A 57,671-nucleotide genomic window follows, 5' to 3' on the forward strand; every position below is an offset into this window, starting at 1 on the left:
CAAAGTAATTCAGGACCAAATAGTTTTGGTACTGTAGCGGTTCTGGCATCAAATTTCACAGAAGGGCTTATTGTGGAGCCTCAGCTGAATTATGAAAAAGGCTTTGGCAGAGGTAAGCTACAGGTACTGGTAGGTGGAACCTATCAGAAATCTATTTCCAAAACACCCTACTCTACGGGCCTGACAGGTTTTTCATCAGAGAAGCTGATCTATAATCTTGCCTCAGCCACTACCACTTATTGGCTGTCCAATTCGTCGTCAGAATACAGATATGCCTCTGTTTTCGGAAGGGTCAACTATCAGCTCGCCGAAAAATATATACTGAACATCAGTGGTCGCAGAGACGGTTCATCACGTTTTGGGCCAAATAACAAATTTGGAAACTTTGGCGCGGTTGGTGCGGCATGGATATTTTCCGAAGAAAACTTTGTAAAAGAATCAATGTCATGGATCAGTTTCGGGAAATTACGTGCCAGCTACGGTACAGTAGGAAATGACCAGATTGCTGACTACGGTTATTTGTCAACTTACAGGAACAACAATTATAAATATGGCGGTGCAGTAGCAATATCTCCGGCAAGGATTGCCAATCCTGACTACAGTTGGGAGAGTACCCGGAAAATAGAGATGGCAATAGAGTTGGGCTTTGCCAGGAACCGCGTTCTGTTTTCTGCTGCAGCCTTCAGAAACAGAACCAGCAATATGCTGGTGAATAACCCATTAAGCGTACAGACAGGGTTTTCTTCTTACCAGGCCAACCTTCCAGCCTTAGTGCAAAATACCGGTCTGGAATTCGAACTGAATTCCAGGAATATTGAAAAGAAAAATCTGAGCTGGAAAAGCACATTTAATCTGACTATACCACGCAATAAACTGATTAGTTTTCCAGGCATAGAAAATTCGACCTACGCAAACACCTATGTGGTTGGCCAGCCACTTAGTATTTTGAATTTGTATCGGGTTAAAGATATTGTTGATGGAATTGTTCAAATAGAAGATGTCAATGGTGATGGAGTGATCAGTAGCGGTATTGCAGCCAACGGCCTTGGTGACTATGTTAATGTTGGACAACTGGCTCCGAAAATGTACGGTGGTTTTACCAATAATTTCAGCTACAAAAACTGGCAACTGGATGTATTTTTACAGTTTACGGTACAAAAAGGCTACAGTAACCGATATGCATCCACGGATCCACCGGGCAGTTTCAGTAATCAGGATGCCGATATTCTGAATGTAGGCTTAAGGCCAACAGCTAGTTTTGGTACACCAGCTTATAATAGTTATCTCCTTTATACTTATTCCGACAGGGTTATCAGCAACGCTTCCTATATCCGTGTAAAGAATATTTCGTTGTCTTACCGTTTCCCGGCAAAATGGACCGGGCGTATGAATATCAACAATGTCAATTTATACCTGCGGGGCCAGAATCTATTCACTATTACCAGTTATCAGGGACTGGATCCGGAAACCCAGCAACCATATGGAATTGTGGTACCGCCGCTCAAAATGTTTACTGTAGGTATTCAGTGTTCACTTTAACTTGTAAAATCATGTTAGCTAAAATCATACTTGCGCATTTCAATAATAGGCAGAGATTTTTAATCTCTCCATTTTTTCTGCTGCCTTTACTGTTTTGGATGGCTGGCTGCAAAAAACTCATCGAAATCCCGGCCCCGGAAAACCAGCTTACCACACCAGAGGTATTTACAGATTCAGCTTCTGTAAATTCAGCGGTATCCGGCCTATACAGCTATATGTACAATTGGAGAAATGTAGAGGGCAGTCCCTATAAGAGTTTTATCACCACACTGTCTTCCCTTACAGCGGACGAAACTTATTATTTCAGCGGAAACCGGTATCCTCAGTTTGAGCAGAATGCCATTCCTGTAGCAGACACCAGGAATTTGCAACTATGGGCTGATTCGTATACGGCAATTTATATGGCCAATAATATATTGGAGAACATCAACATGCTCGACAAATCTTCTCAGGGTTACCGTAATCAAATTACAGGAGAGGCAAAGTTCATGCGGGCATTGTGCAACTTTTACCTGACCGATATGTTTGGCGACGTCCCCATTATTTTAACAACCGAGGTATCGAAGACGGCTCTATTGCCTAAATCCCCTCAGGCCAATGTTTATAACCAGATCGTTGCCGACCTGAAATCTGCCCAGGAACTGCTTTATGAAGATTATATAGGAACCGGAGCCAGGAGCCGCGTGAACAAATTTGCAGCCATCGCCCTGTTGTCGCGGGTATACCTATACATGAACAAATACCCTGAAGCTGAAGCTGCCGCAAGTCTCGTGATTGGTAAAAACGCGTTCTACAGACTGGAGACAATAGACAGGGTGTTTTTACGCAGCAGTTCAGAAGCAATATTTCAGTTCAATGCCGATCAGAACAATGCAACTTATGTGGCCCGCGATTTTTTGCCTGCAGCAGGAACTGGTATGCCTAATTTTGTAGTCAGGGACAATCTGCTCTCAGCTTTCGAACTAAATGACCTCAGAAAGTCTAACTGGATTGGCAAAGTTGCCTATGGAGGTAAGGATTATTACTATCCGAATAAATATAAACAGACCGGAGTTATTCCGCCTGCGGCCGCAAGCAAAGAGGACGATCTGGTCCTCAGATTAACCGAACAATACCTGATCCGTGCCGAGGCACGTGCACAGCAGGAAAATATCGTTGGAGCAAAAGAGGACCTGAACAAGATTAGGTTTCGTGCCAATCTTCCGGATGTTAATGCAGTCAGCAAAGCGCAAATGCTGGCCTATATTGCTCATGAACGCCAGGTGGAGTTGTTTTGTGAATGGGGGCATCGCTGGTTTGATCTAAAAAGAACAAATAAAGCAACAGAGGTCCTGGCACCACTTAAGCCAACCTGGAAGGCAACCGCAGTACTTTTCCCTGTTCCGCAACAAGCTATCAACAGCAATAAAAATTTAGTACAGAACCAAGGATACAATTAAATAAGAAAACGTGAAAAAAATCATCAATACACTATTACTGATTTTCACTTTAGCAGGTGTTTCAATTGGCCAAACGCAAAAAACCAATTATATCGTGAAAGGTCATATAAAGGGATTAAAAGATAGCTGGGTTTTTCAATTTGCGAAAGGTCGTGACTCAGTGTTCTCCAGGTCTGGTGAATTTACATTCAAAGGCCTGATCACTGAACCTACAGCCGCTTTTATTTATATACCAGCTGCCCATACCCATCTTGAATATTATTTAGATGAAAATGCAGTTGTAGAAATAAATTCGGATCTGGATAGTCTTGAAACCACCAGGATTAAAGGGGGAGTAACTCAAAACGAGTTTAATAAATATCGTGAATATCTGGGAAAACTCCCCATTTCCGACCGCGATGAACATCGCATAAATGCCATCGAAAAACAATTTATAAAAGACTACAATGGGAGTTTTGTCAGTCTAAACATGATCAACCAAATGTCTTATAATTCAGATTTGGAAATTTCAGATCCACAGCTGCTAAAAGACCTGTTTGATCAACTGACACCGAAGGTAAGAGCCTCTAAATCAGGTAAAAGAATCTTGAATAGTTTAGAGGTTGGAATTAGAACAAATATTGGCCAAATGGCACTGGATTTTTCGCAGCCAGATTCATTGGGTAAGCCAGTGAGCATGTCGTCATTCAGAGGAAAATATGTTTTCCTTGACTTCTGGGCTTCCTGGTGTGGTCCCTGCCGGGCGGAAAACCCCAACGTACTAAAGGCCTACGAAAAGTTCAAAGACAGAAATTTCACGGTGCTTAGTGTCTCTATTGATACCAACCGGGAAGCCTGGCTAAAGGCAGTTCAAGAGGATCATCTGCCCTGGGTACAGGTATGCGATTTAAAAGAAAGTAATGTAGCCTCAAAAATTTATGCAGTTACCGGTATACCTACAAATTTCCTGATTGACCCTCAGGGAAAAATCATAGGCAGGAGTCTAAGGGGCGAAGACCTTATTAAGAAGCTGGCAGAAGTTATACCTGAATAAGGTTCAGATTTGATCCGACAGAAAGATAAATTTTTGGGCAGCTGGAGGTGGATCATCCAGCTGCTTTTCTTTTGCCAGATGTAGCGTTTTTTCAAAAGTTTGTGCCGGTGTCCTGCCAAAGCAATAATCTATGGTACTTTCTGAATCATAGAAAAACATCTATTGGCACTGTACATCACTATTGGTAGGGAGGCTGTAAATATAATTGCATCTTAGTAAGTGATAGTTAACCTTAATAAGGTAGCAAAAAAAAAGGAGGAGAGGATTAACCGGTACCCGACTAAACACCCGACTTAAAATAGAAAACCCGCGACTAGCGCGGGTTTCTTCGAGATTTTGCGGGGTGCAGGGGACAATGTTCGAACAATTTGGCAGCTAGTTTATTTGAAATTCAAGTATTTATTAAACAAATCGCTTCTATTTTATAGATTGCTAATCAATTTTTTTTCTTAATTTAAGGATGTATAATAAAAAAGTATAGACTTGAATCAAGCCTTGTTATCTAGTATTCAGTTAGATAACTGTACAAATTTATTGTTCCAACGAGTCTTGAATTAATGAAATAAAATAGTAAAATGAGCATCGAATAGATAAAATACTACAAATGAAATTATGCTATATATGGATAGAAGATTACAAAGGATTTAAAAATCAAGGCTTTAATCTTGCTTCTGATTATATTTTCCAATATTCTGGTGGAGATGCGATAATTACAAGAACTATAAACGAGAAATACATTAAGGACTTTTTCGGAAAAGATATCTTGGATATTATGGGAATCATAGGAAGAAATGCTTCGGGTAAAACTAATATTTTGGAGCTCATTCAATATGTATCGGATGGAGCAAACACAATAATTAATAAACCCTTTTTTGTGGTTTGTAATGATGATGGAAATTATATTGTCTACACATACAAAGTTTCTGAAATTAAAAATGATTTTGGAGCAAAGATCAAAATTTATGATGGATTTTTACCACAAATTAGTTCCATCTTCTTTTCTAATGTTTTTGATGGTAGAAGGCACAATTTTAGTAAGAGCATAATCAATATTTCCACGAATGATTTATTGAATAGCCAGTTTGGGGAAAATATCAATAAGAATTATCAAAAAACAATTCAACAGCAGATTAAGTTTATCAAAAGCCAGCAGTTCAAATTACTTGAAGATTTAGAGAAGTCAGTAAATAGTAATGATAGCATCCAACTTAAACCTTCAAAGATAATTCTAACCTCACCAATTTGGTCGAACATTATAAGCCGAATAAAAACCTTCGATGAAAGGTATAATATGGAAACCGAACAAGAATTAAGTTTGAAGAGTTTCGTTCTTAGTTTCAGGAAGAAAATAACTGATAATAAGTCTATTAATTCAATAAAGTATTTCTCAGCATTTCTTGTTTTTATTGATTTTATCCTGAATCGAGATATCTTAAACCGGATCGATGGTAATGTAATCAAGGATAAGCATGATCTTCATAGAAAATTAAAATCTGTTTTGGATGTAACACAAAGTGATTTTAGAATTGACGATATTTATAAATACTTTACTGGAGAATTCGCTCGGGCAATTGACAATTTTTGGGGGCTTTTTGAAACTTATAAATTTCTTGTAGAATTGCCAGAACGAGATTTTGACAATCAAAGTAATCCTGATTTTAAGGAAGATATTGGAACATATGCGAATCGTAGAATTCAATTTACTCTAGACTATAACGAAAGAATAGGCTCTTTTTTAACTAGCTATTTAGATGCTACTACAAATCAAAGTTTATCTTATAGTGTTGAATGGGCCGGCATTAGTAGCGGACATAAAGCATATATAAATCTATTTGCAAATTTTTATTCAACAATTCAAAAAATAAAAGAGGATGATGTATTAATATGCATAGATGAAGGTGATTTATACTTCCATCCTAAATGGCAAACCGAGTTTTTATTTAAACTCATTAATATTCTTCCGAAACTTCTCAAAAAGAGGTGCCAGATTTTTCTTACAACTCATTCACCATTCCTAGTGTCGGATTTGCCTAAAAATAATTTACTCTTTGTTAATAAATCAAACGATGAAATACTTTCAGTTATCGATAACGAGCAAGTTGAAGGACAAACTTTTGGAGGAAATATTGGGGAATTGTATTTGGACGCTTTTTTTATGCAAGGGACTTTAGTCAGTCATTTTGCTGCTTCTAAGATCCAAGATATCGTAAATAAACTTAGAAGACCTCAAAGTGAAATCAGCTCTGTTGATAGAGTTTTGATTTCTGTAATCGGAGATGAATTAATCAGGTCTCAACTAAACAAACTATTGAATGATAAAGATTGATGATCATACAGATGTAGACCTAGACGTATTGGCACAGCAGCATTATACCAACTTAATTGGTCTGCCCCTGGCTGATGGAATAAATTATCATGCCACGCAATCACTTGTAGGAAGAATTAGAAAACAAAGGACAATAGATGCTGCACTACCTGATTTAATAAGGACCGACTTTTGGGATTATCTTCTTGCGAATAACTTTGCTAATTTAATTCGCTTAATCACTAGCCGTCCTGCGATTCTTAAAGATATAATTAATGAGGTCGATAATATGTGTGGTGCTGGTTTTTTTTCGAATGATATAGATTATGAAGAAGCTACATTAACTCCATTTGGAGAAATTGTAAAATCGGTTTTTAATTATAAGCTATACAGAACAAAGTCAGAATGTCGGGAAAATTGCGAGAAATTAAAATTATCATACTGTCCATATTGTAATGAGCAGGTAACCCAGGTTGTTACAGGCATAAATGGGTTAACTGGGTTGGCCGAAACTATGGCGCTGTTACAACTGGATCACTTTTACCCGCAATCAAGACATCCATATTTAAGTGTTTCATTCTTTAATTTGATTCCAGGTTGTTCTCCTTGCAATGCTCAACTAAAACAAGAAAAGAGATTCGATGTTACTTCACATTTCAATCCATTTGATAAACGACTAGATGATTATTTTCAATTCAATTTGGAAAGCGTATTTCTTTCCAAATTAACAGATGTTGAGATTTCTTATGCTAATAAATTGGCCTATTCGGATAGAGCTCTAGTGGATTTTAAAATTCTTAGTAGATACGCAAACATTGCTCATAAGCGTGTTATTTACAAGCTTTATCAAGCTTTAAAGAATTATAGTCCTAAGGTTAATAGGTCAATCAGTCAACAAATAATTGGATTATTTACAACAGAGTCTAAAAGGAGAATTTTACTTGATAACTATAACATCCCACTAGATAAGACTAAAATTAATGAAGTACAATTAGGTAAGCTAAAAAGAGATATAACGATTCAGTTAGGTGCATTGCAAGACGAGAGTATTACATAAAGTGTGTCAGTAAAAGTTTTTTAACTTTAAACTGATAAGACAATATGGAAAAGCAAAACTTTGATTTCGAAGCCTTCAAGAAGTAGGCGGCTAGCCGTTTGAAGAATGGAGATACGCTTTTAGGTAAGGATGGTGTGCTAACACCGTTACTAAAAGAGTTTCTTGAAGGAGCCCTGGATGGCGAGTTGGAAGCGCATATTGAAGATGAGGGAGATGCCAACCGAAAGAACGGCAAAGGGCGTAAACAGGTGAAGACGGCCATTGGATCGGTAGATATTCACCCACCGCGTGATCGTAATGGCACATTCGAGCCTGAGCTTGTTCCCAAGCGTCATAAGACCCTGGGAGTAGATCTGGATAGACAGATCATTTCTCTGTATGCCCGTGGCGCTAGTTATAGCGATATCCGGGATCACCTGATGGATATGTATGGATTGGAGGCTTCTACAGCCACAATAAGCCGCGTTACAGATAAAATCCTGCCTTTGATACAGGAGTGGCGCAGTCGCCCGCTGGAACGGGTTTACCCGTTTGTATGGCTGGATGCAATACACTACAAAGTTCGTCATGAGGGGCGGGTTGTCAGCCGGGCGGTTTACTGCATTATTGGCCTCAATCAGGAGGGCTATAAAGAATTGCTGGGTATGTATGTGGGAGAGAACGAAGGTGCTAAATTCTGGTTACAGGTGTTGACAGACTTACAAAATCGGGGTTTGGAGGACATTTTCATCGCTTGTATAGATAATCTTCAGGGCTTTGCCGATGCCATAGAAAGTGTCTTCCCCCAAACCGAAGTTCAGCTTTGCATTGTACATCAGATACGCAACTCCCAGAAGTACCTTTCCTACAAGGATGTTAAGCCATTTATGAAAGACCTCCAAAACGTCTACAAGGCGACCACCGCTGACCAGGCAGAACGCAGCCTGGATCAACTGGAATCTAACTGGGGGGGCCGATATCCCAAGGTAATCGAATCCTGGAGAAAGAACTGGCCAAGGCTCAGTAGCTACTTCCAATACAACAAAGACATCCGCCGAATAATGTATACCACAAATATTATTGAGGGCTTCCATAGGCAGCTTCGTGCCGTTACAAAATCAAAAGGCGCCTTCCAGTCGGAAGACGCCCTCATGAAACTCTTATTCCTTGTCCAGGAGAATATATGTGCCAAGTGGAACAAGCCAGTACACAACTGGAATCAGACTTTGGCGCAACTATCAATTATATTTAGTGAACGATTAAAACTTAATCTTTAATCACCGTGACACACTTTATGTAATACTACCTGCAAGACACTATCTCATAAACCGTGTAAATTCTGAAAATCTGGGTATTTCGCCTCGATTTTTAAGTTTACATACTTGTTGAAATAGTCCCTTGTAGTGCAGAGCCACCACTTTGACTTAGCATTCGCTTTAGTGTGTCCTGTAAAGCAGCTTTGAACGCTTCGTCTTTCGCAATTAAACGGTAAAGATCAAGCTCATTTTTCCTTTGTGCGGCAACTACCTCATCAAATATTTTCATGAAAGCAATATCTCGATTTTGACTATCAGTATTATCTGCATACTTGTCTTTAAAATCCGGATGGGCTCTCATACTTTGTGCAAGATTCACAAATTTTACTCTTTGTTCTTCAGGTGTGGCTTCCCAACCTTGAAACCATTTCTCATTAAAGCTTTTTATAATCAAGTCTAAAGGATCAGATTGTTCCGGATGACCATGAGCCCCACGAGGATTAGGATTTTGAGGTACTAGTTCTGATTCGCTTGCATCTAAGCCAATGGAAGCATTAAGTTTAACGCGTTCCAACCCATATGTAGATAAGTCTACTGCATTCAATAATTCATCCAAAGCATCTGCATTTGGATCTACAATTATCAACTTGGGTATCAAGAATTTCAAGAACCAAAAAAGTTTTTCCCACTTGATGACTTCATAGGGTAGAATGGATGCCATTTGGCTATAGATTTTGACAAACTGTTTAGCTTTGATTTTAAAATCAGCTTTTGCTTTATCATCCAAATCAAGTTGTACATTAAATCTTTCAGCAGCAATGTCCATTATAGGGCTAAGTAGTTGCGCGTCAACCTTTCTAAAATATTTCTCGATGAAATCTTCTACTTCCGCCCATTCATATACTCCAACATCATCCAAGTGGGCTTTGAGATCATGTAATACATTTACATCGGTCGCTTTATTTAAGGTAGTTGCGGTATAAAATGGATCAAAAGCTTTCTTGATGTCTTCCGTGGAGTTGAAAAAATCTAATACAAACAAGTCCTCCGTTTTTTTGCCCAATTTGTCAGCGGACCGATTCAGACGAGATAAGGCTTGTACCGCTAAAACACCTTGTAGCTTTTTATCAACATACATGGCAGTTAATTTGGGTTGATCAAATCCTGTAAGATATTTATTTGCAACTACTAATATTCTATAATCATCTCCATCAAATTTATCTTTGGTATCACCTTCCGGAAAACCGTTAATACTGGTTTCTGTATGTTCAATGCCATCCACTACTTTTTTACCTGAGAAAGCAATCGCTATTTTAAATGGATTACCTTTTTCGGCCAGCAATTGTTTGATTGCAAAGTAATAGCGAATAGCGGATTCTATACTTTGAGTAATTACCATCGTTTTCGCTTTACCCTTTAGTTTCTTGACGTTCACCACTTTGGAAATAAAATGATCCAGCATTATTTCCGCTTTGATAGCAATAGTTTGTTTGTGACGTTCTACATAAGCACGTAGTCTTTTCTGAGCTTTGGTGGTATCAAATAACGGATTCTCTTCTATTGATTTCTCTATCTCATAATAGCTTTTATAGGTAGTATAATTAGCTAGTACATCCAAAATAAAACCTTCCTCTATAGCTTGTTTCATGGAATAGAGGTGAAAAGGTTTATATTTTCCATCTTCTTGTTTTACTCCAAATTTTTCTAAAGTCGCGTTCTTGGGCGTAGCGGTAAAAGCAAGATAAGAAGCGTTCCCTTTCATTTTCTTGCTTTTCATTGATTCCAGAATTACGTCCTCAATATCAGTATACTCTTCTTCTTCCTTATTCCCCATAGCCCTGTTCATATTGCTGGAAGCTATTCCTCCCTGTGAACTATGGGCTTCATCGATAATTACTGCAAATCGTTTATCACTTAGATCAGCAATTCCGTCAACTATAAATGGAAATTTCTGAATGGTGGTGATGATAATTCTTTTACCGCTTTCTAAACCTTTCTTTAGTTCTGCAGAAGAATAAGCTGGTGCAAGAATATCTTTTACTTCAGAAAACTCCTTTATATTTTCGCGTAGTTGTTTATCCAACAACCGTCGGTCAGTTACAACAATTACAGAATCAAATAGCGGGCTACTGATCCCTTTACTACCAGGAGTATTTTCACTTTCCGGGTAGATTTCAATTAGCTGATAAGCCGCCCAAGTAATAGAATTAGACTTTCCTGAACCTGCGGAATGCTGAATCAAGTAATTCTGTCCTACCCCTTTATGGCTAGCATCAGCAATGAGCTTCCGCACTACATCGAGTTGATGGTAACGAGGAAAATATAGCGTCTTTTTTGTTAATGCATCTGAATCCTTTCCATCAAATCGCACAAAGTGCTGAATAATATTAATAAGACTCCTTCGGGTAAATACTTCTTCCCATAAGTAAGCGGATTTATGTCCGAGTGGATTTGGAGGATTTCCCTTTCCATAATTGTTACCAAGGTTGAAAGGCAAGAAGAATGTGTCTGCTCCATTCAGCTTGGTGGTCATATAAACTTCATCTGCATCTACCACAAAATGTACTATACACCGTCCAAATTGCAATAACGTTTGCTTTATATCCCGATTGTATTTGTATTGATGTTGACCATGAACCTTTGCCGTTTGGCCTGTCCAGTGATTTTTTAACTCCATCGTGGAAACAGGGATTCCATTTACGAAAATCACCATGTCTATTTCCTCTCTTTTATTTGTTAAGGAGTACCTTAGTTGACGGGTAACACTGAATTCATTTAGCAGAAAATTCTTTTTTACTGTATGACTGCTAGATGCTAACGGTAAAGCATATAATAAAATAAAATGTGCATCCTCTACTTCCAGACCTTTCTTCAAAACCCTTAATACACCATACTTTTTAATAATCCTATCAAGTCGCTCCAGAATTTTAAGCTTCCAGTCGCTATGTTTTTGTAGCTTGGCTAACTCCTCGCTTTGCGTTGTTTCCAGAAAATGCCAAAACCGGTATTCATCAATAGCATATTTAGCATTAAAGCTTATAGGATCTCCGGTATAAAAACCATTACTACCATCTACTAATGGTGGACGCTCAGATACTATATTGTGCAATCCTTGTTCCTTAAGTTCCTCCAGGGAAATTCCTGTTAAACATTTTTCTATTGCTGATTCTAGGGCTTGTTCATTCGTGGAGCTGGGCATACTAGGACACTTTTATTTTTCCGGTAACTGCGGAATTGATGAGGGTGGATTTGTATTCTTTTAGTTTTTCTATTTCTTTTTGTTTATAAGCAACAGCAATTTGAATTTTCGCCGTGGCATTTTCCACAAATTCCACAATTTCTCTTTGCTCATTTTCGGGAGGCAGAATTGTAAAAAGGCGTTTGAACTCATTCCAATACAGACGTTTTCTGAAATCCGTAATCCCTCTAGAAAATCGATCCATTTGCTGAATAAACAAATCTGTACGATATTGATATTCAAAAAAAATAGAATTAATGGTTGTTATGGGTTTTACAACTATATAAGCAGGACTTACCATTCCCATTGTGCTTACAGAACCTATTGCACCTTGCCATGCTCTCATCATATTAAAAGCAATATCATTTGGCTTAACAAGCTTATAGCTACTTTTATCCTCGATCCTAATTTTTCCTCTAATATTGTTCTCGTCATTTAACTCTTCTGATGATACAGCAGTGTGTATCGATATGCTCAAAATAGGTAACTTATCGTTTCCCTTCTCATTTCGTTGCTCAAATAGTGAATAATTGGTCACAATTTTCCAATGCTTCGGTATCATTCCAATCCACTCTACACCGCTATCTTTCATAGGAAGGGTTGGATCTAAACCATGTGTTACAGCTTTGTGAATAAGAATTTGCTTTCGTTCTTTCAATAATTCAATCAGTCTTGTTTTTTGGTTAATAGCCTTGTCAATCTTATGGATTTTACTATCAAGAAACTGTGCAATTGAAATTTGTTCTTTATATGGAGGAACTAGAAAGATTAGGTTCTTTAGTTCCTCGCTATTGACATGGGGAATACCCATGCCAATTGTTGACTGTCTTAATTGTTTTTCAATGACATTTAAATAATACTTAGAGTATCTTTCATGTATAGAATTAATTTTTATCACTGCCATTGTAGAGGAAAGGATTCCTTTTTTTCCTCTAATAAATTCTCCAGCGTTAGATCCATCCCATAATAACAGAATATCGTTCTCTTCAACAGAAACTAGTCCTTTAGAGTTATTTATATATTGTATTTTTTTGTAGTCTCCTCGAAGATACTCCATGGACAAATAAATATCTCCAGTTTCTTCGAGGGAGATTTCCTTTGGGTTTTTTCCCTTCTGATAGCTGACTATATACTTTAGCCTTACCAATTTCCAATGCAAAGGGATTTCGTTAAGCCATTTAACTCCTGAATCTCTGTATGTTAAATATTCTTCTAATTTTGTACTTTCCATCATGTCCTTAATTATGCCAAGTTTAAAATCTCACGAATTAAACCTTCACTTTCTTCTTCTAATTGAAGTATTTCAGCGCTTATCTCCTCGATACTGCGTAATTGCTTATGACGATAGAAATACTTATTAAAACTTATTTCATACCCGATCTTAGTAGCATCCAGGTTTATCCATGCTTCATCTATATGAGGTCTAACTTCGCGTGAAAAATATTCGTATATATTCTCTTTTAATAAAATATTTTCGGTGTCACGCAAATCACTTTCAGTTTCATATTGCAGATATTCTCCTTTTTTACTGGTGGCATAATATCCGTAATCAGATAATTGTGTTTCTTCACATCCCAAATGAATCAATAGATCTTTTAGATCATTGCCTGTGATTTTCGTATACGCTTTGATTACCTTTTCAGCCTCTGCATCATACCAGCTAACAGCATTTAGAATAGCATTTTTTTCTGATGCCGAAAGTTTTATCTTTCTTTCTTTTAATACTTCATCTACCTTTTTAGAGAACAAATTAAAGTCGTTATATTCATCGCTACCAATAACTTCTTGAAGTGTAGTGGCATGATTTAGAAGATCTAATAGTTTTTGCCAGGTAGCTTCACTGGTTAGTGCTTTACTTTGTTTAGCATTCAAATTGAGATCCTGCTTTTCACACCAATCCAGTATAGCTTTGGCATGTTTAGAGATATCACTATATACTTCGTCGCCAAACGTCTCGTAAGCCCATTGCATTGGTTCTCGCAATAATTTGTCAAAACGTAGCTCTGCAATACGCTCAGAGGTAAATTGTGCTTTTAGCCTTTTGGGTCTTTCTATGGTTACTTTATAGTATCCAAAATCCCTATTGTCAAATACTTGGCTGGCTATACCTTCTTCTCCCGTACGTTCAACAATGCTCATTTTGCTGTATACGCTCAATATTTCTTTAATGTGCTCTGGAGCAAATTCACAATTCTTATTTCCGAGGTTTTTACGAAGTTTGCGATAAAGCTGACTAGCATCGATCAATTGCACCTTGCCTTTACGGTTAATAGCTTTATTATTGGCTAATACCCATATATAAGTGGTAATCCCAGTATTATAGAATAAGTTATTGGGTAATTGTATGATACAATCAAGCCAATCGTTTTCTATGATATATCTGCGTATGTTACTTTCTCCACCACCTGCATCACCGGTGAATAAACTAGAACCATTGTGGACAGATGCAATTCGGCTGCCACTGGCGCTTTGACTCAGGGGTTTCATCTTGCTCACCATCTCCATTAAAAACAATAGTTGTCCGTCAGAAGAACGAGGGGTAGCATCTGACACTTCTTCATTACCCCAATAATCTTTGAGTTTAACCTGGAAGCGGGGATCTATAATGTCCTTACCATCTTTTATATTTTTCACTTCACTAGCCCAGGATTTGCCGTAAGGAGGGTTGGAAAGCATGTAATTGAAATATGTACCTGCAAATTCGTCTGTGGACAAGGTTGATCCATTTTTGATATTTTCTGGGTCGTTTCCTTTAATCATCATATCCGACTTGCAGATGGCATACGTCTCGTCATTAATCTCTTTACCGTATAAGATCACGTCACTTTTAGCTCTTATTTCGCCATCTTCATCCTTGATGAAGTTTTGAGATTCGGTAAGCATGCCACCAGAACCGCATGCAGGATCATATATGGTAATAACTGGTGGAAGTTGATCCTTAATAGGTTCAAAAACCACATGCGTCATTAAATCAATTACCTCACGAGGTGTAAAGTGTTCCCCTGCTTCTTCATTATTTTCTTCATTAAATCTCCTGATCAGCTCTTCAAATACGTATCCCATCCCGAGGTTGGATAAAGCTGGTAATTTTCTGCCTTCTGGATCTAGTTTTTCAAATGGAGTAAGGTTAATATTGGGAGATGTGAATTTCCCTAATACAGACAGTAACACATCTTTGCCTGCCATATGCCTAATTTGGCTACGCAACTTGAATTTTTCAATTATCTCTTTTACATTTGGGCTAAAGCCATTGAGATAATCTTCAAAATTTGCAAGTAAGATTTGTTGATTATTAGTAGCGGTATCATGAAGCTGTTGCAATGTCCACACACTCGTATTGTAAAATACGTAGCCGGATGCATGTTTTAAGCTATTTTCATCCCATTCGGTGAATTTTGCATCTTCCTTTTGGAAGGTTAGTTCTTTCATCACCTCATCTTTAGTAGGCTCCAATAAAGCATCTAATCTGCGAAGTACGACCATTGGCAAAATCACATCCCGGTATTTTCCTCGCACATATATATCGCGTAGGCAGTCATCTGCTATCGACCAAATGAAAGAGACAAGTTTATTATGTACGGAAGTATTCATTTATTTAATATATTTTACTAATTAAATTATTACGAAATCAATTTATTTTCACTTTGTCATGGACATTCCATTGACCCTCTGAGCCATATTCAATGAACATTCCCTTCTATGAATATTTTCTGGATAAGAATATGAGGTAATAATTCCAAAGACTTGTCTAACATAAATTTTAAGAAAAATAAGTAGGAACACAACGACGAGCGGTCAAATTAAGAAAAAAGAAGGAATTATGATATCGTGGAGTTTTGGGTAATTCCATATTTTTATATATAATGTTTTAAATATGGATATTATCATCTATATTCTATTTGGATTTTTGAGGTAAAGAAACTGCGCTTATCTATTTGGCAACAAGTAATTCACAAACTCCAACATTCAATATTTCTGAAATTTTAAATAGCGTTTCCACAGTAGGTTGGTTCCGATTTGTACACCATTTGGAAACAGCGGTTGTACTAACCCCCAACTGTCCGGCTAACCAAATATTAGTCTTTTCTTTCTCTAACAGCACAATTTTGATTCTATTATATCTTCTTTTTGGATCTGCCATGTTGCAACTAACAAAAAAAGACTTAAAGTATTAGCATTCAGTTATATAGCAATAACCTAAAGTTTATTTAATGATTTTAAGTTATTTTATGTAACTTGGATTATACTTTAAATAACTTAAATGTATTCTCTGAACAGCTCATAGGCTAATTAAAATATGATCAATTAAAGCGTATTTGCTTTATCTCGCTCCTGAAAACTACGACCTTTTGGAGATGGCGGGAAATAAGGTAAATCGCCCACGTTTTCCTTATATTTAAGGTCAAGACGTGGGCGTCCTTATTCGCCATCGGGGTGTCGTAGCCCTTCAGGAACGGTAAGGGCTAACCCACGTCTCTTTTGTTACACTCCCCCTGGTTAGTCCTTACAAGCAGTTTTCTTATTTCTCCAACACTTAACACACTGCTATGAATTGTAAGACTAACGACAACCTTTCCCCTTTAGGAAAAAATATAATAATCATCTCAGGTGATCTCACAGCATTTGAAAACTTTGTGGATACCTATCAGGAACGAGTATTTGCCGCTATTGCTCGCTTATCTGGACTAAGAACTACTTATCAAATTGAGAAAATTACGATCGGTGTTTTTGTTGAGCTGTGGCAACAAAAGGTTCAGCTAATCCAGGAAAGGAGTATAGGTATTCTTATTTACAAAACTTGTCTCCGTCATACACTTTTATATCTCAGGCAACACGGATTTGAAGAGCGAATCCAGCTATTAAGGGATATTCTTCCTTGTAAAGAACCATTTTCAGTATTAGAAAATCTGTAACCCCGTCAAACTTACTTAACATGATCCGGAGAGACTATCCCGAAACAGAATTATATGCCCAAAATCTTAGTAACGAAGAAATTGCTAATCCTTACCTGGTTATTTATGAGTTATTTGATTTCGACCATTTACCATATATCCGTGAACTACATTGGGAGTTTTTTAAAGCTGCTGTAACCGGTAGTTTTAATACTCATCTTAGCAAGAAGGAGAAGTGTACACTGGTTTTATATCATGAGAAAATTGGAAAGCTTGTAGAGGCGGCGCATATTATTAACAACCAGTATATGCAGCGTAGAAAGCTCCAGTTTGAGGATCGTACCGATCTTCAGCAGATATTAAATAGTAAAGAGAAGACACTCGAGCAAAAGATTATTGATCTCATTGTGAAGGTTGCTGAACCGGTAAGGCTATTCTTAGTAAGTACTAGTCTTGACGCTGGTAAAGAAATGGTGTTGCATGATTATCTGGTAGTATTACCTGCGGAATCCTTACCGTATGAAGAGATTAAAGCCCTGATTGAATCGGCTTGTGCTAAGTTGGGATCAGTCATTGTTTCATTCATAAAAGAAGCTGAGTTAATCAAGCTATTGGATGAAGGCCACATTTTCTACTCAATAATTTGCAGATCTACTAATCTTACTTATGAAAAGGAGACATCAGTATCGACCATGCCTGTTATAAAAAATCCCTTCGGTATTATTGAAAAGGCACGCTCACATTTCCATGATGAATTTAGGAAAGCTGAATCTTACTTGGGAGGTGCTAAATATTATATGCGTAATAGAGAAAATAATTTGGCGGCCCATTCTTTACACCAGGCAACTGAGCACACCTTGCGCGCTTTATTGATTTCCCTAACCTCTCATTATCCCTACGGACATAATTTATCCAGAATGTTACGATATAGTTTGCGACTTACAACAGAGCTTAATGAAATTTTTCCACAGAACACAGGTAAGGAGCAGGAATTATTGGTACTGCTGAATAAGGCGTATATCCACACTCGTTATAGAAATGATTATGTGATAAATGATAAGGATTTGAATATTTTATTGGATCGTGTTACTTTATTTCAATCGACTGCGCTTAAAGTACTCGAAGAAAGACTGAATAGCTTTTGTCTGTTGGCAGAAAATTCTTGAGCCACCTCTGATTTAATCCACATGTTCAATATATGGTTTCCTGAATGATACAATATTAACCCGAAATCAAATAAACGGCAATCATTTTTAAATATCGGCAATTAGTAGTCAATGATTTTTAAATGGAAATCAAATCGGCGCTTATGCAGATTGTCTCGTCCTTGTCTCATCCTTGCCCTGATTACGCTATTGTATATCAAGCCCAAAATCTATCTAATTCGAGCAATATTGGGAAAAATCTGTCCAAATCGATCAAATTTGAACAAAAGTGGAAAAGTAGCTCTACGCGTACTAGTATTTTTGTAGTGACAAACATTCAGCAAAAAAAATAAAAAATGAATGCTGTGGCTAAAATGGTAAATCGCATTACTGAAGAATTAATTTTTAAAGCTATCGTTTCTGTAGGTAGGTACTCGCTGTTAGGCATTATTGAGCATAACTCCACATAATGCAACACTGATGTGAAAGCATGTTATTGGGACTCAATAGTCTTGTTTAACGTAATACTCCAAGTCGTACTATGAATATGATTAGCCTAAATTAAGTTCATCGTTATGGATAATGGGAATATCTCTGAAGTATCAACAAACGTCACCACATCTCATACATCGCCAGAGTCTTCCTCTACTGTGGATACTCATAACATGATGTTAGTAGACTTGAGGCATAAACAAGATTCTCAAATTATGGAATCACTTCGCGTATTTGCGAGGATTCTGTTATCAGTGCAAATGCCAGAAGCTAATAATACGAAAATTGTCAATTTACCCCTAACGCCTAAAAAACGAGCTGCATGAGTAGTTTAAATGTTTTTGCCCAATTTAGTAACTATTCAAAGAAAAAGGCGCCCCTAATAACCGACCAGGCTGCAATTGTTTATACACGTGTATCCAGCAAAGAACAGGCAAATCATAATCTAAGCCTTGATGTTCAACGGAAAGCTATCGAAGATTATGCACAACGGAGTAATCTTGCTATTATAGGTTATTTTGGCGGCACCTACGAAAGTGCTAAAACTGATGGCCGTAAGGAGTTTATGAGAATGTTGGAATTTATTAAAAAGCATAAAGGAAAAGTAAGTCATGTGCTGGTTTATACCCTCGATCGCTTTTCCAGGACTGGTGGCGCGGCTATAAAACTGGCGGAAGAGTTAAGGGATAAATATGGTGTCACTGTATTTGCTGTTACCCAACCGGCGGATACTTCTAATCCGAGTGGAGTATTACAGCAGAGTATTCACTTTATATTCAGCCAATACGACAATCAGCTACGTAAACAGCGGGCAATGGCTGGCATGAAGGAGAAGTTTGATAAAGGTATTTGGGTCAGTAAGCCCCCGCAAGGGTATGATATCGTGAGAACCAACGGACAACGGAAGATTGTTGTGAATGAAGTGGGGAAGAAGTTAAGAAAGGCTTTTATCTGGAAATCCGAAGGGATGAAAAATGAGGAAATCATTTTGAAACTAAAGGCCATGGGTGTTAAGATGTATAAACAACAACTTACCAAAATTTTTAAGAGGCCCTTTTATTGTGGTATTATCAATCATGGATTGTTAGAAGGGAAAATAGTAGAAGGTGAGCATGAAAGGATGATTAGCCCGGAAATCTTTTTAAAGGTGAATAACATTCATACGGGTTCTGTTGGTTATGGTGTACCACACAAGAAAGAAGATAGTGCGCTACCGCTAAAGGTGTTTATCAAATGTGATACCTGCCATCAGCCATTTACAGGGTATGTTGTAAAAGCCAAAGGGCTATGGTATTATAAATGCCGGACAGATGGTTGTAAGTGCAATAAAAGTGCGAAACGAATGCATGAACTGTTTGAGGAGCTATTGGACCGGTATTGTGTGCAGGAGGAGCTAATAGAGCCATTAAAATCAGTGCTTATCGCTGAATACAACGAAATGAATAAGGGTAACCTGGAACAACAAGGTATTCTGGCTAACCAATTAAGGGAAATAAATAAAAAGATAGATGGCCTGGAGGAAAGTCGTTTTGTGCTAAAGGAGATGAGCCAGGAAACTTTTGATAAATTTTATCCTCGTTATATTAAGGAGCGTGAAAATATAGCTGCGCAACTGGACAAATGTAAGCTGGGCATTTCGAACCCGGAAGAAGCTATTAAATATGCACTGTCACTTTCTTCTAAACTGCCTATGGTGTGGCATTCCGGCGATGCTGGTATAAAAGAGAAGTTACAAAAACTAATATTTCCTGAAGGAATCGTCTATGATCGCAGAAATGAGGTATTTCGAACCGGAAAAGTAAATGAAGTATTCGCGCTAATCGCCCACCTGTCGGGCAATACCCCAGAAAATGAAAAGGGGACAAATCATACTTCTGATGATTTGTCCCCTTTTGCGGACCGGACGGGACTCGAACCCGCGACCTCCGCCGTGACAGGGCGGCATTCTAACCAACTGAACTACCGATCCTTCCTACAGGCAAGCTTTTCAGCCATTCTGTATTCCCCATTTGGGGCTGCAAATATATAAATAATAAATTCATTTCTCCAAATTTTTATACTCCAGTAGTGCCAGCCGTCCGTAATGATCGGATATCCGGGTGGTTTCCGGTAAGCGGTATTGTGTACAAAGTTTCAGTACAATGTCGGTGGCAGTGGCCAGTGATATTTTATGTCCTGTGGAAACAAATACCGGGTTGGTAGCGGTTTGTGTTCGCAGGGCGTTGCCGATATGTTCACTGCCTTCTATTAGTGGTGCAACGCTGCCTCTTTCTTCCCCGAGGTGATGATATTCGCCGCATAGCCGTGTTTTGCCGCAGCCGATTACGGGTTTGTTAACCGTTACACCAAAGTGGCAGGCCATTCCAAAACGGCGCTGATGGGCGAGTCCCTGGCCATCGCAAACGACGAGGTCGGGGAGCAGCGGGAGTTTTTCCCAGGCTTTCAGGAGGGGAGGCATCTCCCGGAAGGAGAATAGTCCGGGGATATAGGGAAAGGTAACTTCCATACAATGGGTGGCTACGGCCACTACCTGCAGGGTGGTATAATCCAGCAGTACAATGCTGCCTGCAATCAGGTTGGAATCTTTATCGTATTCCACATCGGTGCCGGCAATAATTTTAATGGTATCCGGCAATTCATCTGTGGTGATTACCTGCCGGCGTAATTCTTCCTGTATGGCGATAGCTGCATCTTCGGTGAGCATAGGTAACTTTTAAAACAGGTAGAAAGATACCGTTTTTGAGGTAAGATGTACGCTTATAAATATTCTTTCCCGTTTGAAAAAGTAAATTTATATTTGATTGACGCCAATCAGTCCACATTAAATTATCAATCAAAATACAGTAACAATTTAATTTTCAGTTCACGATGAAAAGTACAGGAGCAATGTCACGTCTTCCTGTAAGGTCTTGCTAAATCGATTTTTAAAAAGAAAAGAAGCCTGGAATTCCTAACGTTAATATCCACGTAATATTAGACAATTACTTTTGTAGGGACTGTTATATTCAACTTATGTCTGCGCTTAAGAAAATATCTTTCCATCATACATCCGGAAGTTCCGGCCAGGCTGAATTTGAGGCGGCTGTAGCGGCCTATTGGGATAAGTTACTCGGCATCGCCGTGGCGAAAACCAATCCGCACGACGCCTTTGATATTGTGCAGGATGTACTGCTTTCACTATGGGTGAAATGGGAAGATGTGCCCAAAGATGAAACGCTGGAGTTTTACCTGCTCCATGCCCTGAAACTGCGCATCTTTAAGTACTATCGCACTAATGGCCGTTACCAGGCACACCTGAAAAAACTGGAAGTATTATTAAACGATACACTGGAATCACCGGATGCAATAAACTCCGATGAACTGCACGGACTGAAAGAAACCATTATCTCTGAAGCGCTGGAAATCCTCTCTCCCAGTCAGCGCCAGCTATTTATCCTTCGCGTAAACCATCACTATTCTTACCAGAAAATTGCGCAGCAACTAGGTATAGATGCAGGATCCGCGCGCGTTTTATATAGCCGTGCCCTTAAACAGGTAAAGGCACATATTAAAGCAAATCCGGCTTTGTCTGCCAGCCTTATCTCCTCTTTTTTGTTGTTTACAATTCCTTAACCTTAGAGAGAGTTAACATTTTTTGTGTTGCGGGTATTCATTAACAGATGGCAACACAAAAATATCCGAGGGCTGAAGCCCTGTTGAAAAAGTTTCATGAAGGAAAATGTACGCGGGAAGAACTGGCGCTACTGGACAACTGGTATGACGGTTTAAACAGCGAAGCAGATTTGTCTGCCCTGGAATCAAACCTTTACCGGCAGCAGTTCCTGGCTAATTTTCACAGCATGCTCCCGGCAGCTCCGGTAGCCTGGTGGAAGAAACGTCCCATTCAATGGGCCGCTGCAGCCAGCATATTATTGCTGGCCGGCGCAGGATTTATGTGGCAGCGTTATTCACAACAACCGCCCGCCCGCCTGGCTTATAACAAATCATTCCAGGTTACCAATGAAACCAGCGATATTAAACTGGTAGTACTGCCGGATAGCTCCCGTATCTGGCTGAATACCGCGGCCTCCCTTAAATGGAAGGAAGACTATAATAAGCAAAGCCGCAACGTACAACTCACCGGGGAAGGCTTTTTTGAAGTACAAGGCAACCGGAACAAACCATTCGTGATCCACACCAGGGATCTCGCTATCCAGGTACTGGGTACGCAGTTTAACGTGGAAGCCTATGCCGGCGAAGGATTAACCCGTGTATCACTGGTACAGGGTAAAGTAAAAGTATGCTCGGGAAAAGACAGTACCCTACTAAAGCCCGGCTACGCCGCCGCCTATAATAATGAAGATAAAGCACTGAATATTTCCGCTACAGAAGCCGGCAAAGTAGCCGCCTGGAAAGAAGGCGCCTTCAGCGCTACTGATCTGCCATTCAAAGATGCCGTTATGCGATTGTGCACACGCAACGGTTATCAGGTGAAATGGGAGAACACACAAGGCATCGAAAAGAATGTATCTGTACTCTTCAAAAAAGACAGCTTCGTAAAAATGCTGGGAAATCTATGTTACATCAGCCGTAAACAATTCCGTATTTCCGACAAACAGGTGATCATCTATTAAATAACACGTGAACGCTCCTGAAAATTTCAACACATGAAAATGACATTTACTTCCGCTGATCAGCATACCCGCAGCAGCGGGCGGGCTGTATCCCGCATCAAACGATTCCTGCTAATGGGATGTGCCCTGTTGCCAGCTACCTTCGGATACGCCAGGCAAAACGGGTTGAGCGAAAAAGTGAAACTGGATATTTCCCGTGCCTCCCTCTCCCAGGTGCTGAGCGCACTGGGACACCAGAGCAGCTTTACATTTAACTATGTAAAACAGGACTTCGACAAAATTATTGTCAGGGATTTCAAACCGGATAATATTACGCTGAACGAAGCCCTTAACATGCTCCGTAGTAAATCAGGTATTGAGTACAGTGTGAGCGACAAAGCCATCCTGCTCCGGAAAGCAGAGAAAGATCCGGAAGTACAAACTACCCAGGCAGTTGCCCGCAAAATCACTGGTCGTGTTACCACTGAAAATAAAGAACCGATTCCCGGCGTATCTGTTTGGGTAAAAGGCACTAAAACAAGAACCGTTACAGATGCCGATGGCAAATTTGAAATCACCCTGGAAAGTGATAAAGCCATACTCAGCTTCAGCTATGTAGGTTACGAAACAGTGGAAATGCCTGCCGGTAGCTCAGATACGGTGAACCTTACACTGAAAACCAGCAACAACGCACTGAATGAAGTGGTGGTACTTGGTTACGGCACTGCAAAAAAAGGTGACCTCTCCGCTGCCGTAGCAGTAGTACCAGACATGAAGCAGATCAAGGAACGCCCGGTACTGGATGTGGCCAATATGTTACAAGGTAAAGTACCCGGTATCACGGTGGTAAGCAATGGTGGCCATACCAGCAATGCCAACAGTGTAGTAATCCGTGGCGTAGGTTCCCTGAATGATAATGTACTGTATGTGGTAGATGGTGTACCTGGTGCGCCTTATAACCCTGCTGATGTGGAATCCATCACAGTATTGAAAGATGCTGCTTCTGCGGCTATTTACGGTGCTTTCTCAGGTTCGGCAGGGGTTATCCTCATCACTACCCGCCAGGCTGCAAAAGGACTACCCAGCGTACAGTATACCGGCTTTGTAGGCGCCAAGCAACCCTGGCGCACCTTGCAGTCACTCACTGCAGAACAGCAGGGTAAAGTATCCGACCTCGCGCAAACCAATGCAGGACTGACTCCGCTGGAAGGATGGAATCCTGCGAAAAACCCGGATGGCCTGGTAACGCGCACCAACTGGATGGATGAAATTTTCCGCACCGGTTTGATACAACGTCACAATATCAGCGTAAACGCCGGAACAGATAAATTTTCCACCCTCTTCCAGGCACGTTATGAGAAAGAAGAAGGTACGCTGATCAATACCTATAATAAAAATATTTCCCTGAGATTTAATGCAAATTACCAGTTTAGTAAGAACGTTAAACTGCGCCAGGATCTCTTCTGGAATAACAATGATAACAGGGATGCAGAAACCGCCAGCGGTTACAGCGGCGTTATCCTTTCTGCCCTGTACATGCCGCGTTCCGCTACCCCGTACTACAGCGATGGTACCTTTGGTGGCGTAGGTCCAAGAGGTTCCCAGTATAACGGGATCTACGGAGACGTGATCAACCCGGTAGCCACCCTGCTGAGAAACCAACCCTATAACAAACGGAATGACCTGCAGTCGGCAACGGAGTTAACGGTGTCTGATATTATCCCTGGTCTTACTTACCTGTCCCGTTTTTCTTACCGTCAGCAAAATGCACTGTGGAAAAACTTTGAGCCAAGAAGAACAGAGCCCGGAAAACCAAATGATCAGAATACTTTAACCTATTCTACAGATAAAGGATACAAGTGGATCTGGGAAAATACCCTTAATTACAATAAGATCATCAACCGGCATAACATTGGTGTGATGGCATCTATGACAGGGCAGGAAGAATCCAACCGCAATTTTTCTGCCGCTGCCAAAGGATTTGAAAACGAATCCGACTGGGCGCAGTTCTTTACCAATGCCACCATCTTTGATCAGAATCAACCAGCTGACGATGAATGGAAAGACAGAACAGTTTCCTATGTAGGAAGATTATCCTATAGCTGGGCAGACCGTTACTTTGTAACCGCCAGTTACCGTAATGATGTTGCCGGCAGGTTAGCGGAAGGTTATCGCTCCAAAGGTTTTCCGGGTGTAACTGCCGCATGGAAAATCAGCTCAGAGTCGTTCATGGATAATGTAAAATGGATGGATCTGCTCAAAATCAGGGGAAGCTGGGGAAGGATTGGTAACCTGGGTTCCATCGGACATTATTATGGTTATGCTAAACTCGCTCCGGATTATACTTTCCAGGTGGGCGACGGTGCGCCAAGATCCAACTCGCTCGCTAATGGAAGTGCGTTTAACCGGTCCCTGTCCTGGGAAACTTCCCAGCAGTCAGATATCGGTATCGACATCAGCGTCCTGAAACAACGACTGAATATCACCGCCGATTATTTTGATAAACTTACCTATGACCTGATCCAGCTGCAATCCAACTGGCCCAATACTTTCGGTATAGGCGCACCGTATATTAATAAAGGAGAAATCAGCAATAAAGGTTTTGAAGTAGCTGTAACCTGGAACGATCATATCGGTATGGTAGGATATAACCTGGGGGCTAATATCGCTACATTAAAGAACAGGGTGAAATCCATAGATGAAGATCCGGCTGCTACATGGGTACACACTGATGCCTTCAGAGGAGTGCTCACCCCTTTCCGCTCTAAAGTAGGAGAACCATTTTATTCTTACTGGTTGATAAAAACGGCCGGTATCTTCCAATCAGATGATGAAGCAAAAGCTTATCAGAAAGATGGTAAAATGATTCAGCCTAATGCAAAAGCCGGCGACCTGAAATTTGTGGATCAGAATGGAGATGGCGCTATCAACGACGGTGACCGCGTATACATGGGCAACGCATTTCCAAAACTCACTTACGGATTCACCGCCAGCTTCACCTGGAAAAATTTTGATCTGAGCCTGTTTATGCAGGGAGTAGGCGGCGTAAAGCTGTTCAATGCTTTCAAGATGACTACCTTAAGCGGCTCCGAACAGGGATACAACCGTTGGGATAAAATCCTCGATGCCTGGTCCCCTGAAAATAAAGGATCCAACATCCCCCGTATCTCAGCAAATGATCCCAACAAAAATTTCCAGACCAACTCCGACTGGTATCTTGAAAATGGTAACTACCTGAGATTAAAGAACCTGCTGATCGGCTACACCTTTAAGAAAATGAGCTGGAACCAGGGCCTTCGCGTATACTTCAGCGGCGATAACCTGCTCACCTTTACCAAATACACCGGTATGGACCCGGAAGTAGGTGGTGTTGGTCTTGATGGCGGCCAGTTCCCGGTATCACGCGTGTTTTCCCTGGGTGCAAATATTAAATTCTGATCAAATCAAACGCTTTTATGAAAACAACATTCAAACATATATTTCTTGCGGGGTCGCTGATGTTGGGTGCAAGTGCCTGTAACAAATGGGTAGATACAAAACCCAACGGCGCACCTACTACTGCTTATTTCTGGCAGAGCGATAACGATCTCCGGAAGGCTACCAACGACATGTACGTAGCCATGCGTTATGAATCTACCTGGGGACGTGACCTCTTCTGGGTACAGGACGCCAGCGACGACCTGATTGTAGGAAGGGCGAAGGCCGATGGGGAGAATATCAAGAACTTTATTCCAAGCGGCCGTGAAGGGTATCTGAAAAACGGATGGTCCGATCTGTATAAAATGATCAACCGCGCCAACCAGGTGATCCAGAATGTACCTACTTCAAAAAATACTACAGAAGCCGCACGCAACCAGGCTTTGGGCGAAGCATATTTCATGCGCGGATTTGCACATTTCTGGGTGGCTTATCTCTGGGGACATAAAGACCAGGGCGTTCCTTTCGACGGACCGGAAAATCCTGAATTTGGAAAACGTATCCCTCCTCAGTTGCCATCTGTAACGGATAACTATGCGCAAATTGTCAGCGACATGGAAAAGGCAGCCTCCCTGCTGCCCCTCTTTGAAACATATAGTACCGCCGACCAGGGACGCGCGCACAGAGCAGCAGCCTGGGGGTATATGGTGAAAGTATACGCTTACTGGGCACAGTACGACGCTTCCAAATGGGCGCTGATCCCCGCACTCGCGGATAAGATCAGGGATGAAGGACACCGTGCCCTTATCAAAGGAAAAGAAACCAGCCAGCAGAATTACCGCGCCGTTTTCAGCATTGCCAATAACTGGAGTTCAGAATATATGTGGTCTGTTACCTCCGGTGTACAGGGCGGTTCCGAATTTCCGGGCGTAGTACTGGAAAATACCGGTTGGGCTATCTTCAACGGCTGGGGCTATTTTCAGCCAACGGAAGAACTGTATGAAGAATACGAAGCGAATGACCCAAGACGTGAAGTGACTATCCTGAAATTTGGGGATAAGTTCACCTTCTTTGGCCTGGTGCGTTCTTACTACTCTACCAACAGTCTGTCTGGTTTCCAGATGAATAAGTATATGGAGCCATACTCCTATGGTAAAGATGGCGTTATTACTACCAACACCAATATCAATCAGAGCCCCGATTATCCAACTACTGCACTCAATTTGCCATTGATGCGCTATGCGGAAATCCTGCTCTTTAAAGCAGAAGCGCTGATCAAACTGGGCCGGAGTGGCGAAGCCGCTGCACCGCTGAATGAAGTACGCAGCCGCGTAGGACTGGCAGCTATCGCAAATCCTACGATGGAAAATCTCAAGCATGAACGCCGGGTAGAGCTGGCCTGCGAATGGACCGACAGGCTGCAGGATCTCAAGAGATGGGGTGATTATGCAAAGATCAATGCGCCTTTGCATGGCCGTATCCACAGCGATAAGGTAAACCCGTTGTCTTCTTACGAAATAAAACAGGTATGGCCGGCACGTAATTTTGATCCGGCCAAACATATGGCGTGGCCCATGAATCCTGATGTAATAGCGCAGAGTAACGGCGTATACAAACAGGTACCGGGCTGGAGAAACTAACAGGTAATAGCGAACAATGATACAGGCGGATGGTAAGAGTGAGGATATTTATATATCTTCACTCTTACCATTCGCCTCTTTTGTTTCACTCCTTATGCTCATTGTACTATGCCACGGAATTATTTGTTTACCACCATCGTCTTCTTTACTGCTCTTATGACCGGCTGTGCAGAACATGGTCCTGCACAAACGAGCCAGGCAGCCACCGATTCGATACCGGTTACCAGCCGGCCATTGTTCAGGGATTTTATGGGCATCAACGGGCATCTTACTTTCAAGCCCGATTTATATAAGCAGGTTTGCCGGCTGGTGCGCAGTTATCATAACATCAGCTGGGATGTGAAAGCGCCCGGCGATGCCATTACCATACCTAACACCATCAATAATATTAACTGGAAACGGGATGCCTACGGTCCGTGGAAAGCCGCCGGGTTTGAAACAGATATCTGTATGCAGTTTCTGGGAGTAGGATTGGGCAGTCCGGATTACAAACAATTGTGGGCTGGTAAGGAGCAATGGGCATATGATTACGGGAAAGCGATGGCCACTTATTATGGGCCATCCGGGGCGGAGAAATTATGTACCTCCCTGGAAATTGACAATGAGCCGGGCACCCGGTTTGATCCCGCGCTTTTTAAAATCCTGTTCACAAAAATGGCGGAAGGCGTGCGTGCCGGTGATCCGGCGATGAAGATCGTTACGCCGGCAGTGGCGGTGAAAGCAGATCCCTATTCGCAGGGATTGAATGATTTGTATATAGATAAAAAAATACTTCCCCTCTATGATGTGATCAATGTGCATACTTATCCTACCATAGAAAAATCTGCTGATAGTGAAAACAGCTGGAACCGGAGCTACCCGGAAGATAATTCCCTGCAGTATCTCAAAGTAATTGAAGACGCTATTGCATGGCGCAACCAGCATGCAAAAGAAAAGGAAGTGTGGGTAACCGAATTTGGATATGATGCGTGTACGCCGGAGGCTATGAAGCACCGGAAAGACTGGGCGCTGAAACTGAACTGGCAGGGCGCCAGTGATCTGCAACAGGCGCAGTACCTGGTGCGGTCATTCCTGGTGTTTGCCCCGCTTGATATCCGGCGCGCTTACCTGTATTATTATAACGATGAAGATGAAGCCTCTTTTCACGCCGCTTCCGGGCTTACGCGGAATTTTGTTCCGAAAATGTCGTTCTGGGCAGTGAAGCAGTTGTACCAGACGTTGGGCGATTATCGTTTCCGGCGTGTGGTAAAAAAAGAAACGGATTCCCTGTATGTGTTTGAATTTATAAAGGGAGATGATCCGAATTTGCTGGTGTGGGTGGCCTGGTCGCCTACCGGCGCCAGAACCCATCAGCAGAAAGGCTATCAACCACACGTAATAAATGCGGTACTTGATAACCCACCGTCGTGGCCGGTTAGCACTGCTGCCATGACCACGGCCGATGAACCTGCAAAGCAAGTGAAGTGGGAGAAAGCGGGGGATACGGCTATACGTTTGGAGGTAGGGGAGAGCCCTGTGTACATCATGTTTCAAACGGGCCAATAAAAAGGATTTTTTATATTAGCCGCATGAATGAACAGCAAACCCGCCCACCTGTGAAACGACCATTTGTTTTATCCGGTGGTGGCGCCAGGGGATATGCCCACCTGGGCGTTTTAAAAGCATTTTCCGAACAGGATATTTACCCGGAAGCAATTTCTGCTACCAGTGCGGGTTCTATCGCTGCTGCTTTTATCTGTGATGGATACAGTACCGATGAGGTGAGGGAAATATTCCGGGTGCATAAGCTCGGGTTGTCGATGCACTGGCGGAACTGGCGTGCCGGTTTCCTGTCTCTCAAAAAAGTAGCAGAAGTACTGAAGCAAACACTCAGGCATCAGACATTTGAAGAACTGGATACTCCTTTATACGTAACAGCCACTGATTTTTTAACAGGCAATCAGCGTATTTTCAGTGAAGGCCCGCTGATCCCGGCCATCCTGGCGGCATCTTCTGTGCCGCTGTTGTTTCCGCCCGTGGAAATAAACGGGGTGCAGTATGTGGATGGCGGTCTTTCCGGCAACCTGCCCATAGAGCCGCTGCTGGCGGAATACCGCGATATCATTGGGGTGCATGTAAATCCGCTTACGCCTTATAACCCGGCAGAAGGCTTCCTGGCCAATGTGGAAAGAACCCTGCACCTGGCTATCCGTGAGCCGGTGCTGAAGAATAAGTTGTTGTGCAGTTATTTTATTGAGCCGGAAGATCTGGGCAAATTCGGCATGTTTGATTTCAAGCGGCTGGAAGCCATTTATACATCCGGCCTGGAATACACCCGCCGCCGGTTACAGGAAGAGCCGGTGATGCTACAAGGATAAACAGCCGGTATTATTGATGCGATCTGTTAATTTGTAGTACATTTAAACAAAATATCACACCTGTTTTATGGGAATTGGGAATTTACATATCGATATTGAAAAAGTGAGTTATAAAACGATGGCAGATGAAGTGGAGATGAAGCTGCTGGAGTATCTCAAAAAGCAATCCTTCAAACCCGGGGATGCATTGCCAAAGGAAATGGAGCTGACCGAAGCCCTGGGCGTGAGCCGCAACGTATTGCGCGAAGCCCTCAGCCGTTTGAGAATGCTGGGCATGATTGAAACAAAAAAACGGCGGGGCATGGTGCTGTCCAGCCCCGATATTTTGGGGTCGCTGGAACGGGTGATGGACCCGCTTATCATTGACGATGCCACACTGCAGGATATTTTTGAATTGCGGCTTACGCTGGAAATGGGACTGGCAGACATCTTATATATCCGCAAAACAAAAAAGGATATTGAAGAACTGGAGAAGATCGCCCTCAGCCAGAAAACAACTCCCACCAAACAAAATTTCCGGATCAAACATGAAGTAGAGTTTCATGGCAAAATTTACCAGATGACCGGTAACCGCACTATGCAACGATTTCAGACGATGTTGCTTCCTATTTTCGGCCACCTGGTAAATGAAGAAAAAGTACCGATTGTAGGCAAAGTGTCGCATATCGACCTGGTAAACCTGCTGAAGAATGGTACCCGGGAACAGTTCCGCGAAGGCATGCGGAAACATCTCGAACATCATTTCAAGAAGTTGAAAAAGTAAGCACGATAAGTTACAGCATACCACTGCCTTGCTTTCAAAGTGGCCACAGCATTTACTTTCATACATTATTCCATACACGTCCTTTTCTTTTTTTTGAGAAATGTTTTGCGGTATGGATTTTTTTAGGCAATTTTAATATGTAGTACATAAGTATTTAAGAATATTAGTACAAGTTTAATTGTCTAAACAAATTCCCGTATGAAAATTGCTCTCAACAAACTGATGGGGGTACTCCTTGCCATTGCCATCAGTACAATAGCTGTAGCTCAACCAAAGAAAATCACCGGCAGGATCATCTCTTCAGAAGATCAGCAGCCACTACCCGGTGTTAGTATTGTCATCAAAGGAAAGAAAACAGCTGCCATCACCAATGCTGAAGGCTATTTCAGCATAGAAGCCGCACCCGAAGATGTGTTGCGCATTTCCTATATCGGGTTTACGCCGCAGGAAATTGCCGCAGGAAACCGCAGCACGGTAAACATCTCCCTGGTATCTGCTACTTCCAAAATGGATGAAATAATAGTAGTGGGATATGGCACGCAAAAGAAAAGCAGTCTAACGGCATCGGTAGCACGACTGGACAAACGTATCCTCGAATCCGGTATACGCGCCAACCCCGCACAGGCGCTGGCCGGCACTATTGCCGGGGTGAGAGTGTCTACCAACTCCGGTAAGCCCGGCGCTATCCCCAACATCATCCTCCGCGGAGGTACCAACTTCGACGGCTCCGGCAGCCCGCTCATCATCATCGACGGACAATTCCGCCCCTCTTTAAGCGATATCAACCCGGAAGATATTGCCAGCATGGAAGTACTGAAAGATGCATCCGCCACCGCCATCTATGGCGCCCGCGCCAGCAACGGCGTAATCATGATCACCACCAAAAGAGGAAAATCAGGGACATCTGAAATAAACCTGAAAGTAAAAACAGGCTTTAACTATTTAAATTCTCCCTATACCCTGCTTACCCCGGAAGAATATTTATACTGGGGCAGAAAAGCATTGGTAGAAACCTATAAGGTAAACGGTAACCAAAGCCTGCTCAACGCTTCCGGCCCACGTGGCACCGGTAACGTTTACAAAGATGCTGCAGGAAATATCATTGATGGCAACTATGATCTCAATGCCCTATTCAGTCCCATGCGCCTTACCGATCAGAACAGGGAACTGCTCTCCGCCAACGATGGCTGGAAAGTGATGAAAGACGCTATTCCCACCAATGCCGCCGGTCAGTATGATCCCAACGGTACCTATGCAGACCTTATTTACAAAGGCTTTAGTTACGGAGACAATGCCTTCAATAAAAAATCACTCACACAGGATTATAATATCAGTATGACCGGGGGCAACGAAAAAGGCGCTTACTATGCTAACCTCGGTTATTATAATGAAGATGGTATTGCGCGCAAGTCGTTTTACAAACGACTGAATTTTACACTCAACGGTGACTATAAAATAAGAACCTGGCTGAAGTCGGAAAGCAACGTATCCTTTTCCCGCGCCAACTCCAGGGATCAGGCGCAAACCAGCGATGTGAATTACTGGGGACGTTTACTGATGGCCGCACCCACCATGCGTGGCAATAACTCCAACGGAGAACCGCTCCTGGGAAGGAATGCCGGCGATGGTAACCCCGCCGTGAACATGGACAAATATTCCCGGAAAAACCAGGCGGACAAGTTTACCCTCGCGCAATCTTTTAAAGTAGACCTCTATAAAGATCTATACTTCAGAGTGGGCGCTATTCTCATGTACGACGAAAGCTTTAACGAATCATTCAATAAAGATTTCCGTACCGGCGTAATGAGTAAAACAGATCCTAATGCGGGGTGGGACCGCACCCGCAGCAGCAATGCTGCCTTCGACCGCACGGTTCGTCAAACCTATAATGCTACTCTGAACTACAACAAAATTATTCATGATGATCATAGCATCGATGCGATGATCGGTGGTGAATTTTTTGATGCTTATAACTATGGATTATCTGCCAGCGGAAAACTGGCGCCTACGGATGATTTTCCCACACTGGGGTTAACTTCCAGCGACGCCAACACCCGCGGGCAAAATTCATATCACCTGCGGGAACGCATTCTGTCAGGCTTTGGCCGTATTAACTACGACTGGAAAGGAAAATACCTCGCTACGTTTACCGCCAGGAGAGACGGTTATTCCAGGCTGATAGGCGATAACCAGTATGGCCTGTTTCCCGGTGCTTCCGTAGGCTGGCTGTTGCACAAAGAAAACTTTATGGTGAACACCAGTAAGTGGTTATCCTTCCTGAAACTCCGCGGCAGCTGGGGAAAGAACGGTAACATTGGTGAAGTGGGAAAGCGCTCCGACGGCACTATTGATGTATACTCCCTGCAGGGTGGCTATCCGGCTACAACCCGCTATGAAAGCATAATCGGTTTTTCACTGGGCGGTATCCCCAACCCTGGCTTACGATGGGAGAAAACAAACACCATTGAAGGCGCCGTGGAATATGGCTTATTCAATAACCGCCTGAACGGAAGCATTGCCTATTACAACAGGAATACAACTGATAAAATTGCAAGCGTAAGTTTGCCCGGATCTGCAGGTGTAAACAGTATCCTCACCAACAATGGATCCATGCGGAACAGGGGATTTGAAGCAGACCTGAATTATAAAGTACTGCAGTCGGGCAACTGGAATGTTAGCGTGGGCGCCAATGTAGCGTGGAATAAAAATACGGTGTTGAAACTGCCGTTTAACGGAAATGAAAAGAATCGTCAGAATGGGGCGCAGATTTACGATCCAGCCAGCGGCAGAGTGATATGGGCCGGCGGTTTGCAGGAGGGACAGGAACCCGGCGAAATATTCGGCTACTTAACGGATGGCATCATCAGAACCACCGCTGATTTAGCAGCCTATAACAAAATAGATCTCGCTGCTGGCCAGGTGCAGCTCAACAACGCTGCAGGAAGGCCTGTTGCCAGTCAGCAGCTGATAGATAAAAATGGCCTCACCGGTTTCTGGGCCACCAGCCTCGGTGATATGAAATGGAAAGACCTTGATAGAAACGACACCATCGATTTCAGGGACCGCGTATCATTAGGCCGCACTATCCCACGATGGACCGGCGGATTCAATGTAGCCGCCGGCTGGAAAGGCTTACAGTTGTTTGCCCGTCTTGATTACGCCATCGGTTTTATACAGATGGACGTAAAACAGATGTGGGCGCTGGGTAGCATGCAGGGCGAATTCAACGGCACCGACCTGGTGAAAGACACCTGGACACCGGAAAATCCCAACGCAAAGTATCCTATCTATGTAAACCAGGATCAGCAGCTGAAAAAGAACTACGACCGGCACAGCGATATGTTCTGGAAAAACTCCAGCTATCTCGCTTTCCGGGAAGTAACGCTGAGTTATACAGTGCCGAAGAAGATACTCAATAATGCAAACATTGCCGGCTTAACGGTGATGGTAACCGGGCAAAACCTCGGATACATCAGCAATAAAATGCTGGCGCTGCCGGAACGTACCGGGCAACAGGATGGCGTATATACAATTCCTACTTCACTGGTGTTTTCCGCTAACCTCACTTTCTAACATATCAAATCAGCACTCATGAAAACAACATATATTTTCCTGCTGGCACTGATATTAATTGCTGCCAGCTCCTGTAAAAAAACATTGCAATTATCGCCGGAAGATTCTTTCGGAGATGCCAACTTCTGGAAGAACGAAGCACAGATCACCAATTACATGGTAGGATTGCATAACGAGTTCCGCAACGACCAGTTCCAGTTTTTCCGGCTGGGTGAAATGCGCGGTGGTGGATTAACTACAGAAGAGGCATTTACCTTGTCGTTGCAGGAAAGTCCCGTTATTGAACAACGGCTGGAAGAGAATGTTTCCGGCGTGAATAACTGGGCCGGATTTTACTCACCTATCTTACAAATAAATCTCTTTATACAAAAAGTAGAAGCAGCAGGTTTTTTGGGAGATGATAAAAAGAAGTATCTGCTTGGCCAGGCATATGCCATGAGAGCCTATTACTATTTTCACCTGTTACGTACCTACGGTGGTGTGCCGCTGCGGTTAACCCCTGATGTAGCCAACGGTATAACAGACCCGGTATTGCTGCGCATGCCGCGGGCTACGGAAGCAGAAGTGCTTGCATCGGTGAAGTCGGATGTGGATAAGGCGGTTGGCAGTTTTGGAACAGCCACTGCAAAGGGCAAAGGACAATGGTCGCCGGCGGCGGCATTAATGCTGAAAGGTGAAATATATTTATGGTCTGCCAAAGTGTATGGTAACACAGCGGATCTGGCTACCGCAAAAACGGCGCTCAACGCGGTAACAGGTACCAGTTTGTTGCCAAAGTTCAGCGACGTGTTTGCTTATGCTAATAAGAAAAACAGCGAAATTATTTTTGCGATTTCTTTCATGGTAAATGAAGCCGAAATGTCTACGGTGTCGTTGTTTACCTACGACCTGCCCGGTATAGCGCAGGACTGGTACGCGGATTCACTCGCCTCTGCGCCAAAGCTCACCGATCCGCTGAACATCGGACAGGTAAATTCAAAACAGATCATTCAACGTTACCGTTATAGCTTCAGATTATTCCAGAGCTATGATAACCTGGACCAGCGCAAAGCAGCTACCTTCTATGATCTTTATAAAGTAGATAAAACCAGTGGCGCCCCGGTGGTGAAAGTAAGGAATACCGTATTGCGTAAATTCCTGGGCACTTTTGATGCGGTAACGCAAAAGCGCTATTTCTCCGACGACTGGCCCGTTTACCGCGAGGCAGATCGCTTGCTGATGCTCGCGGAAATAGTGAATGCAGAAGGAGGTGATCCGTCGCCTTACATCAAAGCCGTGCGCGACCGTGCTTTTGGCGGTCCGGGGATAGATCCTGCTCCTTTTGTAAATTCGTCTAAAGATGCCAATGAACTCGCCATCTTCACAGAACGCTGCAAAGAATTTGTACATGAAGGCAAACGCTGGTATGATCTGCGGAGGATGAAATACGGCAATGAGCCACTGGCATTTATCAATGCAGGTCACCCTTTTGGCGTACTGAATAAAGCTACGCAGGCATATAAAATATTATGGCCAATCGACGCCAATGTATGGACCACCGATTTACTGGTTAATCAAACACCTGGTTACGCTACTTCAAAACCCGAATAACCCAATATAAAAGTATCATTTCATGAAGCATGAACATATCGAAGGACTGATTGCTGCCGCATTTACTCCCTTTCACGGGGATGGTTCCCTGAACCTGGAGCTGATACCTGCTTTAACAGATAAGCTGGTAAAAGATGGTTTAAAAGGAATATTTGTTTGCGGCAGTAATGGCGAAGGTCCTAACATGACCACCGAAGAAAGAATGCAGGTAGCGGAAGCATTTGTAAAAGCAGCCAGGAAGCGTTTGCTGATCATTGTGCACGTTGGTCACAGCAGCATTGCCGAATCTCAGAAACTGGCTGCGCATGCCGCGTCCATCGGTGCGGATGCATTTTCCTCGGTAGCGGCATTTTATTTTAAACCCACTTCCGTACAGGTACTGGCGGATTGTATGGCAGATATTGCCTCCGCCGCGCCCACGCTGCCGTTTTACTATTATCATATTCCTACGCTTACCGGTGTAGGCATGGATATGATGGAGTTCCTGGAAATAGCAGGCAGCAGGATTCCCAACCTCGCGGGGATCAAATATACTTCGTCTACCATCCAGGAATATCAGTCCTGTTTTAATTACCAGAACGGCCGCTTCGATGTGCTGTTCGGGTTCGATGAGTTGTTGCTGCCCGCGCTGGCAGTAGGCGCAAGAGGTGCTATCGGAAGTACGTATACTTTTGCAGCGCCGCTATATCTGCAAACAAAAGCGTATTTTGAAAAGGGCGATATAAAGGCCGCACAGCAACAGCATTTATTCATGGTGGAGGTGATCAGGATCTTTGCAAAATACCCGCCTATACCTGCTCAAAAAGCCATTATGAAGATGCTGGGCTGGGACCTGGGGCCGTGCAGGCTGCCATTAACCACGTTTACGCCTGCGCAATACGATAAATTGTACCAGGAGCTGGAAGCCATCTCATTTTTTCAGAAAGTACAACCTTCATGAAACGGATACTTTACTCAATATTTATGATAATGACGGTGAACACAATCAACGCCCAGGAAAAGAATGTGGATAAAGTGCAGTGGTCGGTGGCAGCGGTGCTGCCGCCTGCATCCGGGCAATCTGTACAACCCGGTGTAGCCGGGCCGGTAGCGGGCATCAGCAATAATGTAATGATCGTTGCCGGCGGTGCTAATTTCCCGGCCGCCATGCCGTGGAATGGCGGTGTGAAAAATTATAAACAGGACATTTATATTTTCCGGAAAGATGAAAAAGGCAACGTACTACCCGGCATTGTAAGCCGGCAAACATTGCCGCAACCACTGGCCTATAGCGCCAGTGTGAGCACATCAACAGGACTTATTTACGCTGGTGGTGAAAACGATCACGGTCCCACGGATAAGGTGACGCAATTAACCTGTGATGCTACCGGTCACATTGATTTTGCAACGCTGCCATCATTGCCGGTGGCGCTCACCAATTTATCAGGCGCATATTATCAGCATACGCTGTATGTAGCCGGTGGCGAATCGGCGAGCGGACCATCCGCTAAATTCTTTTCGCTGGATCTGTCCACGCCGGGCGCTGCCTGGCAAACGCTGGCAGATATACCGGTGGCCGTTTCCCACGCAGTGGTGGCCATACAGGATGGCGGCGTGTACCTGATCGGTGGCCGGCGAAAAAACAGCAACGGCATCAGCGATATTTTTAATACCACCTACCGCTATGATTTGCATACAAAAGTATGGACGCTCAAAGATCCACTGCCTTACCCCGTTTCCGCAGGAACGGGACTGGCCGTAGGGGATCATGAAATCCTGTTTTGCAGCGGCGATAAAGGAGAGGTGTTCAGCAAGGTAGAAGCACTGAATGCCGCCATCATCACGGCCACTGACAGTATCAAAAAAGAAACGCTGACAAACGAAAAGAAGGCATTGCTAAACGCGCATCCGGGGTTTACAAAAGAGGTATGGCTGTATAACACCACCACCGGCCGGTGGAAAGCAATAAATGCTTTAACGATGGAAGGTCCGGTTACTACCACTGCATTTTTGTGGAACGGGGTTATCATGATTCCTTCGGGAGAAATAAAAGCAGGGGTGCGTACGCCGGTAATAATTTCAGGCACATTATTTTTCAACTGATCTGAGTATCATGTCCAATAAAGGAAGTTATCGCTGGGTAGTAGTAGGATTGCTATGGGTAGTAGCATTGCTGAATTACATGGACAGGCAGATGCTGTCGACCATGAAACCCGCCATGCAGGTGGATATATCGGCGTTGCAATCGGCTGCCAATTTTGGCTACCTGATGGCCATTTTTCTGTGGATCTATGGATTTATGAGTCCGTTGTCGGGCATCATTGCAGATAGGCTCAACCGGAAGTGGCTCATTGTGGGAAGCCTGTTTGTATGGTCCGGGGTAACGTTTGCAATGGGGTATGCCACTACTTTTCAGCAGCTGTATTGGTTGCGCGCTGCGATGGGCGTAAGCGAGGCATTGTATATACCGGCGGGGCTGTCGCTCATTGCGGATTTCCATTCCTCTGCCACCCGGTCGCTGGCCGTGGGCATTCATATGACCGGGCTTTACATGGGGCAGGCGCTCGGAGGCTTTGGCGCTACTATCGCGGCCAGGTTCTCCTGGCATGCTACCTTTCATACGTTTGGTATCATTGGCATTGTATACTCGCTGATACTGATTGTATGTTTGCGGGAAGCCGTGAAAGATGCTCCCGGTGCGGTGAAGGAGCGGCCGCCTTTCGGGAAAGGGTTAGGCTTACTGATGACGAATATTTCTTTCTGGATCCTCCTGTTTTATTTTGCTATTCCGAGTTTCCCCGGTTGGGGAATAAAAAACTGGCTGCCGACTTTATTTTCTGAAAGTTTACAGATAGATATGTCGGCCGCAGGCCCTTTATCTACCATTACTATCGCGGCCTCCTCTTTCCTCGGCGTTATTTTCGGAGGCATATTATCTGATAAATGGGTACAGCGGAATAACAGGGGGAGAATTTATACCAGCGCCATTGGCTTATCGCTTACTATCCCGGCATTGCTGCTGATAGGATTGGGGCATAGCCTGGCGCATGTAATGGGAGCAGCCATCCTGTTTGGTGTTGGCTTTGGTATGTTTGATGGCAACAACATGCCTATTCTTTGCCAGTTTGTGCCATCGGGTTCACGGGCTACCGCCTATGGGATCCTGAATATGTCCGGCGTATTTGCGGGCGCTATTATCACCGATCTGCTGGGACGCTCCACGGATGCGGGTAACCTCGGACAAAGCTTTGCTATGCTGGCAGGGATTGTACTGGTAGCGATTATCATTCAACTATGCTTTTTACGTCCGCAAACAAATGATATTGACCTGATAAATAAATAATGATGATTAAAAAGATAATGGCTGTGCTGCTGATAATGTGCCTCGGCACTGCGTATGCACAACAAAAAGAAGTACCTGTTTTTATTTCGGGAACCGACGGTTACAAAACATTCCGTATCCCCGCAATTATTGCGTTGCCCGATGGCGATTTGCTGGCCTTTGCCGAAGGCCGGGTAAACGGTATGGATGATTTCGGGGATATTGATATGGTGATGAAACGCAGTAAGGATAAAGGCAAAACCTGGTCGCCCATGCAGGTAGTGGCCGGCGCCGATAACCTGCAGCTCTCCAACCCCGCGCCGGTGGTAGATCTTACCGATCCTGCCTATCCACAGGGAAGGATCTTTCTTTTTTACAACACCGGTACGCACCGGGAAGGGGATATCATTAAAGGCAAAGGGATAAAGCATTGCTATTATATCACCTCTGCGGATGGTGGCCGTACCTGGGCCGCGCCGGTAGATATTACGCTGCAGGTACACCGGCCGAAACAACCGGATATTGACCCGGCGTTTAATTTTGCGGAAGACTGGCGCTATTACGCCAATACCCCTGGCCATGTGATGCAGTTTCCCGAAGGTATTTTTAAAGGAAGAATTTTTATTGCTGCCAATCATACCGCGGGTAAAGCATTGCCCGGCGCCCGGCATTATGTGGCGCATGGTTACTACACCGATGATCATGGTAAAACATTCCACTTAGGCAACAGTATTAATTTACCCGGCAGCAATGAATCGATAGCGGCTCCGCTCTCCGGCAACAAGCTGATGATGAACAGCCGTAACCAGGCAAAAGATGTGAAGGTGCGGATCGTGTCTATCAGCAGTGATGGCGGCGCCACCTGGGATACTACCTATTTCGATCACCAGCTGGTAGACGCCGTATGCCAGGGCAGCATCCTGAATATAGGTACTTCCAAAGGAAAAAATATACTCGCCTTTTGCAACGCTGCCGATTCGCTGGAAAGGGATAACCTCACACTCCGCATCAGCTTTGATGATGGCCGCACCTGGAAAAAAAGCTATGTAATATATAAAGGTGATGGCTCAAAGAAAGCCGGTTATGGCTATGCCGCCTACTCCGATATTGTGCAGCTGGCCCGGAAGAAAATAGGCGTGCTGTATGAAAAGGATCACTATTCTTCCATTGTATTTACGGTGGTAAACTGGAAATAAACCGGTATTGCGGAGGCTGTCGCAAACAGGATCCTATTTTGTCGTATTTAGCCATGCCGGGAATAAAATAGAGGTGCTATGTTTGCATTAACAATAACGATTAACATTTAAATCTTAAAAACATGCAAACAGCCAATAGCACAAAGATCACCGTAAGCGCCACTATTAACGCACCTGTTGCAAAAGTGTGGGAGTTATGGAATGCGCCTGAGCATATTGTTAAATGGAACACCGCTTCCGACGACTGGCACAGCCCAAAATCTGTAAACGACCTTCGTCCGGGCGGTAAGTTTGAAACACGCATGGAAGCCAAAGATGGCAGCTTCGGTTTTGATTTCGGCGGTGTATACAACGACGTGATAGAACATGAACTCATTACCTACACCATGGGCGATGGCAGAACAGTAAAAGTGACTTTTTCTGCAACAGGTAACACTACTGCTGTTACAGAAACTTTTGACGCAGAGGATACCCACAGCATTGAAATGCAACAAGGCGGCTGGCAGGCTATCCTGGATAATTTTAAGAAATATACAGAAGCGTTGGCGTAATAGTCTTCCTGGATAAAAACCGCTCCTGTTCTGCAGTAATATATTGCCGCATGGATCTATGGATTCATGCGGTATTTTTATGAGACACTACCTGTTTACCGGTATATTTAAATAACTGTTTGCAGGTATTGCTAAAGTGCCGCGGTATGCCGTCTTTTGGTGTACAATTCTTCCCGTGATTATCATGTTACAGGGATATTAAAAAAGGAGCTTGTTATGAACCGGAAATCACTGCTGATCAGTTGCATATTATACTTTGCATCGGTTTCTATTACGGCGTCTGCGCAGAAAGGGGTGGAATATGTTCTTCCTGCTGCCTCCTTCGATGAGGCAGCTACCAGCAAGTTACTGGAGCCGGGTACCGCTACCATCCGGGGCAATGCTTCTCTGAAAAAGAAAGGCAAAGTTAATTTTGCTACAAAAGGCCATAATATCATCCTGTTTCCGGTAACCCCTTATTTTACTGAGTTTGTTGAGCTGAAGAAAAAGTACAACAGCCGGAAGAAACAGGCTACCATGACTAATGATGCCTTCACTTATCGCATAGAAGGCCGTTACCTGGATGACCAGGGCAATTTTGAATTCACTGAATTAAAACCGGGCAGGTATTATCTCATTACCTGGATTGAGTATGAGCGGAAGAAGAATATGATTCTCCGCACCGGTACCCGTACCTTTTACAACGTGTATAGCGGCAACGAAGTTGGGTCTGAACCTATTTATAATGCCTATTCCTACCACTATAAAGCAGAAGATGAAGTAGCAGGGTTTGTGGAAGTAAATAAAGAAGGAGAAGTAGTGAATACTATTATCAGCAATTAAACAAAGCCATGAAAAAGATATTCTTATTTGCTATTCTTTTGATGGCATTGCAAACACAAGCACAAACCATCAAAATTCCGGATGCCAACTTCAAAGCGGCACTCATCAACCAGGGATTTGACACCAATAACGACGGGGAGATACAGGTGGCCGAAGCCCAGAAGGTGACCAGGCTGTATGTAAATGGCGCCGGTATTACCAATCTCACCGGTATCAAAAGCTTTACCAGGCTGGAGGAATTCGGCTTTTATGATAACCAAATCAAAACGCTGGACCTCGAAGGAATGAGCAGTCTGAGAAGTATTTACGGTGGTAATAATAACATGGAGTACGCACGTGTGAAAGGCCTCACTAACCTGGAAACCATGTACCTCCATGATAACAAGATCAAAGCGCTGGACCTCACGGGGCTTAATAAGCTAAATGACCTGAAAATGTACAGGAACGCTTTGTTTAAAGTTAACTTCAGTCATCTGCCAAACCTGGAGAATGTAGAACTGCAGTACAATAGCCTGGTGGACTTTGTTGCAGAAGGATCGGGGGTGAAGAAACTAAACCTTAGCAATAATAATATTACTTCCATCGATCTTACTTCCATGAAAAAACTGGAAAGTGTGAACCTCGATGACAATATGTTTTTGTCGACCCTGAAAATCCGTGGATTACGGTCTCTCAGATCATTGTATTGTAGCCCCAATTTAATAAAGAACTTAAATATGAGTGGTACGGTGAGCCTGCGGGAATTCAGCTGGTAAATCTGTTAGTTTATATGAGGGGGATGTTATATTTTCACGTAAGATCTATTGTCCGCATCATTTAAACTTTTGGCACATGGGACTTACTTTCCTGCAGATTTTACTGGGAATGACGGCTGTCTCCACTGCATTAATGGGAGGACTTTTTTACGCCTATTCCTGTTCTGTAAACCCGGGACTTGGCCGCTTATCTGATATGGGTTATCTGTCTGCCATGCAATCTATCAACCGGGCTATTCTCAATCCTGCATTTTTCTCTTCTTTCCTGGGTTCCCTGGCTTTGTTGCCTGTTTGTACGTGGGTGTATTTCAGTTATTCCGTGTCGCCGGGAAGCTGGTGTGTATTGGGTGCTACGGTTGTTTATTTTACAGGTGTTTTTGGGGTGACGATGGTGGGCAATGTTCCGCTCAATAATGCGTTGGATAAGGCGGATCTTGCGGCGGCTTCTGCGGGGCAGCTGGCGCAGCACCGGGCGGCGTTTGAGGAAAGGTGGAACCGGTTGAATACCGTACGGACAGTGGCGGCTGTTGCTACCGTGGCGCTGATGGTGGCGGGATGTATTGGGTTTAAATGAGGATATATTTTTAATGTACACCAGTTTCCCATGCACATAATAATAAAACAATCCTCCGCCAAAGTAAGCCACCACATCCCGGATATCACCGGTATAGTCAACAGAAAACCGTGGCGTTACCCATTCAAAAACCACCGACATATATAGCGCAATGAACAGCAGGTAAGAGAGGGGATAGGTGTAATGTTTGTCGCGGACAATACAGTTACGCGTAAAAGTAAGCGCAACATGCGCCATGGCAGGTACTGCAATAAAGTCGGTGAGGTACCCGTTGACCAGCGGAACCGGCTGTTGTATATACCTGAAGAAGTGGATGATGCCCCATAGTCCGCAGTAGATAAGGAACAACGGATCCAATAAACCTCTCATCCTACAATACAAACATGATGGCGCCTCCGAGCAGCAGCGTCACAAGTAATGCCATTACGGCAAACAGGTAAAATGCACTGTCTTTCAGCAATTTTACGGATGTGGTATCTGTTGGCTTAACCGGGAAAACGCTGCCTCTTAGTCTTTGCAGTAAGGGTTTATCTTCCTCCTGCTGATCATACGATTCGTTATTCATATCGCCTGTATTTAGAACAAATGTACTAATTATTATTATTTTTAGAACAATTGTTCTAAATTTGGATATGGATACGCGGACAAATATTCTCAAAACGGCGCTGGAGCTTTATAACAGCCAGGGTGTAAATACAATTACCAGCAGGCATATTGCGGCGAAAATGGGGATCAGCCCGGGTAATCTTCATTATCATTTCAGGCAGACAGATGAAATCATAAAAACACTTTATGAACACCTGGCTGCTGATTTTGATGTGCTGGTGTCTGAACTGGAGTCAATTCATCCTGTAAGCCTGGATACGCTCCGGGATTTCTCCGTCCGCTCGCTGGAACTGGCATATAAATACCGGTTTATATTTTTACATTTTGTGGAGATAAGTTTGCGTGTGCCGGCTATCAGGAAAGACTATTATGCGCTCACACAACGCCGGGAAAAGGAATTCTTTGCTATTTTCAGGCAGTTAAAAAAAGAAGGGATTTTCCGGGCCGATCTGCCGGAAAGTATCTGGGAAGCGTTGGTGACGCAGATATTTATTATGGGCGACTTCTGGCTGTCAAATAATGAATTAACCGGGAGGTTGAAAGGAAGCAATGCTATAAAACATTACAGCGAAATTTTTTCCGGTATGTTTTATCCTTATCTCAGCCCAGCGGCGCAGGCGCGTATGGCGGAGTAAATCTGTTCTCCGCCATGTTATTCTTTCAAAAATGCTATAATCATCGTTGTTACCAAAGCAGGTATTTTGCTTTGCTTGCCAGGCGCACAAATTTCCCCGATATAATCGCCGTGGCCGCCCGGCAGGATAGCCAGTTGTGCGTGTGGTAAAGTGCGCGCCAGTAACAGCGCATGTTCCGGCAGGATCGGCTCTGCATAGCCGTTTATCACCAGCGCCGGCGCCTGGATACCTTTTATTTTTTCCGTGCTGATATCTTTAAAATTCTCCATCCTCGTCACATCCCGGTGAAACATCGCTTCAAGTCCTTTGGGATCGGGATTGGCCTCTAAGTATGCTTCCTTTAGTTGCGGCGGCATTTTGTCCATAGTCGCATTTTTGAATCCATCAAAGAAACCGGGAGGCGTGCCATCGCGCCTGTAAAGTGTAGAGGCCAGTACCAGTTTATTTACCAGCTCCGGATGCCGTATGGCGATTTGCAGCGTAGTGGTGCCTCCGTTGCTGAAGCCCATAAAGTTGGCTTTGGCAATATGCAGCTGCCCGAGAAGTGCGGCCACATCATCCGCATCCTGCTCAAAGCTCAATGGCCGGTCGATATCAGGAGTATGACCATGCGCCTGCAGTTCTACGGCTATCACCTGCTGTGTTTTTGCCAGCTCCGGGAGAATAGCGCCGTAATTGGACTTAATAGTGGAACCTCCGCCGTGGAGCAGTACCAGCGGGGTGCCGCTGCCATGGATCTCATAATACATCTTTAAGCCATTCACTGTTGCATAATGGCCTGTTTGTTTTTGCTGTGCGTTCATCTGCAAATGTGTTACGAATAGCAAAAGTATAATAATAATGGAGGTGCGTTGCATACGATATTTATATTTTGATAGGGTAAACCTACATCAAAACAGAGGATACGGATGGGGGCAAAAACGCCAATTTGCAGGGAAATTCCGACAATAGAGCCAGTGTGTGTGCCAGCGTTGCTGCGCATGCGCCTGGTGATGAATATGGCTTTTTTCACAACTTGGCTTATATTAGAGTTGTTTATTTGTATTAACCTGCTATTCTTATGACACCAGAAGAGTACAAACAAAGATTCCGCGAAGATGATGCCGTTGGATGGCTTTCAATAGATAGCGCCCTGGAAACGGTTTATGGTAAAACCGAACCACGTCATTATGGCCCGCTCTGCGGCATCCATTTTATGGCCGGAGGTACTGATCCGATAGATGGCGCCAGCATCTATGATTCCAACAAATCTGAATACCACAGGCATATCATCAGTTATGGCATGTCGGAACTTTACTACGATCATGAAAAGGCTGGTGGAGAGTTCAGTAAATGGGGTTTTGAATTTACCTTCAGATTGAAACCATTTGCGGAAGATAAAGATGATCCGCTGTGGACAGTTCATGTAATGAACAATCTTGCGCGATACGTATTTAACAGCGGGAAATGGTTTGAGGAGAATCATTTTATACCTGCCAAAGGTCCCATCCGGCTTGATACCCAGACGGAAATAACCGCTTTTGTACTGGCGCTTGACCCCGAACTGGGCAGGATAGAAACGCCACATGGCGAAGTGTCTTTCCTGCAATTGGTGGGAATAACAAACGCTGAACTGGAAAGGTTAATGCGGAATCCCACCACCACTGAAGTGGCCACGCTGATTAATGAATTACGAAAAGATAATCCCCTGTTGATAACTGATCTGAACAGGAAATCTTAGTAAGATGCCGGAGTTGTTGTCTCTTCAAAAACAAAAGTACAATGCTGGAAAATTTCAATAATGGCCGATAATGAGACAAAGCGACTTTCACGACTGGCTGCAATTTTAACCCAATTGCAAACGAAACGGCTTTTGACAGCACCGGAACTGGCCGGCAAATTTTCGGTCAGCAACAGAACCATTTACCGGGATATTAAAGCGCTGGAACAGGCAGGCGTGCCCATTCTGACAGAAGAAGGAAGGGGTTATACCTTAATGGAAGGGTATAGAATTCCACCGGTAATGTTTACGGAAAACCAGGCCAACGCCTTAATTCTGGCAGAACAATTAGTGCTGAAAAACAAAGATGCTTCTTTTGTTAAGGATTATTCGGAAGCTATTGAAAAAATCAAAGCTGTATTAAGACATAATGTAAAAGATAAAGCCAACTTCCTGGCCGAACGCACACAATTTGACCAGAATATTAACCGGGAAAGAAACAGCAACAACTTATCTGATCTGCAGTTTGCCCTTACCAATTTTTATGTAACAAAAATTGAGTATGCCAATGAAGCCAACAAAGTTACCACCAGATTGATTGAACCTTTTGCTTTACTAAGCACACAGGAAAATTGGTTATTGGTGGCATGGTGCCGCTTACGCAGTGAATTCCGGTATTTCCGGCTGGACAGGATTAAAAGACTGGAAATCCTTGCCGAAAAGTTTACCCCTCATAAAATGACCTTGCAGGAATACTTCGACAAATATTATTAACTCCTTCCTACCCTTGACATAGGGCTGTCATTACCTCCTTATAATTTTGCTGAAACATTAAATTAGTAAAAATGAATCTGCAAAATTTAGTTACAAATTATGCCGGCTATAATTTGTCGGTAAACCAACAATTCGTGAATTGGTTGTCCAGAAAATCAGATGAACAATTGCACCAGGAGGCGCCGTCGAGTTTTTCCAGTATTCTCAAAACCTTGAATCATATTTGGGGGATGGAGGAATATTGGTATAGTATTATTTGCCAGAAACCAGACTTTGTAAATCGTTATGGTATAGAGGATCTGAAAAGGGAAGAAGTTTTTCAGGGACTGATGAACAGGTCGCAAATACTGGCAGAGGACATAAAATCATTTTCGGAGCGTGATCTGGTGGAAAAAATAAAAGTGGTAAGTCCGTGGTTTGAAGCCAATCAATCCCGCTATGAATACATACAGCATTTTGTGAATCATGGTACTTATCACAGGGGGCAAATAGTAACTATTGGTAGGAATATCGGAATAACTGATGCCCCAGGAACAGATTATCTCTTTTTTAATTTAATGAAGGAGCAAGAATAAAGTAGTCCGGCATTTTGCTGAATGGCCCCTGCAATGGAAATTTGCAGGGGCTCTTTGCTTTAGGTACTTTTAATTAACTTGCTTTCTCATGCCGGACAACAGGAAGGTCAATAGTTTATTTAACTGATAGCATCTGTTTATGCGTTTTCTTACTTTAATATTGCTTTTATTCGCTGGTAGTGTATCTGCGCAGTTTACCAATGCTGACCAATTTGTCCGTTCCAGGGAGGGGAAAAATGTGTGGGAGAAAAGTACCATGTTCTGGCGTTGTATGAAGGCCATGAAAGCGGATCCCACAAATAAAGAAGCCGTTCAGATCTGCAATTGCCAGGTAGACCAGATTGATGGATATTTTCCCATGAAGCGGATAAAAGAATATGAATATTTATATCCCAATTTATCATTGGCTAAACTTATAGAAGCAGATACTGTACTGCAGGCACGCATCGACCAATGTTACAAAGATGTTTCGCAAACCAACCTTTTTTTCTCACCCGCTCAGATTATATCCTACCGCGATTCTATGGCCGCTTATATTCGCAGGAATAAAAAGGAGGAACTGGATGAGAGCAGGGTAAATTCCTATTGCGATTGTGCCGTATCTGTAATGGCTAAACGAAAAATAAATGCGCAAACCATTAACGATATGAATGATCCCAATTCCATGCTGTTTAATGAAATAGCTTACCATTGTGGCGGATATCCCTATAAAAGAGTATCAACTACCACCGCCTGGAAAGCCACCGACAGTTTGGATGTAACCAGTAATAAAAGGATCGATTCTATAGATGTAATTACCGTAAGCGCTATGACGAAGCTGAAAGTAAAGATAGGACCGCTTGTAAACGTATGGATGCTCGATTGCGGCGCTACGGATATGCTGGTGTCGGACACGATGATCAATAAATTGCTTCAATTGAAACTGGTTTCCGGAAATGATTTCCTGGGGCGCCAAACATACACCCTTGCCAATGGAAAGGAGATTTTATGTGATGTGTATAGAATCAACAATGTTCAGGTAGGGAAGTTCACCGTTAATAACCTCGTAATTGGCGCTTCCAAAGAAACGGATACCTTTTTGCTGGGTAAAACTTTTCTTAATAAGTTCCGGCGCTGGTCTATTGATAACCAGCGTAACCAACTGATTTTGGAGAGATGATTTTCCCATGTTAAAGCAAATAATTGATTTAATAGTTAAATTAGATGATAACCAGTAAAAAACAGATTATGACTGTGGATGAAATTTATTCAAGCATAGGACAAGGTATTTCCAACGCCATCGAGGAAAGTAACTGGACAAATGCCAAACTGGATATAGAAGTTGTCGGAAACGGCGTTGTGGGTTACAGCGGTGATTACCAGGTTGATAATACAACCGTTAATCTGTCTGTTAGAAAAATCCCCAGGGATATTAGGAATTGGCTCAAGGAATTACACAGTATTACTACTGAGGGAGGGAAAAATAAATGGAACAGGGCCATTTTCAGATTGGAGCCTGATGGTAAGTTCAGTATAGAATTTATCTGGGATCAGCAGTTACATGACCAGGTTGAAGAATTAAACTAATAACAAAGCCAATATTTAAAACCCTATCATATCCATTTGTTTTTTGTAATTCCCCGGAGACATCCCGGTGATTTTTTTAAAAATTTTAGAGAAGTAAAACACATTTTCGAAACCCGTTTGTGTGGCAATTTCGGAAAAGGTCATCTGTGTTGTTACAATCAGGTATTGGGCCCTTTCAATTCTTTTTTCGTGTATATACTTTACCGGCCTTTCCCCGGTGTGTTGATGAAAAAGACGCGAAAAATAATCTGTATGCAGGTTTGCTCTTTTCGCCAGGGAGGTTACTGATAAATCGCGACTCAGGTTTAATTGAATATAACTGATAGCATTTAAAATTTTAACCGGCACATGAACTCCGTCTTTATATTTAAATATCTCCTGTGTCAAAAAACGGGAAACCAGTTGTAAGAGAATGCCGTGTGTTTCCGTGAATGTTGACATGCTTTGCAGGTTATTAAGATCCTGATACTCTTTATAGAAGACGTTTTTTTCATATATCCTCGGATTGTCGGAACGATTGATGCCCCTGCCTGGATTTATTTCCAGTAAACGTGCAAAATTCAGTATATCAATATCAGTCGCTTTTACCTTAAAAATGGACCTGTTATTTTCGAACAGGGAAATACCATCCGACGATTCCTCAAAAAACTGGACGAAATACTGACTAAGATGGCTGGGGCAAACCAGGTTACATAATGTAAAACTTGGTATGATGTACAGAAAACCGGGCTCAAGTTTGATTTTAGCTGAAACGTCCCAGATCTCTCCTTCTCCGCCGTCAATATAATATAGCCTGAAGTATGGGCTGATTACGTTTTTGTAATTCCACCTGGAGTCAAGCTTTACATGATCAACGTTCAATAACGTGAATGTATGTTTTAGCGCTCTTTTAATCATGCTGTATAATTAATTAACAATATCAGTTGAAATGCCCCCCTATGGAAGGCTGCTTCCACTTTTCAGATATTACGTTTTTTTAAACATTACGATTCCGATACAGCAATAATACACAAATAGTCGGTTTTGTATAAAGAAAAGTCCTATTACGCCAAATGTTTGATGAGTATTTCGGAGTAAGTTTGATTTATCAATTATAAGCGACGGATTATTCATCAATCAACCGGTAAGCCGGAACTTATATTAGAGCTAATAAAATAAATTCCATGAAAAGAAGAACGCTGATAAAAGGCATAGCCACAGGCTTGTCTTCTCTATATCTATCTGATCTTTACGCACACAGTTTGCTGGCATCTCAGCCAATTCCACGCATGGCACCAGGTCCATTTCTACCTACCTGGGACTCACTCAGGCAATACCAGGTTCCGGACTGGTTTCGGGATGCAAAGTTTGGAATCTGGGCCCATTGGGGGCCGCAATGCCAGCCGGAACGCGGCGACTGGTACGCCCGCGGCATGTACCAGGAAGGCAGCGACCAGTATAAATATCACCTGGAAAAATATGGACACCCTTCAAAATTTGGGTTTAAGGATGTAATAAACGAATGGAAGGCAGAGAACTGGAACCCGGAAGAACTGGTTGCTTTATACAAAAAAGCCGGCGCCAAATATTTTATGGCGATGGCCAATCACCACGATAATTTTGATCTGTTCCCCAGCAAATACCACAACTGGAATTCTACTAAGCTAGGACCCAAAAAAGATATCATTGGCGGCTGGGCAAAAGCAGCCAAAGAACAGGATCTGCCCTTTGGCGTTACTGTTCATGCCTCCCATGCCTGGACCTGGTATGAGGTGGCCCAGCGCTCAGACAAGAGCGGCCCCTATGCAGGAGTTCCTTATGATGGCAAACTGACTAAAGCCGATGGCAGCAATAAATGGTGGAATGGTTATGATCCGCAGCAGTTGTATGCTCAAAATCACGCATTGAGTAAGGATAGTCTTAATGATGGCAGCATGGGCGGCTATTGGGATTGGGGTAACGGCGCAAGTATACCTGATAAAGCTTACTGTGACAGTTTTTTAAACCGGACCATTGAACTTATCAATAAATATGGCCCCGAGCTGGTTTATTTTGATGACAATGTGCTGCCGCTTTTACAGGTAAGCGATGCGGGCCTCAAAATAGCTGCTCATTTCTATAACACCAGTGTGAAGAAACATGGAAAATTACAGGCTGCCCTATTTGGAAAAATGTTGAATGAGCAGCAACGTAAATGCATGATCTGGGATATTGAGCGTGGCCAAAGTAACCAGATAGAACCCCTGCCCTGGCAAACGGATACCTGTATCGGTGGCTGGCATTACGACCGCCGCCTGTTTGATAACAAAGGCTATAAGAGCGCCAAAACAGTGGTACATACCCTGGCTGATGTGGTAAGTAAAAATGGTAATCTCTTACTGAATGTTCCTGTACGCGGTGATGGTAGTATCGACAGTGAAGAACGCACGGTAGTAGAACAGGTAGCCGACTGGATGAAAATCAACAGCGAAGCAATTTATGGTACACGTCCCTGGAAAACATTTGGAGAAGGCCCGGCGATACAGTCTGTTGTGGCTTTGAGCGTACAGGGTTTTAATGAAGGGAAAGGCAAGCCATTTGAAGCAGGAGATATTCGTTTTACTACAAAAGGCAAAACACTTTACGCAATAGTGCTCGGATGGCCGTCAGATAAAGTTACTTTAATTAAATCTTTGGCCCAGGATAATCAGGCGGGAAACGTAAGCCACGTAAGCATGCTGGGAAATGACCGGTTGAACTTTGAGCAAACATCCGAAGGGTTGAAGGTGCAGTTACCTGACCAGCCACCGCGGAAAGAAGCATTTGTGTTGAAAATTGAAGGAGCGATCGTATAAATGTTTTTTTGTTTGATCAGTCAATGTAAATTTTAGATTTTAATATGGCAAAGGCCCGTACACTTTTCCCGTTTATATTGATTACAAGCCTGTTCTTTTTATGGGGTTTTGCACATAATCTTGATCCTATACTTATACCACATTTGCAGAAATCATTTACACTTACCACCGTACAGGCTACGCTGGTGGATTCTGCAGTGTTTATCGCGTATTTTCTCATGGCTTTGCCCGCTGGGTTCATCATGAAAAAATACGGGTATAAAGCAGGGATTATAACGGGACTGCTGGTTTTCGCACTGGGTTCGTATTTATTTATCCCGGCTGCCAATACCCAGCAGTATACCTTTTTCCTGATAGCCTTGTTTATCATTGCCTGCGGACTCACGATCCTGGAAACGGCGGCTAATCCTTATGCATCCTCGCTTGGCGATCCTGAATCCTCTACCCAGCGGCTTAACCTTGCACAATCATTTAATGGCCTGGCTGCCACACTTGCGCCCGTGATCGGCGCACGCGTTATACTTACAAAAGGCTATACTGCAGCACAATTAAGTACAATGACGGAAGAAGGCCGGAAGCTGGCCCTTGCTGCTGAAGCTGCCACCGTGAAGATGCCTTATTTTATTCTCGGCAGCGTGCTGGTGTTAATAGCTGTGGTTTTTGCGTTTACCCGTTTGCCGGCCATTCAAACAAATGAAGGACATGTAGCCAGTAAGAATATTTTTCACGCTTTTAAACACCGTCATTTAACCTGGAGCGTTATTGCACAATTCTTTTATGTAGGCGCCCAGGTGTGCGTGTTTAGTTTGTTTATCCTGTATGCACCAAGGGCTGCCGGTATATCGGAGGTAAAAGCCGCCGATTATTTGGGGTTATGCGGACTGGCATTTTTAATTGGAAGATTTATTGGCACCTATCTGATGCAATACTACAGTTCGGCCAGGTTGCTTGCTGCATATGCAGTCATCAATATTTTACTTTGCATCATCGCCATCTGGGGATATGGTATGATTACCATCTATACGGTTGTTGGTATTTGCTTTTTTATGTCCATTATGTTTCCTACTATTTTTGCGCTTGGCATAAAAGATTTACGCGGTGATACTGAATTTGGAAGTAGTTTAATTATTATGTCCATTGTTGGGGGCGCCGTTTTGCCAAGAGTATTCGGTTACATAAGCGATGTAACAGGTAATATTCAATATGGTTATGCAGTACCATTGATCTGTTTCGCGGTAGTGGCCTTTTTTGGAATAAAAGGTCACCGCGTAATAGTGAAGCCTGAAAATTTACCTGTTTCAGCTATTCTTTGAAAATAAGAGATTTTTATATGGAGGAACTCACACTGCCCAAAGTAATTTTTGGCACCAGCGGGTTGGGGAATTTATATGTTGCGCTACCGGATGAAGTGAAGCGGTCTATTGTTAATGAAAGCATCAAATATTCCCCCAGGCCGGCTGTATTTGATTCCGCCGGTAAATATGGCGCCGGGCTGGCGCTGGAGTCCCTGGGACGGTCCCTGAAGGAACTAAATATCAATCCGAAGGATGTACTGATCAGCAATAAGCTGGGTTGGCTGCGTACCGAATTAAAAACTGCCGAACCCACTTTTGAACCCGGAATATGGAAAAACCTGGAGTATGATGCCGTTCAGAAAATAAGTTACGATGGTATCCTGGAATGCTATGAGCAGGGGAATAAACTGCTCGGTAGCTATCATGCGCAGCTGGTATCTGTACATGATCCCGACGAATACCTCGCCGCATCAGATGATGAGGAGGAGAAAAAAAGGCGCTACCAGGATATCCTGGATGCTTACCGGGCATTAAATGAATTAAAACAGGCCGGCAAAGTTAAAGCGATCGGCGTTGGCGCAAAGGATTGGCGCATCATAAGGAAAATAACGGAGGACGTAAAACTGGACTGGGTAATGATTGCCAATAGTATGACTATTCACAGCCATCCCACGCCGCTGGTGGATTTTATGCAACAACTTTCGCATCAGGGTGTTGCAGTTATAAATTCTTCTGTTTTTAACGGAGGCTTTTTAACAGGATCGGCTTATTATAATTATCAATTGACAGATCCTGAAAAAGACAAAAATTTATATCACTGGCGGCAACAGTTTTATCAATTGTGCGAGGATTATAAAATAAGACCGGTAGAGGCATGCGTGATTTTTGGCCTGAATGCGCCCGGAGTTACAAGCATTGCTTTAAATACCACCCAGGCGGAAAGGGTAGTACAAAATGTTGCATTGCCCAACTCAATAATCCCCGAAGGATTTTGGAAGAAGATGAAAGAACGCGGACTAATTGATCAGTTCTATGCTTCCAGCTATTTGTAAAAGTTAATTGAATTTATGAAAAGATACTGTTTAGCCCTCGATTTAAAGGATAATCCGGAGCTGATAGCAGAATACGAGTATTGGCACAGGGCAGAAAATGGTTGGCCGGAAGTAAGGAAAAGCATTCTTGATGCAGGGATTGTGGAAATGCAGATCTATAGAACAGGCAATCGCTTAATGATGATCATGGAAACCAATGACCAGTATGATGAAACAGCAAAAAGTGCTTCGGATGCAGCCAATCCAAAAGTACAGGAATGGGAACAGTTAATGTGGAAGTTCCAGCAACCTTTGCCCTGGGCGAAAGAGGGAGAGAAATGGCTGTTGATGGAACAGATATTTCAACTTTAAAAAAAATAAAATATAAGGCACCTGGCGTTTTAATGCTTCAACAAAAGAAAAATCGTTACAGCAAATTTGTCATTTGATTTGGACACGTTATCCCAATCATTTTATTATCTTAGTTCCTGATTTTACGGGATTGTAGACCGGACAACGCAAATTTTTATATGTCAAATCAGATGCAATGCGTTACCTTTTTTGGATTATTTTGCTGTTACAATCTCTTTCTGTTTTAGCACAAAGCGAACATTATAATTTTTCCAAGCTCAATACGTATACCGGTTTGTCACATAACCAGGTAAATACTGTGCTGAAGGATCCTGATGGTTTTTTATGGTTTGGTACTACGTATGGACTTAATCGTTATGACGGATATTTCTGTAAAGTATTTCGTAAAGATCACAATGACAGTACTTCCATAAAGGACAACAATATCTTGTCACTTTATGAACTTCCTGATAGAAAAATGTGGGTATCTACAATGGGTGGTCCCTGTATTTATAATCCGGATACGGAAAAATTCAATGGCAGCTCTGATGACTATTTACATGCTATCGGTTTGCCGCCTGGTACTATTGCCATTATAGTAAAAGGAAATAATAACAGGTACTGGTTCCTGTATGAGGATAAGGGTTTGTTCCTGTATTCCGCTGACAACAAAATAGTAAAGCCATTCAAACCGAAAGCAACACAAACTTCCGAAAAGATTACTTCCATTAGTGAAACAAACGACGGAAAGTTATGGCTGGTATATCAATCAGGTTTTTTACAGGAGTATGATATAAAGCTGGACAAAATAATTTCTTCCACCACTGCTTTCCAAAAACGTAATAAAGATGATAACCCCTATAAGCTGTTTATAGATAGCGATAATGATCTCTGGCTTTGGCGTTATAACTTCGGTGTTTTTCTTTTTCACCCGGAAGATAACACCATCACGCAGTTTGATAAGAATTCGTATCCGGCGAGATTGAATTCAGAACTGGTAAGCCAGGTGGTTCAGGATGGCAATGGTTTGATCTGGGTAGGAACCGATCATGGAGGAGTAACGTTGATCGACAAAAAGAACCGGCTCAATACCAGTTACCTGCTGAACAACCCCAATGATCCCAAAAGCATCAGCCAGAATACCATTACAACGATGTACAGGGATGATCAGGGGATTATCTGGCTGGGAACCTACAAGCAGGGCGTGAATTATTATAACGGCAACATCGTTCAGTTTTCGTATTACCATCACCAGGAATTAAATGCAAAAAGCCTGCAGTTCGACGATGTAAACCGTTTTGTTGAAGATAAGATGGGTAATGTCTGGATTGGAACCAATGGTGGAGGATTGATCTATTTTGACAGGAAAAATAATACTTTCAAACAATACCTGTACGATCCAAAAAATGAAAACAGCCTGAGCAACAACGTAATTGTGAGCCTGTGCATGGATCATGAAGATGTTCTCTGGATTGGAACCTACCTCGGTGGCCTCAATCGCTTCGATGGTAAGAAGTTCACCCGGTACAGACATAATGAGAATGATTCCTCCAGTTTGACAGATGACAAGGTCTGGGAAATTTTTGAAGACAGGAACCGGAATTTATGGATCGGTACTTTAGGTGGTGGTTTGGATCGTTTCGACAGAAGGACCAACCAGTTTAACCACTATAAAACCGCGCAGGGAATGTTACTGTCCAATTATGTTTCTGCTATTATGGAGGACAGAAAAGGAAATTTATGGATCGGTACAGGTTACGGCATTGCTGTTATTGAAAAGAATAAACCCGCTGCTGTCTTCTACCTGGACACAAATACAAGGAATAGTTTAAGCGATAATGGTGTTATCTCTCTTTTGGAAGACAGTAAGGGACGGGTTTGGGTAGGAACCAGGGAAGGTTTGAATTTGTTTGATGAACAGAAAAAGGAGTTTCGGACATTCACAGCATCAAACGGCCTTCCCGATAATATGATCCTGAATATTCTTGAAGATGACCGTCAGACCCTGTGGATTTCTACGCCCAGTGGGTTATGTAACGCCATTCCCCGCCAGGATAATAAGCATCTTGATTTTTCTGTTATCAGTTATGATGCAACAAACAACCTGCAGAACCGCGAGTTTAACGATAACGCGGCATTAAAGCTGAGGAGCGGCGAATTAATCTTTGGTGGGCCATCTGGGTTTAATATTATCAATCCGGCTGCTATCGGTAATTCTGTTTATCACCCTAAAATTGTTTTCACCGGTTTTCAGATATTAAATAAAAATGTTGAACCCGGAGAACTGGTTAATAACCGCGTGCTGCTCAAACGCTCCTTATCCCAGCTGCAAAGTATTGACCTGAAGTATAAAGAAAATGTTTTTTCCATCGACTTTGCTGCGCTCGATTTTTCCCATAACGCATATGATAAATATGCATATATGCTGGAAGGGTTTAATGAAGACTGGTTGTATGCAGATGGTCATCAGCGGAGAGCCACTTATACCAATCTCAATCCCGGCCACTATGTTTTCAAAGTAAAAGTGTTGAACAGGGCTGGTTTGTGGAGTGAGGTGAAAACGCTGCAGATCAATATTGAACCCCCATTCTGGAGAACCCCTGTTGCATACATTATATATTTATTGATCGCTACGGGATTGTTCCTGCTTATCCGGCGCATTACATTAGACAGGATACATATGCGCTTTGAAGTTCGCCAGCAGCGCAGGGAAGCAGAAAGGGCGCATGCACTGGAGCAGTTAAAAACAAAATTCTTTACCAATGTAAGCCACGAATTCCGTACGCCGCTGAGTCTTATCATCGCGCCATTGGATAAGAT

The 57,671-nt window shown here is 42.8% G+C and carries 44 protein-coding genes, 1 tRNA gene and 1 pseudogene (2 of these 46 only partly in view); 37 read left to right on the forward strand and 9 right to left on the reverse strand.

Annotation, left to right across the window (positions count from 1 at the left end; translation table 11 throughout):
* From PV783_RS08310 to PV783_RS08335, 6 genes are all read left to right on the forward strand, one after another.
* Positions 1–1,539, forward strand: the end of a protein-coding gene (locus PV783_RS08310; protein WP_420987679.1) for a SusC/RagA family TonB-linked outer membrane protein. 1,782 nt of this gene lie to the left of the window's left edge; 1,539 of the gene's 3,321 nt are visible here — the last part of the coding sequence; its start codon lies off the left edge, out of view; the stop codon is at positions 1,537–1,539.
* An 11-nt stretch (positions 1,540–1,550) separates the two neighbouring features.
* Positions 1,551–2,978, forward strand: a complete 1,428-nt coding sequence (locus PV783_RS08315) for a RagB/SusD family nutrient uptake outer membrane protein (RefSeq protein WP_420987680.1) — start codon at positions 1,551–1,553, stop codon at positions 2,976–2,978.
* Between the two features lie 10 nt (positions 2,979–2,988).
* Positions 2,989–4,011 carry a TlpA disulfide reductase family protein gene (locus tag PV783_RS08320; RefSeq protein ID WP_079469198.1) on the forward strand — a complete coding sequence of 341 codons (1,023 nt, stop codon included), beginning with the start codon at positions 2,989–2,991 and terminating at the stop codon, positions 4,009–4,011.
* A gap of 604 nt (positions 4,012–4,615) precedes the next feature.
* Positions 4,616–6,337, forward strand: a complete 1,722-nt coding sequence (locus PV783_RS08325; RefSeq protein WP_420987681.1) for an AAA family ATPase — start codon at positions 4,616–4,618, stop codon at positions 6,335–6,337.
* On the forward strand, positions 6,324–7,373 hold the full coding sequence (locus tag PV783_RS08330) for a hypothetical protein (protein WP_420987682.1): 1,050 nt from the start codon (positions 6,324–6,326) through the stop codon (positions 7,371–7,373). Before PV783_RS08325 ends, PV783_RS08330 begins: the two co-directional genes overlap by 14 nt.
* A 98-nt stretch (positions 7,374–7,471) precedes the next feature.
* Positions 7,472–8,629 carry an IS256 family transposase gene (locus PV783_RS08335; RefSeq protein ID WP_420987683.1) on the forward strand — a complete coding sequence of 386 codons (1,158 nt, stop codon included), beginning with the start codon at positions 7,472–7,474 and terminating at the stop codon, positions 8,627–8,629.
* Between the two features lie 97 nt (positions 8,630–8,726).
* Here PV783_RS08335 and PV783_RS08340 read toward each other — a convergent pair whose 3' ends face one another.
* From PV783_RS08340 to PV783_RS08355, 4 genes are all read right to left on the reverse strand, one after another.
* The gene (locus tag PV783_RS08340) at positions 8,727–11,807 is read right to left on the reverse strand and encodes a type I restriction endonuclease subunit R (protein WP_420987684.1); all 3,081 of its coding nucleotides are present in this window, start codon (positions 11,805–11,807) and stop codon (positions 8,727–8,729) included.
* A gap of 1 nt (position 11,808) precedes the next feature.
* Positions 11,809–13,080: a restriction endonuclease subunit S gene (locus PV783_RS08345; RefSeq protein ID WP_420987685.1), complete on the reverse strand. Its 1,272-nt coding sequence runs from the start codon at positions 13,078–13,080 to the stop codon at positions 11,809–11,811.
* A gap of 8 nt (positions 13,081–13,088) precedes the next feature.
* A complete protein-coding gene (locus PV783_RS08350; RefSeq protein ID WP_420987686.1) occupies positions 13,089–15,437 on the reverse strand; it encodes a type I restriction-modification system subunit M in 2,349 nt (782 codons plus the stop codon).
* Positions 15,438–15,777: 340 nt separating this feature from the next.
* Positions 15,778–15,987, reverse strand: a complete 210-nt coding sequence (locus tag PV783_RS08355) for a helix-turn-helix transcriptional regulator (RefSeq protein WP_420987687.1) — start codon at positions 15,985–15,987, stop codon at positions 15,778–15,780.
* A gap of 406 nt (positions 15,988–16,393) precedes the next feature.
* Here PV783_RS08355 and PV783_RS08360 point away from each other — a divergent pair, with 406 nt between their 5' ends.
* The 3 genes and pseudogenes from PV783_RS08360 to PV783_RS08370 form a co-directional block, all read left to right on the forward strand.
* Positions 16,394–16,759 carry a hypothetical protein gene (locus tag PV783_RS08360; protein WP_420987688.1) on the forward strand — a complete coding sequence of 122 codons (366 nt, stop codon included), beginning with the start codon at positions 16,394–16,396 and terminating at the stop codon, positions 16,757–16,759.
* Positions 16,760–16,779: 20 nt separating this feature from the next.
* On the forward strand, positions 16,780–17,904 hold the full coding sequence (locus tag PV783_RS08365) for a HEPN domain-containing protein (protein WP_420987689.1): 1,125 nt from the start codon (positions 16,780–16,782) through the stop codon (positions 17,902–17,904).
* A 793-nt stretch (positions 17,905–18,697) separates the two neighbouring features.
* Positions 18,698–19,522: pseudogene (locus PV783_RS08370) on the forward strand (recombinase family protein); the annotation flags it as partial.
* 748 nt (positions 19,523–20,270) lie between these two features.
* On the opposite strand, the gene PV783_RS08375 reads toward PV783_RS08370, so the two are convergent.
* Positions 20,271–20,344 (reverse strand) — tRNA-Asp (locus tag PV783_RS08375).
* Between the two features lie 69 nt (positions 20,345–20,413).
* Complete coding sequence (gene nfi / locus PV783_RS08380) at positions 20,414–21,079, reverse strand: deoxyribonuclease V (protein WP_420987690.1); 666 nt, start codon at positions 21,077–21,079, stop codon at positions 20,414–20,416.
* Positions 21,080–21,387: 308 nt separating this feature from the next.
* Here nfi and PV783_RS08385 point away from each other — a divergent pair, with 308 nt between their 5' ends.
* The 17 genes from PV783_RS08385 to PV783_RS08465 all read left to right on the forward strand — a co-directional run bounded on the left by PV783_RS08385 (position 21,388) and on the right by PV783_RS08465 (position 43,506).
* Complete coding sequence (locus PV783_RS08385) at positions 21,388–21,987, forward strand: RNA polymerase sigma factor (RefSeq protein WP_079469196.1); 600 nt, start codon at positions 21,388–21,390, stop codon at positions 21,985–21,987.
* A 47-nt stretch (positions 21,988–22,034) separates the two neighbouring features.
* Entirely contained in the window at positions 22,035–22,988 is a 954-nt protein-coding gene (locus PV783_RS08390; protein WP_420987691.1) for a FecR family protein, read from the forward strand.
* Between the two features lie 33 nt (positions 22,989–23,021).
* Entirely contained in the window at positions 23,022–26,405 is a 3,384-nt protein-coding gene (locus PV783_RS08395; protein ID WP_420987692.1) for a SusC/RagA family TonB-linked outer membrane protein, read from the forward strand.
* A 17-nt stretch (positions 26,406–26,422) separates the two neighbouring features.
* Positions 26,423–28,024, forward strand: coding sequence for a RagB/SusD family nutrient uptake outer membrane protein (locus PV783_RS08400; protein WP_420987693.1), 1,602 nt, complete (start codon positions 26,423–26,425; stop codon positions 28,022–28,024).
* 108 nt (positions 28,025–28,132) lie between these two features.
* Positions 28,133–29,569, forward strand: a complete 1,437-nt coding sequence (locus tag PV783_RS08405) for a hypothetical protein (protein ID WP_420987694.1) — start codon at positions 28,133–28,135, stop codon at positions 29,567–29,569.
* Positions 29,570–29,592: 23 nt separating this feature from the next.
* On the forward strand, positions 29,593–30,381 hold the full coding sequence (locus PV783_RS08410) for a patatin-like phospholipase family protein (RefSeq protein ID WP_420987695.1): 789 nt from the start codon (positions 29,593–29,595) through the stop codon (positions 30,379–30,381).
* A gap of 67 nt (positions 30,382–30,448) precedes the next feature.
* Positions 30,449–31,144, forward strand: a complete 696-nt coding sequence (locus PV783_RS08415) for a FadR/GntR family transcriptional regulator (RefSeq protein WP_079469191.1) — start codon at positions 30,449–30,451, stop codon at positions 31,142–31,144.
* Positions 31,145–31,342: 198 nt separating this feature from the next.
* Complete coding sequence (locus PV783_RS08420; protein ID WP_420987696.1) at positions 31,343–34,717, forward strand: SusC/RagA family TonB-linked outer membrane protein; 3,375 nt, start codon at positions 31,343–31,345, stop codon at positions 34,715–34,717.
* 18 nt (positions 34,718–34,735) lie between these two features.
* Positions 34,736–36,307, forward strand: a complete 1,572-nt coding sequence (locus tag PV783_RS08425; RefSeq protein ID WP_420987697.1) for a RagB/SusD family nutrient uptake outer membrane protein — start codon at positions 34,736–34,738, stop codon at positions 36,305–36,307.
* 22 nt (positions 36,308–36,329) lie between these two features.
* Positions 36,330–37,247 carry a dihydrodipicolinate synthase family protein gene (locus PV783_RS08430; protein ID WP_420987698.1) on the forward strand — a complete coding sequence of 306 codons (918 nt, stop codon included), beginning with the start codon at positions 36,330–36,332 and terminating at the stop codon, positions 37,245–37,247.
* 29 nt (positions 37,248–37,276) lie between these two features.
* Positions 37,277–38,389, forward strand: a complete 1,113-nt coding sequence (locus PV783_RS08435) for a kelch repeat-containing protein (protein ID WP_420987699.1) — start codon at positions 37,277–37,279, stop codon at positions 38,387–38,389.
* Positions 38,390–38,399: 10 nt separating this feature from the next.
* On the forward strand, positions 38,400–39,629 hold the full coding sequence (locus PV783_RS08440; protein WP_420987700.1) for an MFS transporter: 1,230 nt from the start codon (positions 38,400–38,402) through the stop codon (positions 39,627–39,629).
* A 2-nt stretch (positions 39,630–39,631) separates the two neighbouring features.
* Positions 39,632–40,804 (forward strand): sialidase family protein, encoded by a 1,173-nt coding sequence (locus PV783_RS08445; RefSeq protein ID WP_420987701.1) that lies wholly within the window; start codon positions 39,632–39,634, stop codon positions 40,802–40,804.
* Positions 40,805–40,926: 122 nt separating this feature from the next.
* Positions 40,927–41,355, forward strand: a complete 429-nt coding sequence (locus PV783_RS08450; RefSeq protein ID WP_079469184.1) for an SRPBCC family protein — start codon at positions 40,927–40,929, stop codon at positions 41,353–41,355.
* 216 nt (positions 41,356–41,571) lie between these two features.
* Positions 41,572–42,177, forward strand: coding sequence for a hypothetical protein (locus PV783_RS08455; protein WP_420987702.1), 606 nt, complete (start codon positions 41,572–41,574; stop codon positions 42,175–42,177).
* A gap of 8 nt (positions 42,178–42,185) precedes the next feature.
* Positions 42,186–42,932: a leucine-rich repeat domain-containing protein gene (locus tag PV783_RS08460; RefSeq protein ID WP_111576594.1), complete on the forward strand. Its 747-nt coding sequence runs from the start codon at positions 42,186–42,188 to the stop codon at positions 42,930–42,932.
* 76 nt (positions 42,933–43,008) lie between these two features.
* Positions 43,009–43,506, forward strand: coding sequence for a DUF1772 domain-containing protein (locus PV783_RS08465; protein ID WP_079469181.1), 498 nt, complete (start codon positions 43,009–43,011; stop codon positions 43,504–43,506).
* Between the two features lie 370 nt (positions 43,507–43,876).
* On the opposite strand, the gene PV783_RS08470 is transcribed toward PV783_RS08465, so the two are convergent.
* On the reverse strand, positions 43,877–44,071 hold the full coding sequence (locus PV783_RS08470) for a hypothetical protein (RefSeq protein ID WP_079469180.1): 195 nt from the start codon (positions 44,069–44,071) through the stop codon (positions 43,877–43,879).
* A 67-nt stretch (positions 44,072–44,138) separates the two neighbouring features.
* On the opposite strand from PV783_RS08470, the gene PV783_RS08475 reads away from it, so the two are divergent.
* Positions 44,139–44,747: a TetR/AcrR family transcriptional regulator gene (locus tag PV783_RS08475; protein ID WP_420987703.1), complete on the forward strand. Its 609-nt coding sequence runs from the start codon at positions 44,139–44,141 to the stop codon at positions 44,745–44,747.
* Between the two features lie 17 nt (positions 44,748–44,764).
* Here PV783_RS08475 and PV783_RS08480 read toward each other — a convergent pair whose 3' ends face one another.
* Positions 44,765–45,550 (reverse strand): alpha/beta fold hydrolase, encoded by a 786-nt coding sequence (locus tag PV783_RS08480; RefSeq protein WP_420987704.1) that lies wholly within the window; start codon positions 45,548–45,550, stop codon positions 44,765–44,767.
* A 257-nt stretch (positions 45,551–45,807) separates the two neighbouring features.
* On the opposite strand from PV783_RS08480, the gene PV783_RS08485 reads away from it, so the two are divergent.
* The 5 genes from PV783_RS08485 to PV783_RS08505 all read left to right on the forward strand — a co-directional run bounded on the left by PV783_RS08485 (position 45,808) and on the right by PV783_RS08505 (position 49,361).
* Positions 45,808–46,467: a suppressor of fused domain protein gene (locus PV783_RS08485; RefSeq protein ID WP_079469177.1), complete on the forward strand. Its 660-nt coding sequence runs from the start codon at positions 45,808–45,810 to the stop codon at positions 46,465–46,467.
* A 60-nt stretch (positions 46,468–46,527) separates the two neighbouring features.
* On the forward strand, positions 46,528–47,220 hold the full coding sequence (locus PV783_RS08490) for a helix-turn-helix transcriptional regulator (protein ID WP_420987705.1): 693 nt from the start codon (positions 46,528–46,530) through the stop codon (positions 47,218–47,220).
* 71 nt (positions 47,221–47,291) lie between these two features.
* Positions 47,292–47,795 (forward strand): DinB family protein, encoded by a 504-nt coding sequence (locus tag PV783_RS08495; protein WP_420987706.1) that lies wholly within the window; start codon positions 47,292–47,294, stop codon positions 47,793–47,795.
* Between the two features lie 139 nt (positions 47,796–47,934).
* Entirely contained in the window at positions 47,935–48,954 is a 1,020-nt protein-coding gene (locus PV783_RS08500) for a retroviral-like aspartic protease family protein (protein ID WP_420987707.1), read from the forward strand.
* Positions 48,955–48,998: 44 nt separating this feature from the next.
* The gene (locus PV783_RS08505) at positions 48,999–49,361 is read left to right on the forward strand and encodes a hypothetical protein (RefSeq protein ID WP_420987708.1); all 363 of its coding nucleotides are present in this window, start codon (positions 48,999–49,001) and stop codon (positions 49,359–49,361) included.
* Positions 49,362–49,376: 15 nt separating this feature from the next.
* Here the strand turns inward: PV783_RS08505 and PV783_RS08510 are convergent, their stop codons facing one another.
* Positions 49,377–50,258 carry a helix-turn-helix domain-containing protein gene (locus PV783_RS08510; protein WP_420987709.1) on the reverse strand — a complete coding sequence of 294 codons (882 nt, stop codon included), beginning with the start codon at positions 50,256–50,258 and terminating at the stop codon, positions 49,377–49,379.
* Positions 50,259–50,524: 266 nt separating this feature from the next.
* On the opposite strand from PV783_RS08510, the gene PV783_RS08515 reads away from it, so the two are divergent.
* The 5 genes from PV783_RS08515 to PV783_RS08535 form a co-directional block, all read left to right on the forward strand.
* Positions 50,525–52,174 carry an alpha-L-fucosidase gene (locus PV783_RS08515; RefSeq protein WP_420987710.1) on the forward strand — a complete coding sequence of 550 codons (1,650 nt, stop codon included), beginning with the start codon at positions 50,525–50,527 and terminating at the stop codon, positions 52,172–52,174.
* A 44-nt stretch (positions 52,175–52,218) separates the two neighbouring features.
* The gene (gene fucP, locus PV783_RS08520) at positions 52,219–53,487 is read left to right on the forward strand and encodes an L-fucose:H+ symporter permease (protein WP_420987711.1); all 1,269 of its coding nucleotides are present in this window, start codon (positions 52,219–52,221) and stop codon (positions 53,485–53,487) included.
* 17 nt (positions 53,488–53,504) lie between these two features.
* Positions 53,505–54,521, forward strand: coding sequence for an aldo/keto reductase (locus tag PV783_RS08525; RefSeq protein WP_420987712.1), 1,017 nt, complete (start codon positions 53,505–53,507; stop codon positions 54,519–54,521).
* A 15-nt stretch (positions 54,522–54,536) separates the two neighbouring features.
* Positions 54,537–54,872 carry an L-rhamnose mutarotase gene (locus PV783_RS08530; RefSeq protein ID WP_420987713.1) on the forward strand — a complete coding sequence of 112 codons (336 nt, stop codon included), beginning with the start codon at positions 54,537–54,539 and terminating at the stop codon, positions 54,870–54,872.
* A gap of 175 nt (positions 54,873–55,047) precedes the next feature.
* Positions 55,048–57,671, forward strand: partial view of a two-component regulator propeller domain-containing protein gene (locus PV783_RS08535; RefSeq protein ID WP_420987714.1) — the 5' portion only. 1,474 nt of this gene lie beyond the right edge of the window; the window shows 2,624 of its 4,098 coding nt (coding positions 1–2,624); its start codon is at positions 55,048–55,050; the stop codon falls past the right edge of the window.

It is taken from the genome of Chitinophaga sp. CC14, assembly GCF_048957795.1.
In the GTDB taxonomy this organism is placed as follows: domain Bacteria; phylum Bacteroidota; class Bacteroidia; order Chitinophagales; family Chitinophagaceae; genus Chitinophaga; species Chitinophaga ginsengisegetis.

Excerpts from the sequence above, each read along its gene's own strand:
- PV783_RS08480 (WP_420987704.1), bottom strand. The coding sequence starts at position 45,550 with ATGAACGCACAGCAAAAACAAACAGGCCATTATGCAACAGTGAATGGC.
- PV783_RS08420 (WP_420987696.1), top strand. The coding sequence starts at position 31,343 with ATGAAAATTGCTCTCAACAAACTGATGGGGGTACTCCTTGCCATTGCC.
- PV783_RS08440 (WP_420987700.1), top strand. The coding sequence starts at position 38,400 with ATGTCCAATAAAGGAAGTTATCGCTGGGTAGTAGTAGGATTGCTATGG.
- PV783_RS08350 (WP_420987686.1), bottom strand. The coding sequence starts at position 15,437 with ATGAATACTTCCGTACATAATAAACTTGTCTCTTTCATTTGGTCGATA.
- PV783_RS08485 (WP_079469177.1), top strand. The coding sequence starts at position 45,808 with ATGACACCAGAAGAGTACAAACAAAGATTCCGCGAAGATGATGCCGTT.
- PV783_RS08510 (WP_420987709.1), bottom strand. The coding sequence starts at position 50,258 with ATGATTAAAAGAGCGCTAAAACATACATTCACGTTATTGAACGTTGAT.
- PV783_RS08355 (WP_420987687.1), bottom strand. The coding sequence starts at position 15,987 with ATGGCAGATCCAAAAAGAAGATATAATAGAATCAAAATTGTGCTGTTA.
- PV783_RS08405 (WP_420987694.1), top strand. The coding sequence starts at position 28,133 with ATGCCACGGAATTATTTGTTTACCACCATCGTCTTCTTTACTGCTCTT.
- PV783_RS08330 (WP_420987682.1), top strand. The coding sequence starts at position 6,324 with ATGATAAAGATTGATGATCATACAGATGTAGACCTAGACGTATTGGCA.
- PV783_RS08455 (WP_420987702.1), top strand. The coding sequence starts at position 41,572 with ATGAACCGGAAATCACTGCTGATCAGTTGCATATTATACTTTGCATCG.
- PV783_RS08340 (WP_420987684.1), bottom strand. The coding sequence starts at position 11,807 with ATGCCCAGCTCCACGAATGAACAAGCCCTAGAATCAGCAATAGAAAAA.
- nfi (WP_420987690.1), bottom strand. The coding sequence starts at position 21,079 with ATGCTCACCGAAGATGCAGCTATCGCCATACAGGAAGAATTACGCCGG.
- PV783_RS08415 (WP_079469191.1), top strand. The coding sequence starts at position 30,449 with ATGGGAATTGGGAATTTACATATCGATATTGAAAAAGTGAGTTATAAA.
- PV783_RS08460 (WP_111576594.1), top strand. The coding sequence starts at position 42,186 with ATGAAAAAGATATTCTTATTTGCTATTCTTTTGATGGCATTGCAAACA.
- PV783_RS08505 (WP_420987708.1), top strand. The coding sequence starts at position 48,999 with ATGATAACCAGTAAAAAACAGATTATGACTGTGGATGAAATTTATTCA.
- PV783_RS08365 (WP_420987689.1), top strand. The coding sequence starts at position 16,780 with ATGATCCGGAGAGACTATCCCGAAACAGAATTATATGCCCAAAATCTT.
- fucP (WP_420987711.1), top strand. The coding sequence starts at position 52,219 with ATGGCAAAGGCCCGTACACTTTTCCCGTTTATATTGATTACAAGCCTG.
- PV783_RS08360 (WP_420987688.1), top strand. The coding sequence starts at position 16,394 with ATGAATTGTAAGACTAACGACAACCTTTCCCCTTTAGGAAAAAATATA.
- PV783_RS08530 (WP_420987713.1), top strand. The coding sequence starts at position 54,537 with ATGAAAAGATACTGTTTAGCCCTCGATTTAAAGGATAATCCGGAGCTG.
- PV783_RS08425 (WP_420987697.1), top strand. The coding sequence starts at position 34,736 with ATGAAAACAACATATATTTTCCTGCTGGCACTGATATTAATTGCTGCC.
- PV783_RS08515 (WP_420987710.1), top strand. The coding sequence starts at position 50,525 with ATGAAAAGAAGAACGCTGATAAAAGGCATAGCCACAGGCTTGTCTTCT.
- PV783_RS08525 (WP_420987712.1), top strand. The coding sequence starts at position 53,505 with ATGGAGGAACTCACACTGCCCAAAGTAATTTTTGGCACCAGCGGGTTG.
- PV783_RS08315 (WP_420987680.1), top strand. The coding sequence starts at position 1,551 with ATGTTAGCTAAAATCATACTTGCGCATTTCAATAATAGGCAGAGATTT.
- PV783_RS08465 (WP_079469181.1), top strand. The coding sequence starts at position 43,009 with ATGGGACTTACTTTCCTGCAGATTTTACTGGGAATGACGGCTGTCTCC.
- PV783_RS08345 (WP_420987685.1), bottom strand. The coding sequence starts at position 13,080 with ATGATGGAAAGTACAAAATTAGAAGAATATTTAACATACAGAGATTCA.
- PV783_RS08445 (WP_420987701.1), top strand. The coding sequence starts at position 39,632 with ATGATTAAAAAGATAATGGCTGTGCTGCTGATAATGTGCCTCGGCACT.
- PV783_RS08395 (WP_420987692.1), top strand. The coding sequence starts at position 23,022 with ATGAAAATGACATTTACTTCCGCTGATCAGCATACCCGCAGCAGCGGG.
- PV783_RS08475 (WP_420987703.1), top strand. The coding sequence starts at position 44,139 with ATGGATACGCGGACAAATATTCTCAAAACGGCGCTGGAGCTTTATAAC.
- PV783_RS08385 (WP_079469196.1), top strand. The coding sequence starts at position 21,388 with ATGTCTGCGCTTAAGAAAATATCTTTCCATCATACATCCGGAAGTTCC.
- PV783_RS08400 (WP_420987693.1), top strand. The coding sequence starts at position 26,423 with ATGAAAACAACATTCAAACATATATTTCTTGCGGGGTCGCTGATGTTG.
- PV783_RS08495 (WP_420987706.1), top strand. The coding sequence starts at position 47,292 with ATGAATCTGCAAAATTTAGTTACAAATTATGCCGGCTATAATTTGTCG.
- PV783_RS08490 (WP_420987705.1), top strand. The coding sequence starts at position 46,528 with ATGGCCGATAATGAGACAAAGCGACTTTCACGACTGGCTGCAATTTTA.
- PV783_RS08500 (WP_420987707.1), top strand. The coding sequence starts at position 47,935 with ATGCGTTTTCTTACTTTAATATTGCTTTTATTCGCTGGTAGTGTATCT.
- PV783_RS08435 (WP_420987699.1), top strand. The coding sequence starts at position 37,277 with ATGACGGTGAACACAATCAACGCCCAGGAAAAGAATGTGGATAAAGTG.
- PV783_RS08390 (WP_420987691.1), top strand. The coding sequence starts at position 22,035 with ATGGCAACACAAAAATATCCGAGGGCTGAAGCCCTGTTGAAAAAGTTT.
- PV783_RS08430 (WP_420987698.1), top strand. The coding sequence starts at position 36,330 with ATGAAGCATGAACATATCGAAGGACTGATTGCTGCCGCATTTACTCCC.
- PV783_RS08325 (WP_420987681.1), top strand. The coding sequence starts at position 4,616 with ATGAAATTATGCTATATATGGATAGAAGATTACAAAGGATTTAAAAAT.
- PV783_RS08470 (WP_079469180.1), bottom strand. The coding sequence starts at position 44,071 with ATGAATAACGAATCGTATGATCAGCAGGAGGAAGATAAACCCTTACTG.
- PV783_RS08450 (WP_079469184.1), top strand. The coding sequence starts at position 40,927 with ATGCAAACAGCCAATAGCACAAAGATCACCGTAAGCGCCACTATTAAC.
- PV783_RS08410 (WP_420987695.1), top strand. The coding sequence starts at position 29,593 with ATGAATGAACAGCAAACCCGCCCACCTGTGAAACGACCATTTGTTTTA.